The sequence below is a fragment of the Pacificibacter marinus genome (assembly GCF_018860665.1).
GTDB classification, from domain to species: Bacteria; Pseudomonadota; Alphaproteobacteria; order Rhodobacterales; family Rhodobacteraceae; genus Celeribacter; species Celeribacter marinus_A.
Map to the genome: position 1 here is coordinate 1 of NZ_JAHKPK010000035.1, position 57671 is coordinate 57671.

A 57671-nucleotide genomic window follows, 5' to 3' on the forward strand; every position below is an offset into this window, starting at 1 on the left:
CCGCCTTGCGCCCCTTTGGCCTCGCCCTCACCCTGATTGCAGGGTTAAGCGCCTGCTCCTCAGATCCTGACAACTCCAATCTGTTGGCGGACTTCATGGGTGGAAAGGATGCAATAGAGCCAGACGAAACCTTTTTGGCCTATGAGGCCGCGGGTGCACCAGCACTGATCATGTCACTTCAGTCCACGCCAAATGCATTTACGGCCTTCGTGCGCCAAACGACGAACGCCAAGGGCGAAGAAACATGGATTTCATTGGACAAGCTGTCTATGGGCATGAAGGACGGCATGATCATTGCCACCCGTGGCTTGGGGGCTGATCAGCTTGCAGGGGACCCCTATCAAACTCTTGCGGCGCTTAAAGCAGGGCGCAATGGCATCACAGAGCGGTTCATCACGCATATCAATGGCGAGAGCCAAGCCGAAACATCCGCGTTTCGTTGTAGCGTGACCTTTCAAAAACAAGCCCCTGTCGACTTAGGTGGCTATACTGCCAATACCGATCTGTATTACGAGGACTGCCGCAACACGCAAACCAAGTTCCGCAACTTCTTCTGGGTGGAACGCGGCAGCCGTCAGCTGGTGCAATCGCGTCAATGGATCAGTGAAAGCCTCGGCAGTGTCGCCTTGCGGAGCTTGCCAAGATAATTATCTTTTCTATCTGCGTGTTAACATCCTAGCATTCTGGCCAGTCTAGCTATTTTACACAGTCCTATTTTTTATCTTTACACTTTCATGATATTTGATGAAAAAATTCAGCATAGCCACAAAGGGCCTGCCGTGCGATGCCGCTTGGGGACGTTTTGTAATAGGGACTGACGTCGTGTTTGATGCCGATTGCACAGAGTTCGATGGGCGATTGGGTCTCTATTCGCGCCTGTAGATATGCCGTTACTCCTGAGACATTTCCGTTGACATCCCAACGCCCACCTTCTCGGGACATTGCTGCGCAATACCCTGCTGTGCAGCGCATAGTCAGCCTCCTTTGTTGCAATAAATGCTATCAAAGGAGCGGCATCAAACCGTGTCAGGATTTTCGGTTTATGCCAATGATATGACTTCGGCGAGGACAGATATCGCCAATGTTCTGGGATCACGTGCCGAGTTTATTAGGCCTATTGGCCCGTGTAAGCGCTCTAGATTATGTTCCGAAATGCCGAGATCGCGCAACTCAATTATACGATTGTCCCGCGTCCGCTTGCTACCCTGAGCACCAATGTAAAACGCACTTGTCAAAAGTGCGTCATACAATATCGGCGGCTCCCAATCGTGATCATGGAAAAACAATATTATCGCGGTTCTAGGATCCGGGTGAATATCATCGGGAAACTTGGGTTGCTCAAGCTCAAACGTTTGGCATCCAATTTGTTTTGCTTCTTCTAAGGTGGTCGTATCGGGCGACAGCAACGTCGTCTGATAATTTGCCGTTTGCAAGAGAGCTGCGAACGTTGTCACTTCGGGACCCTTACCAAAGATCAAAAATTTAATTTCTGGCAGTATTTCTCCTCGGAAAACAGCATCTCTGATCTCACTCCCCTTGCCCATACTAATTGCGCCTGTTCTGCAGTTAATCTCGTAACTGCAGGTCTGCCGCTCCTTTTGAACTGTTTTAAGGAGCTGATCTATGATCTCTCGGTTCGGGTTGGGGATTAGGATGATCTGCAAACCACCACCGCAAGGCAGAACAATATCTCGATACGGCGAACCGCGTCCGTAGCGGAGAACCTTAGCCACACCGGAGTTCAGGCAGTCTTGTGCATGGAGTTTGATATCTGCCTCGACACACCCAGATGACAAAGAGCCGACGGTCAACAATCCATCCCGGAGTACCGTCATCATTGCACCAACTGGTCGATAGGACGGCCCCTCCACGTCAATAATGACGGCAAGCACACAATCTTGCGTTCGGTTGGAACACGCCAGTAAAGGCGCGAGACTGTCAAGAATGGCGGGTCGCCCCATCATACTACCTTCCAAATACTAGCCCCCCGAACTATCGGTCTCGCCAGACTATTTTCAAATTCACAGCTTACTTCTTACCATAAACGACAATGCGGCGGTTTTTGCAGTCGGGTCCGACCTTCTATGTATTGCCCCGAAATGGTTATGAACCGCAGTTTCACTCGTTTTCCGACATCCGTCATACTCGTTTGAGTCCCCCAGCTCGAAGGTCAGTCTCAAGGAATGAATGCGGACTATAAAACGGTACTAAACGATGTTCCCATTAAATTAGAGGCTGGGACAAGAGAGCCGCATACTCAAACAAGACAGTTATCCGACAATCTGCCGCATCAGTTGAAGTGTTTCTGGACGTCTCGCTAACCGAGCCACTGCGTACGCCTCTTTGGCCAACATCTCATTGAAGCTAATTAAGCTGTTGCCCGTAGTCGCAGACAGGCAATTTGCTAGTTCTGTCACTATTGGCAGGACATGATCTTCATTTTCCGGCGTCGTATCCGACATAACGGTGTCGATAATGCCGGCAATATGCTCCCTCCCAGGAACACTAAGAAGCGAAAACGATTGAGGCACATAATCCTCGCTAAGCCGAATTGCCTCGCGGATAGCCGTCGGCAGCAACATCGGTTCTGATACCTCCAGGTCACGAGAAAGGAGAATACCTTCAACTACCATTTCATGAAATTTTTCAGTAGGTTGTGAGGTTACGATCGTTCGTGCCACCTGGGTAGCTGCCTGCTCTGGCGATAAATTGTGCGCGCAAGCCCGTGCCATAAGATGCGTCGTGCCCGACCATCCGGGTATGATCCCGACGGTACGTTCCGGAAACCCGACCCTCGGTTCAGCAGCCACAACCAGATCGCTATTAAGCAGAATTTCAGCCCCGCCTCCCAACGCCAAACGACCAAGAGCACTGACCACAGGAATCGGCGCGGTTGCTAGACCAGTCATCGCCCTTTGGCCACGTCGGACGAATGCATCAAATGCCGAGTAATTCTTCTCCTCCAGATACTTTATAAAAGTCTTGATTTGAGCACCCGCTGAGAAAACTTTGGGGTTATTCGAGGCAATGACGAGTGACGATAAGCCGACTTCGGGAAAGTCTGGCACTCGTTCTAGCATGTCGAGAACCCCATGGTTTATGGTGTTCAATTTGGTCGAAAAATATAGAAGGCCAACGCCATCGCCAGCATCTCGAAGAACTGCAGATTCGGTTTCAATCAGGATTTTTCCGGCAAGCTGATGAACTTGGGGTAAATCGGCTGCCGAGGGAGTACTATTGACCATAAAAAATTTGCTCCATCTTATGAAAACCCATGCGCTCTACTATTGCCATGTAAAAGCTGGCTGAACGATCATCCGAGTGCATTTGGTTTCTTTCCAGTATAAACCCATGCAAGGAGCTGGACCGTATGGACCAGAGGTATGTCCGTTGCTTGCGATATATGCGTCAGGCAGCCTAGATTTCCCCCTGCAATAACATCCGGCTTACCCTCTGAGAGGCTATCGGCCTTCCGCCGCTGCAATTCCCCTGCGATTTCAGGTTGCAGGAAGGAATAGGTTCCCGCGGAGCCGCAGCACATGTTTTCGTCACGTGGCCTCTGGAGCTTAAAACCGGCGTCGATTAACAGTTTTCGCGGCTCGAACTTCACCCGCTGTGTATGCTGCAAGGAACACGCAGCATGATACGCAACCTCGATGTCCGGCTGGACTATCGGTCCGGGCAACGTGATGCGTGAAAGGAATTCGGTTATATCCAGTGCTATATTGGCAATTGCGGCCGCGCGGTCCGCATAATCAGGATCCTTCGCAAGAAGCGACCCGTAGTCCTTAATAGTGGTCCCGCACCCTGACGTTGTTATCACAATGGCGTCGAGACCTTCTTCCAACAGTGGGTACCACACGTCGATATTGTCACGGGCTTTTTGAAGGGTCCGTTCGCTCTTGCCCAAATGCAATTCCAATGCGCCACAACACTTGTCATTCTCGGGAAGCACGACGTCAACGCCCGCTGCCGTCAATAGGTCGATCGCAGCGCGATTAATGTCAGAATCAATAATTTTCTGGACGCATCCCGATGGAATCAGAACCTTGGCCTGTTGTTTCGATTTTGCTGTGAAGTACCCTGGTTGTAGGATGTCCTCACGTCGAGGTGGCGTTGAAGGTACGGACTTCAACAAAGCCGCGAGCGGCCGTAAGGGCCGGACTACTTCCAAAAGCGGAGCAGTCCATTTGAATCGTCTGGCAAGCGCCATTTTGGATAAGAATTTCTCGGGATTCGGCAGGGTATCAGCTAGCATGTTACGGATGATCCGATCGAGAAACGGACGGGTATAATTTTCTTCGATCTCGACACGGGCCTTATCAATAAGGTGCATATAATCAACACCCACAGGACAAATTGTCTGGCAAGCCGTGCAAGTCAGACATCGATCGAGGTGCTTGACGGTATGGGCATCGGGTGCCTTCCCATTCTCGATCATGTCTCGCATGAGGTTAATGCGCCCACGGGGGCCATCGTTCTCGTCGTTAAGAACTGTAAAAGTAGGGCAGATGTCATTACAACATCCGCAGGTAATACAGCTACGGAGAATTTCTTTTGGATCCGGCACGTCGGTCTGGTTGTTGGGGTCTTTGTTAATTTGCAGCATGCTAACACCTGTTAGTTATTGGTCAGATTTTGGCATGGCAGCCAAAACCGGCCATGTGGATCGAAAGCGGGTTTAAGAAGTTGAAGTCCAACGGGGGGGGGATAAGAATGGTTTGGTCCGGCTCCGATACGGCAGGCCGGATGCGCCCGAGCCGTCGTGAAACTGCGCAGAGTCTTTTCGATAATCTCCGCCTCATTAAACGACGGGTGCGCAAAACGCAGAAGGCCTCGACGCCATTCCTGCAATATCTCGCCTCCTGTCCTATCCAATCTTTCTGCGATCACACCAGCCTCATCGGGGCGGCATTTGATCGTCCAGCTCGGCGAGGCATCGAGATCAAGGGCTTGGCCAAGCCGGTTCCAAATCGGGCTGGCGCGATCGTCCGGCAACCGAAAACCGGGAAGACGACTTATCGCCCCCCAACGCCCCGGTGTCAGCCTAAGCAACATTGTAGGGCTATCACTAAGCTCCAGCTTGCGGGCTAATTCTTGTGAAAAATGCAAAGCCCCTGAAACCGGCCAACCAGCCCGTAGGGCCTGAGTAACCATCGGTGCGAAGTCCTTCGATGCGATGCCTTCGATTGCCTTCGTGATGTCGGGTCCTTGGTCGACCGTCACTCTCAAAGTGACTTCGGTGAAAAACCCCAGATGCCCCCGTGACCCCGCAAGAAACTTGATCAGATCAAGGCCAGAGGCGTTTTTGATCACGCCTGCACCTGTGGCAACACATTCGCCCAGCCCCGTTACCATGCGTGCAGCAAGGATTGCATCGCGCAGCCCGCCACCAAAAGCGTCACGCGGCGAAGGTGCCGACAAGGCCACAATCCCACCGATTGTGCCCTCCGTTTGAGCCAGCCTGCGGGTTGGCAAATCAAATGGCAACCGCTGACCATTTTCACCAAGAAGCGCTGTGAGGTCGGAAACCCGCATTCCCGCTCTCACGGTCACAGTCCCATCCCGGGGCACGTAACGAGTCACGCCATCAAGGGCCTTAGCACTTAAGCACGAAACATCGCTCTTTTCCTCCTGTGCTCCGTTACCGCTGGGTCGAAAGACATGCGCACTTTCTAGACGCAGAATATCCGACACCTCTTGTTCCGTTTGCGGCTCGAAACTCGCACAAGACGAATTCCCGGACTGGTGTGGCGTCGTTCTGGCGACATGCGACGCCCCCCGTAGCTGCGCGATGCATCGGTTTTGCAGCCGGAGGTCGTCGGGCGAGAACTGTTTTGGCAACAGATCCCGCAGCGCGCTCCCGATCCCGTACTCGGCGGTTAACGTTCCACCTAACCTCAAGCTTTTCAACCTGATCGCATTCGCGGCGGCTTCCGCTTCATTTTCTGCACCAGCCTTATGGAAAATAAAGCTATGCACAGTACCATCGCCCAGATGCGCGGTTGTCATATGCAATAACCCAGCTGCTTCGCACAGCTTGTCGATTTCGGTCAACAATGCGCCAAGTTGGGATAATGGCACCGCTGAATCAGTCATCACGTAGCGGCCAGCGCGCGCCGCGCCCAAATAAATCCGCTCGCGCCCTCTCCAAAGCGCCGCCGCTTTTTCGGGCCCTGTCGCGAATGCAATCACACGGCCCAATCCTTCACTCAATGCTTTGATAGCTTTGCAGTCTTTAAGGAGAACTTCACGGGATCCTGCCAAATCGACCAAAACCAGCGCCTTAGAGTGTTTCGGATAGCCAGACGGACAAACGGCCTCGCACATTGCCGCGACCTGCCCATCAAAATAATCTAATTGGCGTGGCAAGATGCCAGAAGCCAAAATGCGGGAGCCAAATTTAAGCGCACTGTCGCGATCCGCGAAAGCTACCAGCGCAGCAGACCTATCCGGCGCCTGCGGCGTCAGGCGTAGAACAGCTTCTGTCACAATGCCCGCCTGCCCTTCAGAGCCGCAAATTAGTGTCGCAAGATCGGTGCCCTGGGTCTCGAGCGCCGCGCTACCTGTCTCTAAAAGACGGCCATCATCGAGTACGATGGTTAACGCAACGATATTGTTCACCGTCGTGCCATAACGCAGGCACATACCGCCGCCCGAATTCGTCGCAATATTACCGCCAATCGTGCAATTGCGACGAGACGAAGGGTCGGGGGCATAAAACCACCCCTCTGATCCGACGTATTCGGACACGGCCTGATTACGAACCCCGGCTTGGACAGTGATCAATCCATTGGCTGGGTCAAAATCTTTGATCTGGCGCATGCGGCTTGTGCAAATCACCACCACGCCGTTCTGCTTCGAAACGGCTCTCGTTAGATTAGTGCCCGCCCCACGGGGCAAAACGGTAATGCCGTGACGACGGCAGAACTGCACGGCCGCCACAACATCGCTGGTGGATAGGGCATAGACTACCGCAAGTGGCCCAGCATCCGATCCAAGACGACCGAAAGTCTGGAACGCACGGTCTGTACGGTCTTGACCGAGCACCTCGCAATGCGGGAGCAATTTCTGCAAATCCCCGACGAAAGTACGCCGCCAGACGACAAGGCGCATGTCATCAAACATCACGCGCCCGAATACTTTGCACAGGCTCTGTCGCCTCACAGGTCCAAACCAAAGGGTCGGATTCGCGTGCATATCCTGATTGTTGTGTATTCACTTCTCCTCCTCCCAAAGGCAAATTAGAACGATACGTATCGTTTTGTTTATCGGCAGCCTTCCCCATTCCCTCCTCAAGGTCTAGGAACAATTTTGGATGCCTAGCTTGTTTTGACCTCCATCCCCTTGAATACAAAATCCAGTATCGATTCCACAAAAGCACTGTCAATTTCGGAGTGCTGCAACATAAGCCGATAATAAATCGGCCCATAAATTAGGTCGATCAGCGTTTCGTCCGGAATGTCAGAATTCAGGACCCCCTCATTACGAGCCCGCTGAATTGTTTCGATCGCAGCCGCACGGCGCAATACTAGGAACCGTTCGCGAAACATCGCGAGGTCCTCTGGACTGCCCTGACATTCAGCAATTATCTGGCGAATGATTTCTCCATCGCGTCCCTTATACTGGAACGCCAACGACCTGACTTGGCTCCGGATGCTTTCAACAACCGACTCTTTTTCCACAAACGGTGCTTTGATAGAGATGTCATTCAAAAAGGCATCGATGGCCAATTGTGCCTTGGTATCCCACCATCGATAGACAGTCGTTTTGGCAACGCCCGCCTCTTTGGCCACTTCCTCAACGGTGATGTCACGCAAAGACTTACGGCCGAGAAGCTCGAGGACGACCCGAAGGATCGACGCACGAGACGCCTCGCTGCGGGGACGGCCTTGGCCGCGGCTCCGCACCAATCGTTTTACCGTTTCGTCCTTTGGCACGACCATATTCAAATTCCTTCACGCTTTCTACGCTCCAGACGCGATCCCGCGCGTTGCCTTGGATCGACCAAAGCGAGGAGGCCCGACACACCTTGCGGGGCCAGCAAAATTACAACCAGCATTATACCCCCGAGGATTGTGGGTTGCCAGCTATCAAACGAAACTGAAACCTCCCGCAGCACCGTGATGATCGCGGCACCCAGTAACGGGCCCCAGATTTTCAGTCCTCCGCCGACGACGATCATTGCAAAAACGAAGAGCATGACATCCAATCTAAGGACATTGGGGCCCATCACCCGAAAATGCCCAGCATATAGTGCGCCCGCCATTCCGGTGAAGGCTGCCGAGATCGCAAAAACCGAAAGCTGGAACCGGAACCGGTTGAGGCCCCGCGCCCGCGCATATTGCTCATTGTCCCGAATAGAACGAAAGCCCAGCCCGAACGGTGATCGCGACACAAGAATAGCCACAAATAACGACACGATTAGAAGCGCCGCCGCCAGCCCGTAATCACCGATATGCGACACTGGATAGGGCAAAAACTCACGGAAACCGAAATCCTCATAGCGCGACAGACCACGCGATCCGCCAGTGAATGGAATACAATTTCCGCCCTCCGTCCGAAAACAGGCCGTATCCGTAACAATCAGCAGATACAGTGCCTGACTGAGCGCAAGCGTCAGCAGCGCGACATAGGCACCGCGCAAACGAAGACAGGCAGCGCCACTAAGCATTCCGACCATCATTGTCACAAGTCCGGCGACAGGCAGCGCGATCCACGTGGATATCCCGAAATGACCATTCAGCACCGCTAAAGTGTAGCCACCCACCGCAAAAAAGGCCAATTGTGCCAACGAAAACACCCCGGCCATCGAGAATACAAGATTCCAGTTCAGGGCCACAGTGGCCCAGATTAAGGCAACAGTGGCTTGCCCGATGACATAGCGATCACCATAAAACAGAGGCAACGCAATGCATAAAACAGCCAAAATCGGTAGGACGATGTAACTTTCCTTTTTCATTGCCGTGCCTTTCCATGAATTCCGAACAATCCCTGCGGTCTGACGATCAACAGGGCCACAACAGCCAGTAAGAGAAAAGGGAGTGCAAAGCGCACGCCGACATAGTATTGGATCGCCGCCTCGGCGAGACCGAGGAGGATGGCCACGGCCAGAGCCCCGCCGATTTGACCAAGACCTGCCGCAACACAGATAACGAACGCTTTCAACATGGGGTCAAATCCCATTGTCGGCGATAGGGTCGAAATCGAGCTCCACAACACACCGGAAAACCCTGCAAAGGCACCGGCAATCGCATAGACGGCAATATATGTGTGCTGGACTTTTATCCCCATCAGGACCGCCGCCTGACTATTTTGCGCCACAGCGCGAATCGAACGCCCGAGTGCCGTCCGTTGAAGGATGAGCGCCAACAGCGCCATCAAAACAAGCGCAAGAACCATGATTAGGATATTCTGTGCTGGGACAAATACGGATGAGATGTAGACCCCGCCGCTCAGTTTGGCAGGCTGCGCCACAGCATAGCCGCCAAAAACATTAAGCACTACGTTCTCGAGGATCATTGCGATCGCAAAGGTTGCCACGATAATTAGGACATCGGCGCCCCGCCGCCCCTTCAGCCAGCGCAAGATCAACAGATACATCAGCACCGCCATTGTCGCAGAAACCAGTGCAGCAGAAAAATAACCTAGAAACGGCGGAATCCCCAATCGGGTGGCGGTGTACCATGAGGCATAGCCGCCAATTACGAGCAAGGCGCCATGAGCCATATTGAGCACGTTCACCGCACCCCAAAGCAGACTGAGAGAGACCGTACCCACGGCGTACATCGCGCCGAGCGTCAAGCCGCTAACGAAAATTTGAATGATCGATTCCATGCGTTCAAGCTCCTAAATAGGTGGACAGGATGCCGGCGGCGGAATCAACATCCTGCGCCGTTCCGGACCAAGCGACTTTACCCTGATCGACCAGGTAGAGCTGTTCTGTGAAATCTTGCGCCCGAGTGACGTTCTCTTCGACCAACAAGATCGTGACACCAATTTCGCCAAGCGACGTCAGGGCCGCATAGACATCGTCGACAAGACGCGGCGACAGCCCCAGAGATGGTTCGTCCACGATCAGCAGTTTACTGTCTGCCGCCAGCGCCCGTCCGATCGACAGCATCCGGCGTTCACCGCCCGACAGCGTGTAGGCCACTTGTTTCTGACGCGACGCGAGGGCGGGAAATATTTCGAAAACCTTCGCGATCTTATCCGCGCGCCGCGCCGCGCTCTTTTCAATGTTGGAACCGATCAACAGGTTTTCCCGGATTGTCATATCGGGAAACAAGAGATCACCCTGCGGGACCATTGCGATCCCCGCCACCCGGCGCGCAGCCGGATCCATGGCCGCCATATCACGACCATCAAAAATGACCCGACCGGAGCGCGCCGGAATTAGCCCGCAAATTGCCCGCATAAGCGTCGTCTTACCGTGGCCATTGGGTCCAATGACGGCGGTAAATTCACCACCCATCACGGAAATGGACACGTCATGAAGCACATCACGTTCACCGTATCCGGCACAAATATCCTTAATTTCAAGAAGGGGCTGCGTCATCCTGCGAAACTTTCCCTTAAGCGCGCAGCGGCCTGTTCACCAAGATAAACTCGCATGACCTCCACGTCGCGAATCATGTCATTAAAAGCACCATTGAAGATGATGCGCCCCGCATCGAGGATCATGACGCGATCCACCATCGCCGACATAAACTGCATCACATGCTCGATGATCAGCATAGTAATTCCATGGGCCTTGAGCTTGAAAAGTACTTCCTTCAATAGTTCGATCTCGGGGGGGGTCAGACCACCTACCGGTTCGTCAAGAAGCAACATCTTTGGTTTTCCACAAATCGCAGACGCAATGGTGACAAGCTTGCGATCAAGTATTGGTAGATGCTCCACCACTTCATCGGCCTTGTCTGAAAGACCAACGAGGTCGATAGCGGCCCGTGTCGCTTCCAGATCCGACTCCCTATAGGTTAGGGGCGTTCGCGGCTTGCTCGCGCCTTTATACACCACACCGGCAAGTACATTTTCGAAGACAGTCAACGACGGAAAAACCGCCGCTGACTGAAAAACACGCGCAAGCCCGAGGCAAAAGACCTGTTCAGGGGTCCGGCCAGTGATATCCGTTCCGGCAAATTCTACCCGACCCGAAGACCCGGGCGTCAGCCCGGTGATGACTTCCAGCAAGGTTGTCTTACCGGCACCATTCGGGCCGCCGATGCCGACAATCTCTCCGGGGGTCACGGTAAAGTTGACGTCACTTAACGCGTGGACACCACCAAATCGTTTGCCGACCCCCACGCATTCTAATATCTCTGACATAGCCACCTCCGCTCAAGTCCGGATCCAAGACGGCATCTGGAATGATGCCGTGTTATAGGGCGCCGGTGCGATAAGTCTGGGGGGCTGTGTATGATCTGAGATCTGCAGATATTGATGTGGCATCCCCAACGAAGGATCGTTGGTCGACGTTGGATAGGACACCGCCGCATGTACGTCGGGATCAAAACGTGTCGTTCCGTTGACACCCCGATAGATCGTACGGCTCAATTGCTTTGCGACGCGGCGGTTCTGCTCAAAATCACCGGGTGCGCCGAGACCACCAGCAATTGCAGCGGCATTCGCGAAGTAATGGACGCTATCATACGTCATACCCGCTGTCAGAGCCACGGCATTTTCCCCATAACGTGCCTTGTAGCGACGTGAAAAATCGCCGCCGATCTCATCGGGAAGTGTCGCGATAACTGTCGAGTAAATGACGCCATTGACTGCCGACCCGCCAATTTCACGGAACGCTGGAATAGACGGCCCGTATTGCATGTAGATCAGACTATTCGTCGGGTTCGGCGCGAATTGCAGCATAAATTGCGCTAGATCCTGTGGAACCCAGTGAGTGATGGCAATGACCGCCGGTGGGTTATCGCGCAGCCGTTGAAGCGTGGGACCCCACTCGCTAATCGTCTCGCCAAGCGTTTCCTCGATGGTCGCGGTCCAGCCGTATTCGGCAAGGCTCGCCTTCAGCGCATTTGCAATGGTGACGCTATAATTCTGCGCACCCGAGATAATGGCGATCGTCCGCTCTTCGGGCGCCCATTGACCGGAATCAGCAAGGTCGTTGAAAAACTTTAACAGGCCCGCGCCGTACCAGTATTCTGCCGGATCACCCATGAATATCCCGAAGTATCGGTCAGGGTCATTCTGAATGGTAGAATGGTGGATGATATCGGTATTATGATGAACGTAGCAAATACCGGCATCTGCAACGAGGTCATATTCGGCTGTTTCGGCACCTAGGTTATAAGCATTTACGATGCCATGCACACCGTGCCGGTCGATCAGCCGCTGAATGGCCGTCACAACATTCTCGGCACCAAAATTCCCAGTGTCTTCGAGGACGAGCTCCACGGGGCGTCCCAAAATGCCGCCCATATCGTTGACCTCCTCCCAGGCCATCTCAAGACCACGGCGGATTTCCAACCCGTCGGCAGCCGCATAACCGGTCAGCGGAACCGCAGCACCAACTTTGATCGGCTCACCTCCGGTTTGACCAGCGGCCTGATTGACACTGGCCAATGTGGTGGCCGCGGCTGCGACAGCACTGCCCCTGATGAAGTTTCGACGACTCGTACGACCGTTTTCGGCTAATTTTGTATCATTTTTCTTCATGACAATTCCTCCCTTGTCCTGTGCAAGTGTCCAGCAATGGCTTCAATGGAACAAATTGAATTAATCAATCAGTCATAGCGAAAATCTATTAATAGGCTGGTTTTAAAGCATAAAATTAGTGCCGCCCCGCCTGCGCGGGAACGTGACTGACGTACAACACTCAAACCGGCATTATCCGCCGGACAGATCCTCAGGACAAAAAGGCCGCTCGACGTGCGGCGTGTTCCGGCGTCGCCCCAGCCACACCTTGACTAAGTGCTTCTTGTTCGAGCGAGACGGAAAAAGGCACCTCGGTGGACGCACGTAGCTGCCGTTTTGTTAACGCCAGTGTCTTCGCAGGTTCCTGCGCCACGGCCACCGCCAGCGCCTGCACAGCATTCATAAGCTCATCTACAGGAACCACATGAGTGGCTAACCCGTAGCGTTCGGCCTCTTGCGCTGTGATCTTGCGACCCGACGTGGCCAGTTCGAAGGCCCGCCGGTAGCCCGTCGCCTGTACAAGGTGCGCAGAAACACCACTGTCAGGAACCAAAGCCATCTTTCCAAACGCACAAGCCATTGACGCCGCCTCAGACATCACGACAAGATCACATGCCAGCGCGAGGCCCATACCCGCCCCGACTGCCGCGCCATTAACTGCCGCAATGTAGGGTTTGTCTGATCTCACGATGGCCGCAATCAACGGATTGTAGGTCCGAGCAACCGTGTCGTGGCAGTTCTCTAACTCGCCTGCTTGTGAGAGATCCTGTCCTACACAAAAGCCCCGACCGTTTCCCGTGAGGACAATCACGCCCACATCGTCAGCGGCCTCTAACTGTTGGAGCTCCGCTAGGAGCGACAGACGCAAATCTTCGTCTAACGCATTCAGACTAGCGGCACGGTTCAACATAATGGTTGCAACCCCTTGCGCGCGAGTTGTCAAAAATTTTGGCGCAGTTGTCCCTGTCATGACTTAGTCTCCTCTTTAGGCGGTGCAGCGTAGGCCAGAGCGTCGGTATGAATGTCACTGGCTTCGCGGCCCATGATGGAATAGCCACACGCGGGATAGTCAAACCCATCGAGTTCGGTCGAGTTTGGTTTTTGCTGATAATATGACCGAATTTCACGGATCATCCCGTCCTCAAATACAAACCATTCGGCGCCCCGCGTCACGACCCGTGCAGCCCCAGCCGACGGTTCCCAAAACAAGGACCATTCAATCACCGTCTGTTCGCCAGCGGTAATTGCGTGATCCACGACCCAGCGGGCATTGATGTTGCGGGTCACCTTGCGCCAGTACCGCGACAGATGTTCGCGACCGCCAACATGCTTGGACCCAATATTCGGTTTGAGAAAATAATGCACCACATCCGGATGCAAGGTTTCGTGTAGCAGTTCGAGATCACCAGACGTACACCCGTTATAGTAGCGCTTGATCGTTTCGACGTTTTTGTCAGTTAGTGCTTCTTCACTCATTGCTGGATCGCCTTCAATTCAGTGAATTCTTCGATGCCGAGCGCGCCAAACTCGCGGCCATACCCGGATTTTTTGTATCCTCCGAACGGAGCAGCCGGATTGAAACGGCCGCCATTCACGTCGACTTGTCCGGTTCTGATCCTTTTGGCTACTGCGACAGCCCGTTCCTGGTCAGCGCCCCAAACTGCACCTGCCAAACCGTAGGCACTATCATTTGCAATGGCGACGGCCTCGTCTACGCTGTCATATGGAATGATAACCAGTACCGGCCCAAAGACCTCGTCTTGCGCTATCGGGCTTTTGTTGTCGACATCTGCGAAGATCGTCGGATGCACATAAAAACCACCTTCGGGAACTTCCGCAACGGCAGCACTTCCACCATAAACCAGACGCTCGGACCCTTCGGCAGCCTTTATCATTTTCAGCACCGAGGCCATTTGGGATGCACAAGCGAGTGGCCCCAACCGCGTGCCTTCATCCATTGGGTGCCCCAATGTCAGTTTTTTTGCAGCAGTTATGGCTAGCTCGATAACCACTTCCTGACGGCTCCGCGGCACCACAAGACGAGTCCAGGCCGAACAGGTTTGCCCCGAGTTCAAGAAGCAATTGTTAACGCTGGTTTTCACCGCCTTCTCGAGGTCCGCGTCGTCAAGTAAAATACTGGCCGACTTCCCGCCAAGCTCTAACGCCACTCGGGTGATATTATTCGCCGCAGTCTTGGCAATTCTGCTGCCCACCGCCGTCGAACCCGTAAAGGATATCAGATCAACGTCAGCATGGCCTGACAAAGCATCACCAATGACGCGACCGGGTCCTGAGACAAGATTGAACACACCTGCCGGTAGTCCCGCTTCCTCAATCGCGTCCGCCAATATGAATGCGCTCAACGGAGCGATATCTGCGGGTTTCGCGACAACGGTACAACCGGCGGCCAGGGCTCCGCCAACCTTGCCGACGAGCTGGTGCAGCGGATAGTTCCAAGGCGTGATCGCAGCCACCACACCCGCCGCCTCGCGGCAGATCGATGAATTGCCAAGTTCGTATTCCCACTCAACTTCGTCAATAGCGCGGACAAAACCACCGAGGTTGGTCACCGGCAGACCAACTTGAATGGCGGACGCCATCTTCAGCGGCATACCGACTTCCTGCGCAATGATTTCGGCAAGGGCGACTGCCCGACCAACAACTCCATCCTGTATTTTCATGAGATAATCGGCCCGAACCGAAGGCGGTAGGTTCGACCAACTTTCAAAGGCCGCCCGCGCAGCTTGGACGGCAGCCTCAATATCAGAAACTCCCCCAGACGGTACGTGCCCCAATACTGATCCATCAGCTGCATTGATCACATCGGTTAACACCAACCCGTTTTCGGGCGCGCACCACCTGCCATTTATGTAGAGACTGGAGCGGTGAGTGAGCCTATTATCTAACATATCGATTACTTTCGTGATTGTGGAAACCTTGGCCGGTTTTACGGCCGAGCTTTCCTTGAGCAATGAGGTCATGGAACCGCTTGGCCGGCACGAGGCGCGGATTGTCGTCAGTCTGAGCCATTGATCTTAGGGCGAAGACCATAACGTCCAGACCGATCATATCGATCAGGGCGAACGGCCCCATTGGGTGACCGGCAACTTCGGTCATCAATATATCAATCTCTTCAACGGTTGCCCCCACCTCTAGGGTGCGCACCGCATCATTCAAAAACGGAATAAGCAGCCGGTTGACGAGGAAACCACGCTGATCGCCGCAGCGCACAGGAACTTTTCCTATTTCGCGCACCCAGACAGTGGCGTTCTCGACGAATCCTTCCGGCGTCCCCGGCGGGCAGATAATTTCAACAAGCTTCATGGCTTGGGCTGGGTTGAAAAAATGAGCGGCGAAGATCACGCGCTCCGATGACACAGCGCTTGCCATATCAGCCACCCGAAACGACGAAGTATTGGTGGCAAACGCGATCGTTGGCGGTAGTTGGCTATCCAACGTTGCGAATAGTTTTCGTTTCTCATCAAGATTCTCGACTACGGCCTCAATCAGGAAATCGACATGAGCCAACGATTTAACATCCGTTCCCAACTGCAACGCGGCCAGACACCGTTCGGCCTCATCAGTATCAATCCGGCCACGTTCCACAGACCGCGCCAGACTGCGGGACACGTTGGTCCGCAGCTTTTCAAGTGAGGACGGGCTACGTCCCAAGACCACCACTGGGCGTCGGCTCCTCAGGATCGCTTCCGCAATACCGGAGGCCATCCGTCCCGTGCCAATCAGGCCGACCGCCCCTTGCCACGTACTTTTGGCTTCCACCTTCGATTGCTCGTTACTGGTTTGGGGCAATACATCCACACCAAAACCACGTCGTTGATGCTCTGGTAGGTCGGCCAGACAGGCTAACGGCCCCTTTGGGTAACCGGCTCCAAGACACATCGACAGATCAATATCGGCAGGCGTCGCAAAACCCATCTGAATCATTTCAGCGGCATCGACGAACATACCTGACATCAACCTTTGATGTGGATCGAGGCCTTCTCCTTCAAGAACAGGCGGCGGAAAATCCAGTCTATTTGCATCGGTAACGCTCATGGTCTTCTCCTTGGACAGCATTCAAACGCAGCACATTGTTGAGCACGGCGATCTTTAGGTATTGTGTGACAATCATCAGCAGCTCGGCACATTGTGTTGGCGGGTAATATTTGACCATTCTGGCCCATGTTTCGTCACAGACGTCATGCGATCCGTGGACCTCATCCGCCAAAGCCAACAACACACGCTCTTCGGGCGGATACCCTTCTAGATCGGCAGCCGGATCCGCCAACAGCTCTGCTTCCATGGCAGTGATTGCCGCAGCCTTCGAGAAAAGCGCGATATGAAGCGCGACTTCAGCCTGTGCACCAGCCTGTACCAGCACCCGAAGGATCAAAAGTTCCCGTTTGCGAACGTCTATTTCACCGGTCAGACAGCAGGTGGTCGCCGTGGTCAGATCGCGAAACGCCTGTGGGCTGTGCGCCATGGCCTCGAACAGTGCCATCGGTGCCCCATCCGGCCAAACGTAACGGTCAAGCCGCCCGGCCAACTCATCTGGCAACGCGTCGGGCCGGGTCATTCTGGAGCCAGCAGTCGCCATTACGCCACTCGTATCTCAGAGAGAGTCTTGGAAACAATAAGGCGCGCGCCAGTCGCAGCCTGAAGGTCATCAATCGACAGACCCGGCGCAATCTCTTGGAGCACAAGTCCTGATTTGGTGACATCGATCACGCCCATATCGGTTATAATCCGGTCAACCACACCTGCGCCCGTCAACGGTAGCGAACACTGCTCGACCAGCTTATGCGCGCCTTTTGAGGTAACGTGCTCCATCGCGACAATCACATATTTCGAGCCGTGAACGAGATCCATGGCCCCCCCCATGCCTTTCAAAACACTACCCGGTACGCTCCAACTTGCCAGATCGCCCGCCTGCGACACCTGCATGGCACCAAGCACAGCAACGTCGATATGACCGCCACGGATCATCGAAAAAGACGTGGAGGAATCAAAGTAAGACGCGCCGGGAAGGACAGTCACAGTTTGCTTGCCCGCATCAATCAGATCCGCATCAACGGTCGCTTCGCTCGGATGATCCCCGACACCAAGAATGCCGTTTTCGCTGTGCAGAACCACTGTCATTCCTTCAGGAATGAATGCAGGAATTTTTGTCGGCAAACCGATCCCCAAGTTCACGTATTGCCCGTCCTTCAGTTCCTGTGCAGCGCGGGCCGCTATTTGATTGCGATTGAGTTTCACAGCATGACTCCCCATTCTTCAGCACGATCCCGCAAGGTCAGACGGTCGACGCGTTTTTTCATGTTTTCGGGCAGCTCAAAGACATGCTGGACAAAAATACCCGGCAAATGGATCTCTTCTGGGGACAACTCTCCCGGCTCGACCAACTCTTCGACCTCTGCAATCGTCACACGCCCCGCCATAGCCGCCAGCGGGTTGAAATTTTGTGCACTTTTGGCGAAAACAAGATTACCATGTCGGTCGCCTTTGGCAGCGTGCACCAATGCGAAATCACCGCGGACGGCGCATTCCATTACATAGGTTTCACCATCGAACTCTTCGGTGCGCCGTTTGGGGCTTTCCAATACGACCGCCCCGTTGGCCCCATATTTCCAAGGCATTCCGCCATCCGCCACCATGGTGCCGACACCTGCTCTGGTAAAAAAGGCGGCTATGCCAGCGCCACCAGCGCGCATCCTCTCTGCGAGCGTTCCCTGAGGCACCAGTTCAAGCTCGACCTCGCCAGAAGCGTATTTTTGGGCAACCACGGAATTATCCCCAATATAGGAGGCCGTGATCCGTTCCAGCTGGTCGTTTACCAACAAGCGACCCAATCCATAGTCATCTGTGCCGCAGTTATTAGCCACCAGTTTAAGGCCTTTGATATCGGTCTCTGCTAGAGCATTGATGAGCGTAATTGGTGTCCCGCAGGCTCCAAAGCCACCGACAATAATTGTATCGCCATCTCTGACCAAACCGACCAAATCCTTGATGTTAGACGATTGTTTATCCATCTACATAATTTCCCTTTTTATCTAATTCTTGCTTCAGGATTTTCTGTTGCCCATATCAACGTAGTCACGCGCTGCTGCGCCCGTGTACAATTGACGCGGCCGAGCGATCTTTTGATGCGGGTCCGAGATCATCTCGCGCCACTGGCTCACCCAGCCAACCGTCCGTGCAATTGCAAAAATTGGCGTGAACATCGAAGTCGGAAACCCCATAGCGTCCAAAATGATCCCTGAATAGAAATCGACGTTCGGGTACAGATTTCGCTCGATGAAATAGTCGTCTTCCAACGCGATCCGTTCTAGCTCTGTCGCGACTTCTAGTATTGGGTTAGACTTTGTACCCAAAAGTTCGAAAATCTCATGTGCAGACTCCTTCATGACTGTCGCACGTGGATCATGGCTTTTATAAACTCGGTGACCAAAACCCATTAAACGGAACGGATCGTTCTTGTCCTTGGCGCGCTTGATAAACTCAGGAATGCGGTCCTTGGTGCCAATCTCGCGCAGGGTTTCAAGACAGGCCTGATTGGCTCCACCATGCGCCGGGCCCCAAAGGCAAGCAATCCCCGCCGCGATACATCCGAATGGATTGGCTCCCGAACTCGACGCCAGCCGCACGGTTGAGCTCGACGCATTCTGCTCGTGATCGGCGTGAAGAATAAAAATCCGGTCCATTGCCTTGGCAAAAATCGGATCGATCCGATACTCTTCAGCGGGTACAGCAAAGCACATGTTTAAGAAATTGCTTGCATAAGGCAAATCGTTTTTCGGATAGATCATCGGTTGGCCAATGGAATATTTATAGGCCATGGCAGCAATCGTCGGCAGCTTGGCAATCATTCGGATCGACGCAACTTCGCGTTGCCACGGGTCCGTAATATCTGTGGAATCATGATAGAATGCGGACATCGCACCAACCACGCCGACAAGGGTGGCCATCGGATGCGCGTCGCGCCGGAAGCCACAGAAAAAGTTATGCATTTGTTCATGAATCATTGTGTGACGGGTCACACGGTCTTCAAACTCAATTAGTTGAGCGCGATCGGGCAAATCGCCATACAGTAAGGCATGCGCCACCTCTAGAAAAGTCGACTTCTCGGCGAGTTCTTCAATCGGATAGCCTCGGTGAAGCAACTGCCCCGCATCGCCATCCACAAACGTAATTGCGCTTTCGCACGACGCAGTCGATCCAAAGCCAGGGTCCAACGTGAAAACGCCGGCCTCTTTGTAAAGCGATCTTATGTCGATCACGTCTGGCCCAAGGGTCGGCCGCAAGATTGGAAGATCGATAGACCGACCCTCAATAGTGAGTTTCGCTGTTGCTGCTTTCACATCCTTCATGTCGTCTTACCTCCCAATCTGAAAATTGCATTCACTCAAAATCTACCGCCCAGAAAAGACCCGCGCCCAAGTGAAGGCGCAGGTAAGTTCCAGGGAGGGTAATCAGAGGTCGGCGGTGACTTCTTCAAGCGTTGGCCCCCAACGCATTTCTTCTTTCTGACCCATAACAACCGTCAAAGAGCCAAGTCCTGTCACTTCCATGCGGACAGTGTCACCGGGTTTAGGACGGCGGTCCAACTCCAAGGCGGAGCCGCCACCGACTGTGCCCGAGCCGAGAAGATCGCCGTGTTTCAGGGTATCCCCGCGCGAAATGTAGGCTATCAAATCATCAGTGGTCCAACGCATGGTGTCGGCTTTGCCACTCGACCAAAGCTCATCATTAACCCAGGCCTTCATCTCCATCGAGCTCATGTCCTCGATTTCGTCCATTGTTGTGACCCACGGGCCCACGGCGTAACAGAAATCTTTCGATTGGGTTGGCCCAAGCATCAACAACATTTCGGGATCCTGGTAATCACGCGAACTGAAATCATTAAGGATCGTCATCCCGAAGAGCATATCCTTAGCTTCATCAGGGGTCACATTGTGGGCTTGCGCACCAAGAATGAAGCCGAGTTCGAGTTCATAATCCACGAAGTCGGTGTAGCTGGGCCACATAACCGTACCATTGTGCCCAATCAGATTGGCGGTACTGCCTTTGTAATAGGCCGGCATCTTGTAATGAAGCGGGTGGAGGTTGTGACCCATCTTTTCGAAATACGCTTCGAGGTGCGCACGAAATGAAATACAATCGCGAACGATCGAAGGATCTGCCGAGGGAGCCCAATCGATTCCATCCATGGTGATCGAAGCATCGTCAGCACGGGCCACGACTGCATCGTTTGCTACGTCCAGAAATTGTTTGCCCGTTCCGATGGCTTCGGTCAGACTCGGAGGCAACATCGTATTGGCCATGCGCCAAGACGCTGCATCTGTCGCACCTTGCGACTGCAACAGAAGTGCTTTGGCTTTTGCGAGATCGATGACACGGTTGTTTTTGGGATCGACTGCCACCAAACGGACGCGTTTACCTTCCGGCGTATCGACACGAATTCTACCTATTTTCATTTGTTATTATCCTTCTGATTTTGTGTTGGTTTTATTTGGGACTAACGCAACGACTCGGCTCCACGCGCCGCTTGCACCTTCGATATTGATGGGCAATGCGATGATGCTGAAACCAAATGCCACTGGTAACGTTTTGAGATTGGAAACTTTTTCAATCTGGCTATAGGGGATGTCGCGCCCGACAAGATGCGATTCCCAAAGCTGGTGTCGGTCGCCTTCAAGGGCGTCGGCCACCATTAAATCAAACGGCCGATCAAGGCCCCAGGCATCAATCCCGATAAGCTTGACTCCACGATCAAGAAGATATCGCGTGGCACATTCCCGCATCCCGGGATGCAGCTGATCGTACCCGGGCTCACCGAAATGCTCCGAAACATCTGTGCGAATGAGCGCGATGTCTTTTGGCTTGATCGTATATCCGATCCGTTCGAGCTCACGTTCGACGTCTTCGGCACGAATGCCTTCGTTGCGATCAATTTTGCGCATATCCAATACAAACCCATCACCCAGAAACCATTGCAGTGGCAGTTCATCGATGGTCTGCGCGGGCTTTCCGGCACTTGTCGGGGAATAATGCCAAGGCGCGTCAACATGGGTGCCTGCATGGGTACTCAGCGTCACCACTTCCTGCGCCCAGCCCAAACCGTCGCGCCAATACTCGCTCCCAATCCCGAAAATATTCGCCGATTTTTCTGCGGTCTCCACATGATCGGCATATTCGATCTTGTGCGGCATCTTCTCGTACTCGGCAGTCCGGTTGGACAGACGATACGACAGATCAAACGCAAGCCAGTCTCGTCCGGCAAAATTGATTGGTTCACCGGATGGCGCCAAAAGGGTTGTTAAGGGGGAGGCCGCAGAGGTCATTTATTATTCTCCAACTTAGATTCTCCTTGTGCGCGATTTATCAAATCGAGCACCCGCGCCGGGGTTAGTGGTGAACTCGATATCTTCACCCCAAGCGGACGTAGTGCATCCTCGACCGCCAGTACGATCGTCGTTGTGGTCGCGATACTACCGTCTTCACCCGCGCCCTTGGCGCCGGTTGCAGTCGCTTTTGATCGTGTCTGCATGTGTTCAATTTCCAGATCCGGGGTCGACCAAATCGACGGCATCCCGTAGTCTTTCATCGTTTTCGTATGCGGTTTGCCAGCGTTGTCATAGGCAATTTCCTCGAACATGGTCCCGCCAAGTTGTTGCATGACCGAACCCATAATCTGGCCATCAAGCAGCATGGGATTGAGCACCGTTCCGTGATCGGAAATGAGCCAGAGCTTTAGGATCTTGACCCGACCAGTCTTAATATTAACCTCGACCTTCGCCGCCTGTGCGCCACCTGGATTAGCGGGATACAGTTGACCACGGCCCAATTCGTCGAACTCCCAGCTCACGTCTGGATGAAGATAAGTTCCGATCTCTTCCAAAAGCGAGGAATCTGCCCCCTCCAGCATGATCCCGGAACCGGGCTGGAAATAGACCGAATAGGCCACCTCCTCATAGGTGCAGGTCTCGTTTGTCGACGGTGTTGTAAACACGCCATTTTCGACACTAACATCGCCAATATCGCATTTTAGGATACGCGATGCTGCAAGCTTCATGCGTGGTAAAATTTTTGCTGCGGCGGCTTCTATGGCCCCAACTGCGTACATTGCACCTCGGCTCGAATAGGTGCCCGAACCGAAGGGCCCTTCGTTGGTATCACCGAACTTGACCCGAACCTGATCCGGACGACATCCCAACAGGTCAGCCGCAACTTGGGCATAAACAGTCTCAATTCCCTGACCGAGACTGGTCATGCCGGTAAACACCCGCACCGTCCCATCCGAATTCACCCGAACCGAAGCGCTCTCGTAACTCTGAAACATCGTCCCCGGAAACGCGGCGCCCGCCGGCTCGATATACGGCACGATGCTATAGCCAATGTATTTGCCGTTCGCCTGGGCTACGGCCTTTTCCTGCTCGAGGCTCGGAATGTCGATCTTGTCGACAAGCTTGCGATAGCAATCCCGCGAACTACTGTCCTCGATGGTCGGTCCAGTGGCGATGCGATAGGGAAAGGACTCAGGAAAATTGCGTTCGCGGATATCCACCCGATTGATACCTAGCTTTTCGGCGGCTCGTTCCATCAGCAGCTCACTCGCGAGGTTGGCAATGTCTTTGCCGTAGCCTCGATAGGCGCCATAGGGTGGCTTATTAGTGACCGCTGCCTGCGCCAGCATCCGATAGTTCGAGACGTCGTAAATGCTACTGCCATAGACGCTGCCGTTAATTGGCATCCCCAAACCACCGGCCCGTTCCGCCCCATCGCATCCAATATCGCTGAGGACGTGAACGTCCATAGCAAGAAGTTTGCCGTCAGCATCAAAGGCCCCGCGAGTCCGTAGTCTGAAATCGCGAGCATGAGGCCCCGCACGCGTCCAAGATGACCGAGGCTCAATCCATTTAACAGGCCGACCGAGGATACGCGTCGCGGCTACGGGCAAATATTCGGCATCAACGCCGAGCTTGCCACCAAAGCCACCACCAATATCGCCCGTAAGCACCTGAATGTCGGTTTCCGGAATACCGAAGGTTTTCGAAATAAACATGCGGAACTGGTGCGGAATCTGAACAGAGGCCCGTACGATCAGAGAATGCTGATCCGAATCCCAAGATGCCAAAACCCCACGGGTTTCCATCGGTTGTGCGGAATAGCGTTGCGATGAAAACACTTCATCCATGACCAGATGCGCCGTCTCGAAAGACTCATCAACTTCACCGATCGTAAATGGATAATGGGTTTGCAAATTGTCGCCCCACTCTGGATAGAGCAGGAATTCAGGCTCATCGCTGGTTCGGGTGGCCGAGGTTTCCGGATCGGTGATAACCGGTAAAGGATCGTAATCCACAAAAACCCGCGCTGCGGCATCTTCTGCAATTTCCGGTGTCTCGGCCAATACCAGCGCAACTGGCTCGCCAAAAAAGATCGTCTTTTCGTCCGCGATAGGCATTCGGCGTGGCAACTTGAACCCAAAGGCATCCATGGTGGGCGACATCGGCCCACAAACTTTCGCAATATCCGCACCGGTCAAAACCGCGGCAACGCCAGGCATGGATTTCGCCTGGGTAACATCTATGTTCAGGATACGGGCATGTGCCTGCGTCGATGGCACAATCGTCATGTGAAGCATACCAGGCATCGTGAAATTATCCACGTAATTGGCATTTCCGCGCAGCAGACGGTCGTCTTCCTTGCGCGACGTCGAACGCCCGACGTGGCTCTCTCCGGCTAAGACATCACCAGCATCAGCCAGGGGTTCAGCCTCCCCAGCGGCGACTTTTATCGCACGAATAATATTACTGTACCCGGTGCACCGACAGTAGTTGCCCCCAAGACCTAGCTTGATCTGCTTATCTGTAAGCGGTTCTGGTCCGCGGTCCCGCAGGAGCGCTTCGGCGGACATCAACATGCCGGAGGTGCAAAACCCGCATTGCAGCGCATGGCAGTCCCGAAAAGCTCTTTGTAACGTCGTGAGCTCACCGTTTTCCGCAAGGGCCTCGACAGTGCGCACCGTCGCACCGTCGCACTCCACAGCCAGCCGTAGACAAGATTTTGTTAACTGCCCGCCGACATCAACCGTACATGCACCGCAGGCCCCTTCCTCACATCCAATTCTTGGCCCTCGAAGGTTGGCGTCCTTTCGCAAAAAGTCGACCAAAAGCGTCCGCCCTTCGACATTGCCGGAAACGGTCTTTCCATTAACCTCCATCTGCACAGCAATGAGGTCTGAGTTATTGGTGCCTGAAATATTGGTCATGCCTTCGCCTCGCGATATTCAGCTGCGATCTCAACCAATAGCTCTGCTATCAGCGCTAATTTGAACTCCGGCGACCCCTGACCGTCTTCGATAGGCGCTACCGGACGCGTGGATAGTGCAGCCATGAAGGCCTCTGAAGTCGCAGGTTCTTCAAGGTTGGCCATCACTCCGGCGGCGCTGGGAACAAGTTGTGGGCGCTTATCAAGGCCCCCAACTGCGACCCGCAATTCACCGTCCACCTCGGAGACGGCAATATTTACGATGCAGACGTCATTGATCTGGCGGGAAAATTCACGATACGTAGAAAACCCAAGCCGTGTAGTGCCAGGACAGGTGACTGACATCACCAGTTCATCTTGCAAAACATTTGCACGATATCCCGCAAAAAAGTCATCGATTTCGATGTCGCGACGGCCCTTCGATCCAACCGCACTAACAACCGCCTTCAGCGCAAGAAACGCGACCGGATAATTCGCCCTCGGATCGGCCCAGCAAAGTGACCCCACAGCAGTCCCCTGAGCCCGGATTTGCGCATCCGCAAGCGCAGCACCTGCCTCTCGCAAAACGGGGGCCACCTCTGCAATTCCGGGCCAATTCATGAGCCGATCAATGGTGACACGCGGACCTACGCGGATGCCTGTGTCTGCGACCTCTACCGTTGAACTCAACTCCGGTATGCCCTTGATATCCACAAGGGCTAATGGATTCACAACGCGCATTCTAAGGGTTGGAATGATGGCTTGCCCACCGTTCAAAACCATTGAGTGGGCACTCAAAAGCTCCAATGCCCGCTCTACCGTTTTAGGGCTATGGTATGTTATTGGCTTAGGTCTCATTGTGTGGCACCCATATGTTTCTATAAGTAGCTTAAGGGGTTAGACGTCAGAGCGTCTAATTGATATTATCAATGACGTTGTTGGTTCGAGACGCCCGCGCCAACTCGCAAGCCTTAAAAATAGCCTGCACGGCTCCCCCTTCAGACAACTCGCACTCGACACCGGAAACGAATTCCATCGCGGCGTCGCGGATCATCTTGATTGCCTCGAGTTCCTGCCCCGCAAATGCAGACAATTGGCGTGATACGACCACCAATCGCGGGGGCCGGAACGTCAATTGAAGAGGACGCACCCACAAATCCTTAGTAACTGTTAGTTCACTCAGGGCATGGGCAGGCAACACCGCACACCAATGTCCTTGACGCAGATGAGACATTACAATCTGAACCGATTCAGTACTCATTCGTGGCACGTCGTTACTGGACGCGGCGTTGAGAAATGCCTCAATCGGACCAGTATAGCAGCCGCTCGGCAGATGGCATAATGGCAGGCTGGCAAGATCATCCAAAGTCGGATTGAAATTATCTGGAACCACTCCCCGTTGGGCTACAACATAAATCTGTTCATCGAAAAGATGGGCCAGCACCTCAAGATCACCATGAACTTGATCAAGATAAGTAATCCCGACATCCATATCACACGCCAGAATATCCCGCGTAATATCGGTACAAGTTACGGTTTTAGACTGAAGGGAACAGGATAGATGTGACTGGCTGAGTTTCGTGGACAAACGAGCTACCATTTCGACACCGGACGGAACAGTGCCAAACACAAGTGGCATGTTCGACTTTTCACGAAACTGGGCGAGCGCGCCGTCCATCTTACCGCGCAGAAATAGAAGATTGCGCGCATAATTCACAACGATTTCCCCTTCTCCCGTGAGGCCCAAGTATCGTCGCTGACGGCGTATCAACTCAAAGCCAAACTGGCGCTCTAGCTCTTTGATTCCGATAGACAACGTGGGTTGAGTTACGCAGCATTCGTCTGCCGCCTTGCCAAAATGACCATGCTTGGCGACGGCCACTAGGTATTCGAAATGTTTCATTTGAATCTCCCCTCCCTAGGCCACAAATTGCTGCCTCGGAATTTATAATACGATACGTGTCGTATTGTAAAGGGGGAGAAGAAAGGGCGGGAGGTAAGCTAAAGTCAGATCATTTCTAATGGATGATGTGGGAGGTACTGCTGCATCAATTTTTCTTGGCGACGACCTGAACCCTGAGTGCCCGCCAGCTTTGCGCGGTGTCCTTGGGGTTAGGTCTGTGACCTTATCTGGCTGGATACTCTGGCGTATGCGCTAACGTCAGACACAAACAGAGTAATACTCATCGACTTGGGTTTCCTATAAACTGGATAGTGATCGGCGGCGTTGCAACTGCTCAAACAAGCTGAAAACCAACGACAATACCAACCCTCGCGTTATTGAATTTGGCAGCGGAAATCATCTCTCCCAGGTCGCGGTGTAAAACTGGTCTACTAAGTTATCCTTTGTCGTGCGCTTTGGCGCGAGTGCTTGTCATATAGCTAACGCGTGCCAAAGCGCATGTTGGCCCTTGGGGCCAACATTATTCTGGTCTTAGTTGGGCTTTGATTATTGTTGTTTGTTTAGGCTATATTTGAGCCTGTAACTTTCGCCGTTCATCTCGAGAATGTGGACGTGGTGGGTTAGTCGGTCGAGCAACGCGCCTGTCAGCCGCTCGGAGCCGAAGACCTCGGTCCATTCATCAAATGGCAGGTTCTGTCCCCCAGAATACGCGCCACAGCGATCTTGGTATTGTCGTAAAGAATGGATTGGGGCCCTCTCGGCAGATTGCTACGCAATCGCCTGCCGGGTAATAAATGCCGCCGAAGAACGCAAAGGCAGTCACATGGCCATCACAAAAGGCTTCCGTCGTCTCCGCCGGATACCCCTTCACAAACACCGCATCAGAATGCGGCAAGCTCATCACAAAGAAGTGGACTTTGCACTCCACCCCGCCGATTACGCCGAGGGTCTCGCCAAAATCAACCTGTGCGTGCCCCGGTCGATGCGACAACGGCACAAACACCTCTTTGATGCGCCGCTTTAGCTCACGCACGTAACACGTCATCGTCGTGAGGCTACCTGCATACCCATGTTCGTCCACTGCCCGGCAGTCGAAACGCAGTTTCGATGAGAGGAGCGCAGTCGTTCAAAAATGCGCTTAGACGTGTGACGCTGTTTTTGATCAGGGCTTTGTCTGTGCGCAGTATCTCGGCAATAAGACCAACATAACCGTCAAGCGTTGGCCGGCGTGGCACTTCTGAGCGCCTATACCCTGGTGGCAGTTCATGGCGCAGCATCTTCGCGATCGTCTTACGATTCTTGTTGAAATAACGCGCCGCTTCTCGAGCAGACATACCGTTCTTCAAGCAAGCACGGCGCACACGATTATAAATATCCACAGAATACATCTCTCGCCCTCCGACTAAACGAAGGACACAAACTGGCGGATTTATACTCCGCTACAACTGCGATGCGCAGCCGCTTCTGTGGCCCATTATTGCTCCGCGTTTTACAGGTTTTTACCAAAAAATTACGCAAAAACCGCCTCACCTTGTATAGTTTATTTACGTCCAATAAGTTTGCAATCATGTCTGGTCGTATGATTTTGTGCATCACTGGACAGAAGACGGTCGTGCCTTTCGAACATTGAATATCTTGGATGAACATATAACACGAAAACTCTGACTCCTGACGGTATTGAGCAAGTCCCCATAAGCTGCGTCAGTTTACAAACGTCCTTATCTTTTGGTCACACGTACTTTCACATAACCCAAGAACGCTTGTTCTGCAGAATGCAGTCGCGGGTGGCCAGAGGCCGCCCAATAGGCACGCCAATCCGCCTCAAGCGCATAGACGTCCCAACCGGGTGCTATATCGCGAGCGCGATCGAACACAGCTCCAGGCAGCGGCCCAAGCGTCGGTCCATCGCTTTCCAACACGCGCGCGCGCGTCATAAAGCGGATGATGTCGCCCTCTTCTTCTGCAATCTCATAATCAGGCAGCTGATTGGCCTCAATCATATCGCGGATCATTTTGCGAAACACGCGGCGCGGACTGGCCGATCCTGACTTTTTCAACAGCGTTGACACTGACACCCGCCAATAGTCTTGCTTGCCACAATGTTTACGCGCCAATTCATAGACGCGCCGCTCCAGAGGTTTGCGCAATCTGAAATAATCGCGGCTGAGCGTCAAAACAGATTTCGACATAACGGCTCTAAACAGCCATTCAGACAAGGTGACTGAGACATTCAACATCCGCCCGCCGCGGGTCTTGCGCTCGATTTTCCAACTCTCAATCAGGCCAAACCCAGACGTCACCTCATGATCACCAACCACGATGTTGGTTTTGATCCGCGTGCCCGCGAGACGGTCAAACGCTTCCGTCAAACGCCGGTAAGAATCCCCACTGGTTTCACGATTGGTGGCCACCAAAAGGTCATGGGCGGTCAAGGTCAGTGTGCGACTGATCGCGCGTCCCATGTTGAGCGCTGCCATCAATTGGCTAACGCAAAAAATCAAAATATCTTTGTCGTGAATCGTCGCCAGACCTTTGACAGAGGGCGTGACCTCAATCTGGGTTCCGTTATGCTCGTAAGACAAAATACGTCGATCAGGGCGTGTCGACAGTGAGAACATCGGATGTTCCATCGTCGCCAAATCATCCTTTGGAATTGCATCAAAGATATCGCAAAGAAAGAAATCTATTTGCGGATGCCGATCGGGTAAAAGCCCCCCTGCTCCCGCAGATGTCATTGCGCCTGCCATTCTTGTCCCTGACTGCTCATCATTGAAGCGAATTCGCCATTTCCCCTTCGGGGTTTTATTAACACCCAGCTTAAGGACCACAGCTAGAAGGGTCCAGTCTTTCCAACGTGGGTTCAGAGTCGCTTGAACGTGGGTTCAGAGTCACCTTATCGAGGGTTCAGAGTCACCTATTATTTTCAAATCGGCTATTTTTTGTTTTATATCATATAGATAAACAATTCACCTTGACCCCTTAACTAATAAATAACTTAAATATAACACTGCATTTTTTTCCAAAGGCTCACCTTACGCCTCGTGACATTCCTCAAAACATCCATTTTTTCAACAAATTGATTCTCAATGATACGGTTTTACTTCCATGTATCGCTTTTTGCAGTATTCTAAAGAAAACGTGGCACATGAGGTTTGGCAATGACCAAAGACGGCACCATCCAACCCCCCTATTTTAACATCGATCCCGATCAAGCCATGCTTGATCTCGAAGCGCCGGTGAACACAAAAGGCTTTGCCAGTATCGCAGAAGCCTGCAGTCGTGGCCGTGATGATCTTGCTTCTCGAGGCATGAACGAATCCGGTCACAAAAAGCTTAGACTATTTTCCACATGGGAAATCACTCGTTATCTCATCCCTCTTGCCACACCGCATTTCAGACGCGTGTTGCGCTCAAATCCAGACTTACCTCAAGGCAGCTCTGAAACCGATGGCGGTGCAAAATGGTTCACCCTTGATGAAGTTCTCAAACTGCGCGCGCATTTCGCGGCTGAGGGATCTAAGAGCAAAGAATATGTTCCTTACCGACCCAAAGGCCTGCCTGCCAAAATCGTTGCTGTCGCAAATTTCAAAGGTGGTGTTGGTAAAACATCTACTGCGGCGCATCTGGCCATGTCAGCGGCTTTGGATGGATACAAAGTTTTGGTCATTGATCTGGACAGCCAAGGATCGATGACCTCCATCTTTGGTGGCAAGGTCGAGGACGAATGGGGCACTGTGTTCCCTCTGCTGGCCCGTCATTACGCCACACACCAACGTCAGGCCAACCAGTCCCGTATGGATCGCGGAGAGGCCCCTGTGCCCCTTGATGAGACGCTCACAGAGGCCTTGAAGATCAAAGCCCAAGATGTGATCCAATCCACCCATTGGCCAAACATCGATTTGATAGGCGCGCAGCTCAATTTGTATTGGTCCGAATTTCAAATTCCGGTTTGGCGTATGCAGGGACGCGGGTGGAAACTCTGGGATGCCCTCACAGATGTGCTGGAGGCCGACGGGGTGCTGGATGACTATGACATCGTGTTCCTCGATACCCCCCCTGCCCTTGGCTATCTGACGATCAACGGTTTAGCCGCCTCGGATATCCTACTCGTCCCCCTTGGGGCCTCATTCTTGGAGTTCGATTCAACCGGCCGTTTCTTTGACATGCTGCACTCCACCTTCCAATCTATTGAGGACGGGGAAAACATGGCGGCGCGGGCTTTGGGCCGCGAGGAATTGAACTTTGAATGGGACGCCGTACGCACCGTGATCACCCGCTACGATGGGGCACAGCAAGGTGAGTTAGGGTCTTTGATGCAGGCTTACTTGGGAAAAACGCTGTCCCCGCATAGACAAGACTTCACCGCTTTGATTGGCCAAGCTGGCGAGCAGGTGAATGGTATTTATGAAGCCGACTATCGTGACTTCAACCGCGAGACCTATGCCCGTGGCCGCCAGACCTTTGATGAAACCTATGCCGCGTTTAAACGCCTGCTCTTGGGCAGCTGGCGGCGGGACGAGATAGACGCACAGGAGATGACGCATGGCGAAACGTAAACGACTGACCCCTGCCCGTTCAGATTTTCTTGGTGGCAATGACCAAATCGACCCAAAGGCAGCCGATATCGATACGCGGGCCCCTGAGACCAAAGCGATGTTTTCAATGGGCGTGGCCAAAACGACAAGCCGCCCGCCGATCGCGCATGTCGCAGGCGAAGCGGCACTGACCGCGGCGCTCACTGAGATGACCGACATGGTGGCCAAGGCGCGCTCTGAAGGCCGTATCGTTGAGGTTCTGGATTTGTCGCAGATCGATATGGGGCATTTGGTACGAGATCGCGTTCATGTCCATAGCGATGACCTCGATGCACTCAAATCCAGCCTAAAAGCGCGTGGGCAGCAAACACCCATTGAAGTGGTGGATCGTGGTGCCGGCACTGAACCGCGCTACGGCCTCATCTCTGGCTGGCGCCGTATGGTTGCGCTGTCCGAGATTGGCGCGCCTGAGGTTTTGGCGATTGTACGTCAGCCCAAAACCTCTTCGGATGCCTATGTCGCGATGGTGGAAGAAAACGAAATTCGCTCTGACATCAGTTTCTATGAACGGGCACGTGTCGTAGTCAAAGCTTTGGAGGAGGGGGTCTATACAGACCCTAAGCAAGCCCTTCAGACTCTGTTTTCAAATGTTTCGCGCGCGAAACGTTCCAAGATTAAGAGTTTTATGACTCTTGTTGAGACTCTAGATGGGGCTTTGCAGTTTCCGTCTGCCTTGAGTGAACGCACGGGGCTTGAATTGGCCAAAAGAATTCAGGCGGACCCTGCCAATGCTGAGGCGATGAAGGCGCGGCTGGCGCAAGCAAAGCCGACATCGCCTGAAGCAGAGATTGCTGTGCTCTTGACTGAAGAGCGTGCTCGCAAAACAGTCCCGACCCAAGCTTCCACTCAAATCAAAGTCACCTTCCACCCAAAGGATGGCCGTGTGGAATTGACTGGGGATGGCGTTGATGAGGCCCTGATAAAGGATTTGAACCGCTGGCTGAAAACACGCCGGCCGTAAAATGTGCCTTGCCAATTCTTGGCATTTTGTTTCGCATGCGAAACAAAAAATAGATCACGTTGTGATTTTGATAAGACGCGCGGAACTACAGCCAAATCGCGCTGGCTTGCATGGCGCGCACGACGCCAGGCTGGCCGTTGACACCCATGCGGGCGAAAAGTTGTTTTGACGTGCTGCGGGTTGTTTCTATTGTCCAACCCAGCGTTTGAGCTGCGTCACTCAGGCTAAGGCCATCGCACAAGGCTGCCGCCAATCGGGCTTCGCTACGGTTCAGATCAAAGGCGGCCATGATCCGTGACAAGGGCAGGGCGCTGGCCGTCAGATCATGACGTATCCGTCCGACCAAAGCCTCAGTGCCAGCATGATGCTGGGTCGAGAGGATCATTTGCACCCGTGGGGATGAGCAAAGCCAGACATTGTGTGGGCCAGAATTCCCGTTTGCAACGGCGCTTAAAGTATCTCGAAAATCCCGTGCAGCCACAGGCGTAAGGCGTAACCGGCCTTCCGCACTCAAGCCAATGTCTGCCACTTTCTCAAGCTGTCCTGCCAGCCCTGAGGCCATCGCAGTGACTTGACCTGTGGGGGTAAACACAATCCATCCCGCGCCGAGATCGGCACAGATTTGATGCGCAAGGTCCGCTTGCGCACGCTCACGATTGAGGCTTTGCCATGCCCGAACAGCAGGGGCGAGATAAGGCAACAGGTTGGACAGATGTTGGCCATCTATTGCGCGAAAATCTTCTGTGCGACGTTTGAGGGTGATTATACCCCAAGCATCCGTCGCGACCCTCCAGCGTATGGCCCGCAGCGGTAGATCCGATTCGAGCGCACTAGGGTGGTCTGATTGAGAGTAAACGCGACTGGTGCGCATCCGGTCGCTTGCGCTTATATCCGCGGCCCCCAAATCATCGCCCACTTGCCAGTTTTGCACGGAACGATTGTTTTCGATCAGGTGCAACTCTGCGCTGTCTGCATGGGTGATATCTGCCAGCACCTCAAGAAAGTGTGTCCAAGCCTTTGGGGGAGGTGCCGCGTTCGGTCCAAACTCGACGCGGGCCTCATCTGGCAAGCCTGTTGAGGCCATAAACAGCGCTGTAAGAAGTTGCGTTTCGTCTGACATATGGCCTCATTACAATATACCTCCCATATGGGGGGTGATTACTGGGGCGGGCAAGGGTAAATACAGGTAATACTCAATTTAGCAGATTTAGAGAGGGCCTATGGCCAACAAAACCCTCACACACCTTCAGCGTTTGGAAGCCGAGAGCATCCACATCATGCGTGAAGTCGTCGCCGAGACAGAAAACCCAGTCATGCTTTACAGCGTTGGCAAGGACAGTGCTGTCATGTTGCATTTGGCGAAAAAAGCCTTTTACCCATCACCGCCGCCCTTTCCTTTGCTGCACGTTGATACAACTTGGAAATTCCAAGAGATGTATAAACTGCGCGACAAAGCGGCCAAAGATGCTGGCATGGAATTGTTGGTTTACCAAAACCCAGAAGCGCAGGAACGCGGTATCAACCCGTTTGACCACGGCAGCTTGCACACCGATATGTGGAAGACCGAGGGTCTAAAGCAGGCGCTTGATAAATACGGCTTTGATGCAGCCTTTGGTGGCGCGCGTCGTGATGAGGAAAAAGCGCGTGCAAAAGAACGTGTGTTCTCATTCCGCTCAGCCAATCACCGTTGGGATCCGAAAAACCAGCGTGCTGAGCTTTGGAACATCTACAATGCGCGCAAAGCCAAAGGCGAAAGCGTGCGGGTGTTCCCGATCTCCAACTGGACCGAATTGGACATCTGGCAGTACATCCATCTGGAAGGGATCGAAATCGTTCCTTTGTACATGTCTGCGATGCGCCCAACTGTCGTTCGCGATGGCTTGACCATCATGGTTGACGACGACCGTTTCCCGCTGAATGGCGAAGAACCTGTGATGCGCTCTGTGCGGTTCCGCACCCTTGGGTGTTACCCGCTGACGGGGGCAGTAGAGAGCGAAGCCACGACATTGCCTGAGATCATTCAGGAAATGCTGTTGACCACAACATCCGAGCGGCAGGGCCGCGCCATCGACCACGATCAAGCGGCTTCGATGGAAAAGAAAAAGCAGGAAGGCTATTTCTAAGCGCTTTACGCGCCAGATATCGCCCTCTTTTTTGCCCTTTCAGTTCAGGTGACTATTTATGACGACCCCGGATCCTATCTATAAAACCGATGCTTTGATCGCGGAAAATATCGATCAATATCTTGAAACGCATCAGCATAAAACCATGCTGCGCTTTATCACCTGTGGCTCTGTCGATGACGGTAAATCCACATTGATCGGGCGGCTTTTGTATGACTCCAAGATGATCTTTGAAGATCAACTTGCGACCTTGGAAGCAGACAGCAAACGCTCTGGCACCCAAGGCGAAGAAATTGATTTCGCGCTTTTGGTTGACGGTTTGGCTGCAGAACGCGAGCAAGGCATCACCATCGATGTGGCCTACCGTTTCTTTGCCACTGAAAAGCGTAAATTCATCGTGGCCGATACGCCTGGTCACGAGCAATACACACGCAACATGGTAACAGGCGCTTCAACGGCTGACCTTGCCGTCATTTTGATCGACGCGCGCAAAGGCATTTTGACCCAAACCCGCCGTCACAGCTATCTCGTGAAACTTCTGGGCATTCGCCACGTTGTTTTGGCTGTGAACAAGATGGATTTGGTGGATTACGATCAAGATAAATTCAACCAAATCGTTTCTGATTACCGCGAATTTGCGGACACGATCGGCATCGAAGACTTCACAGCTATTCCGATTTCTGGCTTTAAAGGCGACAATATCACAGGCGCGAGTGAAAACACGCCTTGGTATAAAGGCACATCCTTGTTGCCGCACCTTGAAACAGTGTCTGTCGAAGATAGCCTCGAGCAAGCCGAACCGTTCCGCATGCCTGTGCAATGGGTGAACCGTCCGAACCTTGATTTCCGTGGTTTTTCTGGCCTGATCGCCTCTGGCACAGTGCGCCCCGGTGATGAAGTGCGGGTTTTGCCATCAGGGAAAACATCAACCATCGACAAGATCGTCACCTTTGATGGCGACCGCGACATGGCTGTTGCCGGTGAATCTGTCACACTGACTTTGGCAGACGAAATTGACTGTTCACGCGGGCAAGTGATTGTCGCCTCCAAGTCGCCGCTTGAAGTTGCTGATCAGTTTGAAAGCACATTGGTGTGGATGGACGAGCAAGAGCTTGTTCCTGGCCGTGCCTACTGGATGAAAATCGGGTCACAAACCGTTTCAGCCACCGTACAAGAACCCAAATACGAAGTGAATGTGAACACGCAAGAACACCTTGCATCCAAGACATTGGATTTGAATGCCATCGGCATCGCTAATATCACGACAGACCGCGAAATTCCTTTCGCATCCTACGAAGAGTCACATGATCTGGGCGGGTTTATTCTGATCGATAAGATCAGCAATCAAACTGTCGCGGCTGGTATGTTGCACTTCTCACTGCGTCGGGCGCAAAACGTGCATTGGCAAGCCACTGACTTGGGCCGTGATCACCACGCCTCGATGAAGCACCAAAAAGCAGCCGTGCTTTGGCTGACAGGTCTGTCTGGATCTGGCAAATCGACCATCGCCAATATCGTTGAGAAAAAGCTGGCGCGGATGAACCGCCACACATTCTTGCTGGATGGTGACAACGTGCGTCACGGGTTGAACAAAGACCTTGGCTTTACCGAAGCGGACCGTGTGGAAAACATCCGCCGTGTCGGCGAAGTGGCCAAGTTGATGACAGACGCAGGCCTGATCGTGATCACCGCGTTCATTTCGCCTTACCGTTCAGAACGCGAAATGGTGCGGTCTATGATGCAGCCGGGCGAATTTGTTGAAGTGTTTGTCGATACACCTTTGGAAGTGGCCGAAAGCCGCGATGTCAAAGGCCTGTATGCGAAAGCACGTGCGGGTGAATTGAAAAACTTCACTGGCATCGATAGCCCTTATGAGCATCCTGAATCGCCAGACATGCGGATCGATACAACTGCAATGACACCTGAAGAGGCCGCAGACGCGATCATCGCACGTCTTATCCCGTAAGGCGCTGCTTTAAACGGAAAGCCCGACGCGCCGCATATGGCCGCGTCGGGCAATGACTTCATTGCAGTTTGTTTCGCACGCGAAACAAACTTTTTAGAAATACAAAATCTATAGTCCCGCAGCTTTGGTCAGGTTCACACGGAACCGATCTCGGCGGCGTTGATAGCGGCGGGTCATCTCAGCGGAGGCATGTCCAAGATGTTTTTGCACATAACGCTCATCCACTTCGGCTGAACTGGCCAGCCCCGCTCGCAAGCTATGACCAGAAAATAACGCCAACCGTTCTTTTTCAGGCAGATCAGCTCGGATGCCCGCGGCCAAGACGGTTTTCTTAATAAGCCTTGCCACATGTTTGTCCGACAGTCGCGCCTCAAGCGCATGTTTGCCATTGCGCGCCGTGCGCCTGAATACGGGACCAAGGTCAATTTTGGAAAAGTGCAACCACTGCTCAAGGGCATGCACAGGGCAGCTTTGATCTGATGATCCTCGACCAATCTCAACCTCGCGCCAACCGGTTTTGCTTTGAAAAGTCAAAATGACCCCTGCGTCCAAAATCTCGATCCAACCTTTGCCGTCAATTGTATCGCCCTTGCGCATATCCAAGCTGACGATTTCAGAGCGCCGTAATCCGCCTGCAAACCCCAGCAGTAAAATCGCACGATCCCGAAGCCCGCGCAGATCAAACCCCAAGGTTGCAACCATGGCGCGGATGTCTTCGGGAAGGATGGCTTCCTTTTGGACCGGAGGGCGGGCGTGCTTGCGCCGGATACCAGAGAGCACTGTCGAGATGTGGCGATCCTTGCGATCCAGCACAAAGCCATGTTGTTTGTAGTGCCACACAAGTCCAGAGAGGCGCCGCTCTATGGTCACCACAGACAGGGTAGGGGAGCGATCACCCGGAGCAGCACAATTGGCCATGTAAAGCCCGATCAATTCAGGGGAAGGTGGCAAAGGTTCTGCGCCTCGACGCCTGCACCAACGTGCGAATTGCGACCAGTCGGCTGCGTAAGCCGCATTGGTATTGTCCGCCACGGCCATGCGTGCGTAATCGCGTGCGGTGGTGACCAAACGATCCATGGTGCCTGAGCTAGAAACATCAGCTGGCAGGGCAATTTCATCGGGTTTTTGGGGCTTGGTTGGCATAGATTTTAGGCTATTTTATTATGTCCGATAATGCAAACTTATTGGACATAATAGATTATACAAGGTGAGGCGGTTTAATGGGAAGTATCTGGCCATAAGCGCCGTCATGGATTACGGTTTTTGTATGAAAATCGAGTATATTCCTCAAGCGACGATGCTAAATATAGTATTCCGAATACCGTCTTGGATTCCGTCTGGACGTGCCGAGTGTCTTGAAGAGGCTGCGTTTTTATCAGGGGCTGCGCTATCACATCTAAATCTTGTATTGATGTGCAATGAGGTGCCTCAGGAGTTGTTGAGGGATCGCTTGGCGCTACGGGCAGCCGAAGCCTGTATAAATTTTGCGGGACGACCAGAGCATGCAAATGACTTGCGTGATGCTTTGCACTTCATGCGCTCAGGCGACCTGCCTGGCCCGGCGGGGGAGACTTATCTGCACTGGCGGCGCGCGATCGAGAGGTCACTGTCGATCAAGACCTTGCAGCGCGCTATGCCTCAAGTTGATGTCGCACAGGTCGCGGATTGGCTCGATGCGGGGCAGGGTGCGCCGGTGGAGCGCGCTGCTGCTGTGATTGAAGCCGTTCTGACGGATGCGCCGCGTGCGGATGTTTCGGCCTTGATCCTTGCAGACGCTGCCTTGGCGCAGGGGCTTGGATGTGGCCATCTGGTTCCGCTGCTGGCTGTCGGGTTAAAACGTGCTGACCTCCGTAAGTGTGGTGATGATCTGCGATTGGCGTGTCATCGCGCGGTGACCTCTTCGGCTTGTGAGGTTGTCGGCTTGGCGGCGGAGCTTTCGCGTGGTGCAGCACATTTGAAAGCGGTCGCGCCAAAGCTGCGGGCGAAAGCGGCCGGCGCTGCGGTTGAGATGTTTCTGGCGCGGGATGCGGTTTCGCCAATGGCTCTGCCTTTGCCTGATCGGGCGGCACGACGTCTTTGCGATAGGTTGGTCGCATTGGGGGCGGTGCGGGAACTCACTGGCCGCGACACTTTTCGACTCTATGGGGTCTAATCCTATGGCTAAGCATCGCCCTGAGCCTGAACTTGACCGAGAGCTGGCCGACCTGCCGCCAGAACTGCGCTGGCGCGAATGGATGCGTCGGATTGAGGCCGTGCTGTTCGCTAGCGCCTCACCGGTCCCGCGCGAGGATTTGGCAAAGGTGGTGGGGCAGGAGGCTTCGATCGAGCTTTTGATCGAAGATATCAGAGCCGATCTTGTCGGTCGATCTTTTGAGATTACCAAAGCGGCTGGAGGCTGGATGTTCCGGACTCGACCTGCCTATGCGCCTGCAATCCGGGCCGCCGCGGATATTGGTGACCAAGGGATGGACCTGAGCGCGCTTGATGTCGCCGTGTTGACCGCAATTGCCTATCACCAACCGATCACGCGCGAGGGGTTGAAAGACATCTTCGCCAAGGACATCAGCCGTGACCTGATTGGACGGTTGCATGCACGTGGTTTGATTGGGACGGGGCCGCGATCCCCTCGGCGTGGCGCGCCTTATACGTTCGTCACCACCGAAGAGTTTCTCGTGCTGTTCGGGTTGGAAACGCTATGCGACCTACCGGATCGTGAGCAGATGCAGGATGCTGGGCTGTTAAAGTAATCGTATTGTCCACGAGTCAAAAGGCTCAAAACCCCATACTTGGGCCGTTGCTGGTTGGCGCAGGTCGCGGATTGGCATCAAGGGCCGCCTCAGTGCGTTTTTTGATTTCATCGGGGAGCCCCAAGAACAGCTTTGCAAGCTCTGGCATCTGATTTGTCCTGTTGGCACGCTCTTTTGCGAATTGGAACGCAAGCGGCTCGAGCACAGCCTCAGTCCACACGATCGGAAGCCCGCCTTGGTTTTCCATCACCTCCATTTCACACAGTAAGGTTTGGAGGGTGTCTGGGCTCACCCTAGATAAGGCCGCCCATCTCTCTCGGATATCGTCAGAGGAGACATCACAAGGGATGCCGCGCTTTGCCACACGTTTAGCGAAGGCCGCGCGATAGTCAGCATGCTGCAACCGAACAGTCAAAGAATGTAGCGTGCCGTTTCCGATATCTGCACCGTTGAGCCAGTTCCTGAGCCAGAGATTTGCCGTGGAATAATCCTCATCCGTCGGTTTCAAACCGGTCAACTCATCGGTCCAAGCTTTCAGGCTATCATGGGCTGGTCGGAGTGGGTCCAGTTTGCTGGTGAGGTCGATGACGTCTGAAGACAATCTGTCATATTCCGCTTGGGCTGCACGATGATTTGCATGGGTTTGTTTGAGATCTCGTCGCGCGCTGTTGAGCTCTTTTTGGGTTTGCCGTTTTTGTTTCTTGAGAATTTCTGTCTCATGTTTGCTTTCTTTGTGTCGCTTGAGCTGTTCGATAAACTCTGACACAAATCTTCGAATGCGCGAGAACGTGTCATGAATGATGGACTTGATGGTTGCAGGCAGAGGGATCGGATCGCCGTTTGAGAAGTGGGTCGACAGGAACTCATATCTGTCGCCTTTATCGGGCTTGCCTGAGCGACGTTCAAAGAGGTCATCCGTCGCTTTGCTTGAAGGGAAAGCATCAGATCCAACGACATGTTCGAAAGTGCTGTCAAAAATGGCTTCGAATGCGAAAGCGATGTTGGTTAGAGCATTCGATATCCAGTTCATCTCTTCCTTCATTTGGATGCGTTCGCGCCGTAATGTGCGTTCACGTTGCACAAGCTGCGCCATCCGTTCGTCCCATTCCGCAGTGCGATCTGCCTCAAGTCGTTTGGCCTTTTCTGCTGCATTTGCCTCTAAGCGCGCGGCCACTTTCTCGCTTGCAGCCACCGTCGCCTTTGAAATGCGCAATGCGTTGGCAGTGCCCGATTCCAGTGCTTCTCGCATAAGGTCGTTTTTTGCGGCTTCAAACGCTTCACGTTCTTTGTGCAAGGCTGCACGTTCCTCGGCCAGTTTTTGTCGTTCCTCCTGAAGCTGGGCCACTTCAGCTTCGTTCTGTTCCTCCAGTTCAATGACGTACTCGCGTTTGTCGCTGGGGTTTGGGTATTGCGCTGGTTCAAAGGATGCGAGCGAGTATTCAAGTCCGAGCGGCTTCATCGCTTCTGCATAGGATTCGCGCAACTGTCCAAAGCTGTTGTACTTTCCAAGGACATGGTTGGATGACCAACTTAATGTTTTCGTGCCAGTCTCTGTCTTCCAATCTTCGCAGCGCTGCTTAAACGCTTCGTCGGTTTCACCAGCTTTCTTGCGATCAGGTTTGCGAGACCGTTTCATGTAAGTTGGACAGATCGCGAGATGGACATGAGGTGTCGTCTCATCGCCATTGTAAATGGCAGAGACCAAGTCGTCTCCAAAGGTCGCGACAATCCATGCCTTTGTGAGCGTCTTCCAGGCGGATAGACGTTCTGGGTCTTCGCTCCCTGGATCCCCGCCATCCGGTCGGAAATATTCTGGAGAGGCACCGAGGATGATGGTGCAAAAAGGAGAGCCTGACGAGTTTTTAAATGTCGGCTCAACCACGTCTTTCATGTAGGCGTTCACATCGTTGAGAATGTGCATGCCGGATCCTATCCAAACCTCGTTGAGGTGCACCCGATCAAGGTCAATCGCAGACCAGCCGTCAGGGTTTCGTTTCGTCTGATGTAGAGTGGCTGCTTTCAAATTGGCTCGCGAAGATTGGCGAAAATTCGTGACGATGGCACCCGCTCCAGCAAGTTGACGCTCTTTTGGCTGACGTGGTTTTCTTGTGCCGCGTGGTTTCCGAGGGCGTCTAGTCATGACATCATTCCATATGGTTGAGACAGTGATTTCGATCTGGAGTTTATTGCTCATAATGAAACTCCAGATACGCAGGAGTGTCAATGAGGATCATGGGGAACTGCTACGCAGCCTCCCCCCGACACCCCCACGCTACGCGCCGACACGTTCTGGGCCTCTTTTACCCCTTAAATATTCCAATTGTGATGATGTCGTTGACCAGCCAATTACAGCGTTGCCCCAGCAGAATGCAGGTCGTTCGAAAGACAATGCACCGTCGCTTCCACACGGCACAAGTCGCATGGTTAGGTCTTTAACGTGGTGGGTTGGTGAGCGGTTTGGCGCAGTCGTTTACATGCTGACGCCGGCGGGTGCGCGGCGGTCTTTGGCGGTGGGCAGGGCGTTGCTGAAAATCTCTGTATTCAGCGTTCTTATGGCGTCTGTGTCCTTTGCCTCTATCGCATCGCACAGCGCGGTATACTGTTGGGGATTGGCCCCAAAGCCAATCTGAACGAGCCATTCAATATGGTGCGCATGCAAGCCGTAAATCATGCTTGTCGTCAGAGATAACAGAAAATCGTTCATGACGATTTGTACAGCGGTGCGGTGAAACGCAAGGGCAGCGACAGCGGCCTCAACCGGTGTGCCGTCAATCATCCGCGCCTGTTCGCGCAGGGCGCTCGTGTCCAAATTTCTCTCAGATATTTGTGCCAAAAGGCTGCTTTGGGTCATGGCCAATGCATTAATCAATTGATTGCCGACATCAGGAAAACTCTTTGACGCGCTCATCCAGCTAATCATTTCGCGATCGACAAAATTCCAATCAGGCTGGTTCAGAATTGTGGAGCCACGATGACGTTTGGTTTCTACAATTGACTTGGAAGAAAGTGACTTCACGGCCTCACACACAACCGTACGGCTGACGCTAAGCTCCTCACCCAGAATATCCTCACACGGCAAAAGCCCTGTTTGCGCTCAGTTTTTAGACACAATCGCGGAAAAGATGTGTTGCGCGGCAAGTGTGCTCAGATCGGTGCGGCTTTCCCTGATGGGCTCAAGCTTGGATGCCGACACAGTCTTTTGTGTCAGACACTCGCCCCGTACGCTTGGTCGTCGGTTGTTGATGTGGCCAGCGGCGAGACGCACTTCGCTGCTGAATTATAGGGCAGTTTCGCATAAGGTGCCGTATTAGGCACTAACGGAATGTCGCTCACGGATTTGGGTTTGCCGCAAACCTAATAATGATGGGGGGCATGATAAGGTTGGTCGCAACTGCCCGAACAAGCTGAAAGCCAACGACAATACCGACCGTCGCATTATTGAATTTTGCAGCGGCGATCATCTCTCCCAATCCTCCAGGTGCTACACTTAAGGCTGAGGTAACAAGATCAACATCTGTCATCCAAGTTACGATTGGTGCTATAAGAAGAATCATAACAAAGATCAGGGCCAAACTCGTTAATACGCTGAAAATGACGGCGCGGCGTAACTGGAAAAAATCTGCGACGTTCAGCTTCGTGCCAAGTGAAAACCCAATGAGCAATTGAGCTAGGATCAACATCCAAGGTGGCATGATGGCGACGGAGTAGCCTGACGATACCAGTAAGACTCCAACGCTGATCGGAGCAAGAATCCAAACGCTCAGTATTTTGAAGCGCGTTCCAAGGACAGCTAGGAGGCCCCCTCCGACTAAGCAAAGCGCAAGTGTCCCGAATGATTCCTCATTTATGTTTGGGTCAATGACTGTGCTTCCCGAAATTCCCACGAGAATAGGTACAGTAAGCACGACGATCACAACCCTGATCGTATGCGAGGCTGTGACGACCTCAACTCGTCCCCCAAAGTCTGCAGCAAGAGATGCCATTTCGGCAGCACCCGCGGGCAAGCAAGAGAGTAGTGCAGTCAAGCGATCAAGGCGGGTAAAATGTATGAAAGGCAATGCCATTAGAACACCAACAATGTTGGCTGCCACCGCCGCGCCCAACATCAGCGGAAGTAGCTCGATGATTAGTTTCAGAATTTCGGGACTTAACGTGCCGACTGTGGCGGTGCCAATCAACAATTGACCTGCTCGGCGCATTTTTTTGGTTTCCCCTAGGGGAGTGAAGAAATTAGAAACAATGCCTCCACTTAGCAGCGCTCCCAAAAGCCAGCCCAAGGGCACATCCAGAAACGTCAGGGCAGTACCAAAGGAAAAGCCTAGAAAAACCCCTGCTATGATGGGGGCCCAGTTTCTCAAGTATTTAAAAAGCATAACTCTAAGATTCACCCTGATCGGCTTATTAAGTTTTCTCAAGTGGATTCGTCGCGTTTGAGATTCTTACGTTTCTTTCCGGTATTTTTTATACATTTAAAGTAGTTAGATAGTTTTTAAGGACGTAAATTGATTGACGGCGGTCTTTTGCTAAGCACCAGAATCACAGAACAAGTCAGAGATTTTAACGGGGTGTGAAATCTGGCCATCTATATTGGCATATCGGATCATGGCTAGTAATTCTTCTTGGTTTTTCTCTAACCCATAAGGCCAAATATCGTCGCCCATTAAGGCTTTCGTCTCATCGTAATGGTCGGACAGCCATGGAAGCGCGGTGCGCACAAAGTTGGTATGTTTTAGATCCGATAATGCCATCTCTTTGGCTTGATCGAATGCCTTGAACACAGCTGAGGGTAACCATGGATGCGCTGCTACGATGTCTTTTCGGATTGCGATGCAATGCATAATTGGGAAAAAATGGGTTTCTTTAAAGTATGCTGCTTCAGCCGCGCGATACTGGGGGAAAAGGCGTTTGATTTTGTCTGGATGGGACTGAAAGCTGCTTGGCGCACGTGGTGTAATCAGAGCATCAATTTCACCTGATAGCAGCATATTATTCAGTGTTTCAGTGTGCTTTGTTTTCTCGAGATTTATCTTATCTGGCAGTACGATCGGGGTTCTTTCTTCTGTGCTGGGGGTTTCTTGTCCGCCCATGACCCAGCGCATGTCCTCGGGTTTGACGCCGTAGTGATCGTTTAGAATGCCTCGCACCCACATAGCGGCTGTTTGCTGATAGTCGGGTAGACCAATCCGCTTTCCTGATAAATCTTCGGGTTTTTTGATTCCGCTGTTTGTATTCACAAATATGCTTGAATGGCGAAAGCTACGGGCCGGAAAGATAGGGACTGCAATGTATTTGCTGTCGCCTCTCGCTGTTGTCAAAATATGGCTCGACATTGACAGTTCGGTGATGTCGTAGGTGCCTTTACGTAAGGCTGTTGCAAAAATTTCTTCCGGCTGCCCAAGGGACACGTCGAGATTCACGCCATCAATACGGATGGTGCCATCCAAGATCGGGCGGACACGGTCTGTCTGGGTACAGATCATCGTCAGTCTGAGCGTCATTCGTACCATTCTCCTTGGATTAGCGATCAAACCCTTGATCACAATTATTGAATGAAAATTTTTCTTGACCAATCTATCGCACCTCTCCTACATTCCATCAAGTAGAATTATTTTTCACTGAACGGAATTTATGCATGGCGACAGGTACAGTAGAGCGAACACTTATCTTGCTTCAGAGGCTGGCAGAGTCTCAGGGAGACACGACGATCAAAGCTCTGTCCGCAGCGGTAGAGTTGCCGCCAAGTACGGTGCATCGTTTGCTTGGTTTGTTGGCCGAACAGGGCATGGTGGAGCGTGGGGCTTATCCGCGAAGCTACCGGGTCGGAACCGAATTTTATCGGATGTCGATGCGAGTGGTATCAAACTGCAGCATTAAAGATCTTGTTGATCCGGTCCTGAAACGTGTTGTCTCCAAGGTTGGAGAAACTTGCATGTTGATGCGTTACTTCCCCGAGGCAAAGCAGGTGCTGCTTGAGCATTTTGTCGATGGCCCTAGCCAACTCAGATACTTTGTCAGGTTCAACGACCCACTTTCGCTTGTGTGGGGTGCGCCAGGGCGCGCGATATTGGCAAACCTGCCTGCGGCAGAAGTTGAAGATATACTCAATCAGAAACACTCAATGGCGTTAAACGGGGAACCTTTGCCCTCGATTGATGAAATGCGAACCATTCTGCATCAGATACGAACGCAGGGGTACGCCAAGTCGTCAGGCCAACAAGTGGAAAGCGCCGTTGGATTGGCGACACCTGTGTTCACAGGCGGAGGGGCGATCTTCGGCAGCATTTGCGTCACCGCACCCAATTATCGCTACGAGTCTGATAATGAAGAAAAGTTTGCAGATGCACTACGCGGCGCAGCGGCTGAACTGAGCGATTTGTTCGGCGACCCCGAGGCCGCGTCGAAAATGTCTAAGGAGAATACTGATGTCTGATACTTATTTGGATAGGCTGTGGGATGCACACGTTATTGACCATTTAGAAGATGGCAGTGATTTGATTCACGTTGATCGCCACCTTCTGCATGACTTGCATTGTGCAATTGCTTTTTCATCTGTTGAAGAGAGCGGCCGAGAGGTGAAGCATCCGGAGATGACTTGGGCTGTCGCGGACCACATGATTGCGACCGAGCCTGGACGGACGGGTACCAATGTACCCGGCGCACAACTGTTATTGGACCGGATGCGCAAGCACACCGACGACTACGGCGTAAAAATGTTTGGTATTGAAGATGCAAACCATGGCATTATTCACATCGTTTCAGCCGAGCAAGGTATCGCGCTTCCGGGGCTCACCGTACTTGCTTGCGACAGCCATGCATGCACGGTTGGTGCGCTTGGCACGCTGACTTGGGGCACGGGCACGAGTGAAGCCGAGCATATTCTCGCGACGCAAACGATCAGATCAACCAAGCCAAAACTAATGCGTGTCGAGTTTGAAGGCTCTCTACGTGAGGGTGTGCGCGCCAAAGATCTTATTTTGCATCTTATCGGGCATATCGGGGGAAGTGGCGGGCATGGGTATGCTATCGAATATGATGGTACTGCGCTTCGATCGTTGTCGATCGAAGACCGAATGACGTTGTGCAACATGACGATGGAAGCCGGTGCTGAAATTGCGCTGATCCGGCCAGATGAAAAGGTCTATGACTATTTGAAGGGTCGCAACTACGCCCCGGCAGGCGAAGAATGGGATCTAGCGGTCGCGCATTGGCGGGCTTTGGCCGCCAATTGTGACGAGACAGGAGATCGCGTTGTTACGCTGGATGTCAGCGATCTCGGACCGCAAATTACTTGGGGGACAATGCCGTCGCAAGTCATCAGCATTGACGGGACTATCCCCGATCCTGAGCAGGAGCCTGACGAGAGTGCGCGCGCGCAAATGCAGCGCGCAATGGAATACATGGGCGTTGGTCCCGGTGATAGTATTAAGGGGTTAGACGTCCAGCAGGTGTTTATTGGCTCTTGTACCAATGCACGGATCGACGATTTACGCCGCGCCTCGCGCATTGTTGCGGGAAAGAGGGTGGCTGACACCGTACGTGCAATCGTCGTTCCCGGATCGCGCAACATCAAACAGCTCGCTGAGCAAGAAGGGCTTGATCGAATTTTCTTGGATGCAGGGATGGAATGGCACGAGGCCGGTTGTTCGATGTGTGCGGCCATCAATGGTGATTTGGTGGCACCTGATACACGTTGTGTTTCAACATCCAATCGCAATTTTGAGGGTCGCCAAGGTCTACGCGCGCGTAGTCACCTTGTCAGTCCAGAAATCGCCGCGGCTTGTGCCGTCAGCGGCAAGATTAGCAATCCTTGGGAGGTATAAACCGTGAAGCCATTTGAAAACTTTCGAGGCATCGCAATGCCGATGATGCGCCCAGACATCGATACCGAACAAATGATCAACAGAGACTTCTTGATCACAGCCTCCCGCAAGGGACTTAGCAAAGGGTTATTTCATGACCTGCGCTATAGAAATGGCGAGAAACAAGCTGATTTTGTGATGAACCTGCCGCAGTATAGAGACGCGAAAGTATTGATTGGTGGACCGAACTTTGCCAGTGGCTCGTCGCGAGAACATGCTGTTTGGGCTGTTGTGGATTACGGGATTGGCGCGGTTATTGCGCCAAGCTACGGCGTGCATTTTTATCGCAATGCTCTTAAGAACGGATTGTTGCCGGTTATTCTTCCGCTTGCAGACGTCGCTGAGATTGCAGCCGCTGTTGAGGCCAGCAACGGCAGCTGTGAAGTTGCCGTGTCCCTAACAGAGCAGACTGTCAAGTTGGACAATGGAAAAGAATACGCATTCGAGATCCATAGCGAAGCCAAGGAAGCATTGTTGGCGGGGCTTGATGATATCGAACGCACTTTACGCCGCTCAACGCGCATTTCGGCTTTTCAAGCCAAAGACCGGCTTGAGCGCCCTTGGGTCTACTTAAGTAAAGGCCAAGCCCCCACTGAAATTTCGCCGGAGTAAGATAGCGTGAAACCGACAACCAAAATGCGGCAACTCTTGGCGAATGGGACGACGACCATAATGCCTGCTGTGGGGGATCCTTTTTCCGCCCGCCTTGTGCTGGCAGAAGGTTACGAAACGATTATGGTTTCCGGGAATGCTACATCCGCGATGCGTTTAGGTCTGCCGGATGTCGGATTGCTTAGCCTTCCAGAAAATGCGGATAATGTCCGTCGGATTTATGATGCAACTGGCCTTGCAGTCTTCGCCGATGCTGACACCGGTTATGGAAACGAATTTTCTGTGCGCCGAACGATACGGGAATTTGAACGTGCCGGTGCGGCTGCGATCATGTTTGAAGATCAGGTCTTTCCCAAGAAATGTGGAATGTTGGCGGGTAAGGAAGTCATTTCAACCGAGCAGATGGTCGATAAAATAAAAGCGGCCGTTGACGCACGCGACGACAATGATTTTGTAATTGTCGGTCGCACAGACGCAAGAGATGTAGAAGGATTTCAAGCCGCGGTTGATCGAGCAAACGCCTATGCCGAAGCTGGAGCCGACGCGATTTACGTAGCGGGCCCTCGGACTGAGACGGAAACGCAAGCTTTGATCCGCGCTCTGGAAATACCACAGCTTTACAACACGACGCCGAACGGCAAAGGACCACAATACTCGGTCGACGACTTGACCGAGTTGGGGTTTAGCCTTTTTACATTTTCGGTTTATTTGCTTCTGGTCGCCATGGTCCCCATGCGCGACATGCTTCAGATCCTGAAGCAGACTGGTGATCTGAGCGTTGCAACCCGCGGTGCCGCCAGCTTGGACGAATATCTCAAACTTCTCGATTTGGACGGCTGGAGCAGTCCACTCGTGGCACCTACATCGGGAGCGCGCACATGAAAGAAAATTTTTTTACCAAGCTGGACAGATGGGGTGCCTTGCTGACGGCTCTCGCCATTGCCGCGATATCAATTGCTTACCTTACGCAATCTTATCTCGCATCTTCTAAGTTATATAACATCATCTTTCTCGTGCCGATGGTGCTTATTGCGGTATTCTTGACCGTCATCATAATTGGCCGTTCTCTCAAAATGGTGCTCAAATCATCCTCGGCCGATGTCACAAATAATAATCCTACCCCAACATCAGATGGCAAGAATTTGGTGATCGCGGGCTTGATGGGTGGGTTTTTGGTTTATGCGTTTTCCATCCGTTACGTCGGGTTTGACGTCGCCAGCGCTTTCTACATCGCGTTCAGCCTTTGGATACAGGGAGAGCGCAGAATAATCGTGATCGTCCTTATGTCTGTCATCACTGCATTTGCCGTTACATGGTTGTTGATCCATGGCGCACGCGTTCCTGCAATCGCAACATTTCTGTAGGGGATTGGTATGAATTTCATAGATTTTCCAGCACTTCACGACAGCTTTGGAATACTTACCCAAAGCTATATTCCATGGCTAATGATTGTTCCTGGCCTGCTTATTGGTCTTGCAGGTGGCGCGCTGCCGGGCATTTCAGGCACGATGATCTTGGCGCTGATGCTGCCGGTCACTCCTTATATGGACTTTTTCACAGCAATTGTCTTCTTGACTTCGGTGTTCACCGGCGCGGGATATGGAGGTGCCGTTCCGGCTATTCTCGTTAATATGCCTGGGTCTACAGCGGCGGTGGCCACCACCTTTGATGGATTTCCAATGGCACGGTCCGGGAAACATAACGAAGCTTTGGGGCTTGGGTTGGCGGCATCCACTATTGGCACCCTCATCAGCTATCTTGTCTTGTTTGTGCTTATTAACTTTGTCGCGAAGGCTGTGCTGAAACTTGGCCCTGTCGAAATGGCAGTGGTGGCGATCTGGGGAATATCAATGATTGCGATGTTGCGAGGTGGAAACGTTGAGCGCGGTATTTTGGCTGGCGTTTTTGGTTTGCTCATCGGTACGATAGGGATCAGCCCGATAGGTCGTATGCGTGGGACGTTCGGTCTGCCAGAGTTGATTGACGGGGTGGCTGTTGTGCCCGCGATGATCGGGATTCTGGCGACAGCTGAATTGTTTAACTTAGCACGTTCAAAATACATCATAGACAATGATGCGGCTCGGATTGTCAGCTTTCCACTCATCTTGAAAGGTTTTCGAGACGTATTTGGTTATTGGCGCACGCTTTCCCGCGGAAGCCTGATTGGCATTTTTGTCGGTGCTATTCCCGGTGTTGGCGCTTCGGTTGCAAATTTAGTCTCATATGCAGCTGCGAGACGTTCTGATCCGGATCCTAACAGTTATGGGAAAGGAAATCCCAATGGGTTGGTCGCTTCGGAAGCAGCGAACAGCAGTTCTGAGGGGGGAGCAATGGGAACGCTACTTGCTCTTGGCCTTCCTGGCGGTGGCGGGACTGCGGTGTTGCTGGCGGCATTTGCGATGCATAATGTCACCGGCGGCCCCCGCTTTATCGCTGATCACAAAGATACTGTTTACGCGATTTTGATTTCCAATATGGTCCAAAGCCTTTTGCTGATTGTTGTCGGATTGTTGTTTATCCGAATGGCTGTTGTGATCATTAAGATTCAAGTCCGCCATTTGGTTCCAACTGTGATCGTGATCGCTATGGCTGGCAGCTACGCGATAACAGGGAATTTAACCGGACCAATAACGCTCGCGATATTTAGCGTAATCGGATGGGTCTTTGCCCGATATGATTACGCTCCGGCGGCTGCCGTTGTGGGGTTGTTACTTGGACGCTTTGTTGAAAGCCAATTTGTGTTTTCACATCAACTGAGTGGCGGAAAATTATCATTTATTCTAGAGCGTCCAATTGCTCTGATCATGATCGCCATCTTTTTGATATCACTGGTGTATCCGTGGATTAACGCGCGCATGAGATGTCGGAAAACGAACGAGGAATAGACACTTAACTTGCAGACCATTCAACACTTTCTGAGGAGGAGAAAGACTATGAATTTACGAAATATTATGTTGGCCACAATCACGTCGGTGCTTACTTTTGGCTCTACCGTTGCGGTCTCTCAGGACGCATACCCTGATCATACGATAGAGATGACTGGGCCATATAGCGCGGGGGGCGGCACTGACCGACTGGCGCGGTTCACCGCTTCTGCCCTTTCCGATGAACTTGGCGTACCGATCAATGTGGTTAACCGCCCTGGCGGTGGATTATTTACCGGAACGTTATACTTTTTCAATCAAGCGCCGGACGGATACAACATCATGTTTACGCCGCCGACGCCTTATATGGTGAACCATATCGAAAATATGGGCGCGCCATATAAAATAGATGATTTTATCTACGTTAATGCACAAGAAGTGGCTCAATCATTGCTGATGGTGTCTGAAACAAGTGAATTACAAACGCTTGAAGACATTATCGCAGGCTTGAGAGAGCCCGGGAAATTGAGCGCTGGCGTTATTGCGGGGTCTGGAGAGCATATCTCACTGTTGCTGATGATGAAGACCTTGGGAATCCCTGCTGAAAACCTGCGGTTAGTTACGTTTGATGGGGGCGGACCAACAAGAACGGCCCTTGCCGGCGCACAAATTGATTTCGGGATGGTTGCTGGACAGGGAAGTGAGGTGATCTTTGACCAAGTGCGCAAAATTGCTGTGTTCGCGGATGAGATAAATCCCGATTGGCCAGAGGCCGTTCCTGTAAACGAAGCGCTCGCTCAGTTTGATGTCGAAATTCCAATTCTGGATTCATCTGTGCGCTCAATGGTCGTACGTCGTGAGTTCAAAGAGCAATATCCGGAGCGTTATGAAACGTTTGTCGCGGCGTACCGCAGGGCTGTCGAAAGCCCCGAGTTCCAGCAGGCTGCAGAGGACGGAAAATTTGGTGCTGTTTGGAACGGGCCAGAGGTATCGCAAGAGATTGTGGAGAGGAACTTTAATCTTCTTTTAGAACATTCTGCTATTTTGGAATAACGTACAAGGAATCTCGCCGTTCGGAAATCAGGCCGCATATTTTGCCGCTTTTTCGAACGGCGACGCAATCTTAATTGAATGCATTAGGTTATAGGACACGAGCTTCATCCTAATATGTCAATCCTATTGCGAAATAAATTCTGACATCGTCGGCCAACGGATCAGCGTAGGCGAGGAGGAATTTTGTTTCCAACGTGTCACAAGCGATTGAAAACGTGCGCTGGCTCATTCTTTAGCAAACGTGCCGACTTTGGTTAACCGGTTGTTCTTTAAGTATCTGACTTTTTAAGTAGGGAGAAAGCTTGCACTCCCAGTCCTTCAGCAACCCGATGAAGATTATCTATGGAGATATTCTGCTCTGATCGTTCGACAGCGCTGAGGTAAGTGCGATTCAACCCCGCTTCTGCTGCTAGGCGTTCTTGTGACCAGCCTTTTTCAGCACGAAGTAACCGCATGTTGCGGGCAAGTGTGTCTCTGAGAGGGCTTTTGGGTATTCGTTTCACCACTAGTTCTATTGGTGAATGTCTCTTATAACTCTACCTGTTTTAAGAGACATTCGACTTAAGAATGACAATTGCGCCTTAAAGGAGTGATGAACATGAGCGTTGATTTGATGAAGCTGGAAAAAAGAGCTCGGCAGGATGATGATCTGCCGAGTTTACATTATGAATATACTTTTACGAACAACGGGGGACGAGGACAAATTTTCTTGAGCCCTAGCGCACAATACATTTCATTTACGACACGAGAGTTACCTATGGTGGTTCGCGATGTCATCAAGTTCGCAGCTAAGCGGATGGACATATCAGAAGGTACGCTACGAAAATGGGTTGCATTAACTGCGAGAGGTGAAGAGTTGCCCTGCGATGCTCTTACTAAGGCAGGCCTGCCCTGCAAAAACCCTGTTGAATGCCATCTAATTCCAGAAAACCCGAGAGAATTTGACCCAAGTGCAAAGATCTACTGCGCAGTGCATATGAAAATGTTCGATAGCTGAGCCCAAATCTGATGCGGGCGCTGAAGGCATGAGCAGTGATATTTAAAGTCTGCTTCTCTTAAACGGGGAGCGAATGTGGGACGGAACTCTGGGCTTGGTTAAGCACCAAACACTTCAGCTGCGTTTTAGCCTTTATCCACGGACCTGAATGAATTCAACGGCCCCGTCGTGCAGGAATGCAGCGGTCAGGCGGCCTGTGGCATATGCTCCGGTATCCACCGAAATCACGCCGTTGCTCTCTTGTGGGACATCTACGATGGTGTGCCCGTGGACAACCCAAAGCCCGTCTTGCCGTGGCTGCTGTTGAAAGCGCACATGGCCCCAAGTCAAGGCTTGGTCCTTTTGATGTTCTATGGGCAGTGACGGGTCTGCGCCAGCATGGACCACAACAACATTGCCACTTTGAAACACGCGCGGTCGGTCGCTGAGCCATTGCTCAAGCCCCGATGGCATAGCGGCCAAAAGATGTTCATGCGCTTGTCTTAGGGCCGCTGGCGCGTTGTTTTGGCTCAAATTCAAGGCGCCATAGCTTGCCATCGTTTGCAAGCCGCCATGACGCATCCATCTGTTCCCTGCTTCTTCTGGATTACGCATAAATGACAACATCATTTCTTCATGGTTGCCCAAAATAACCACTGTGTTTGGGCGTGTGGTTTCTAACGCGCGTATGCGCTCTAAAACCTCTGCGCTGTGTTCGCCGCGGTCTATTAAGTCGCCAACAAAGATCCAACGAGCGTCGGGCGCTTGGTGGTTTAACTGATCGATCATCGCGTCTAAGCAGCCCAGCTGCCCATGGATGTCTCCCACGACAGCAAGGTTTTCTTCTGGACTTGGTGGGCCACCTTCAAATCGTAAAATAGGTGCAGTTTCTTTTGGCTTTCGCGGGCGAAAAAAACGCTTAAACATCGGGAAAACCTTTCCTTTGAACAGAGGTCAAACACAAACCGCGCCCAACGGAGCGCGGTTTGTGTTTATGAAAATGCCACGCATTATTATAGGCCATATCAACATCGGAGCGCAAATAAAGCGGTGCTGATCTCACGCGCGGTTAGTCATGCCTCAGCGACACCTTTGGACCCCAAGTCTTATGAGTTCAGCGCCTGTGAGTTTTGTTGGTTTTCGTGTGCTGTAGCGTGCGCTTGTCATATACCAAGTCTTGATGACTGGCGGGTAGTGAGAGGAAATGACGTTTGACCAGCGGTCGAATTCGGCTTGGGTTAGTTTTGATCCGAACCGGTAAGGACCATGGAAGCCAAAGACGGCAGTCGGTGTCACGCAGACATTTCGCGCACCTAAAAACATTGTGCAGCTGGACATGCAGGAGCCGCGGCGGATTTCGATGCGTTGGCCCAATCTGTTGATCTGTTGGATTTCGCCGTAACGTTCACGGACGCTGCCGCCTGGGTCGCCGTTGATAACGATTGTCGCCCCTGGGACTTTTGACTTTGGTCGTGCGGCCTGTGCGGGCAGCGCAAAAGCCGTCAGCAACAGTGCTGTGCCAAGTATAGATAGGCCATAGACAAACGAATTTCGACCGCGCGCAAAAAGCGCACGTTTTGATTGTTTAAAAAACATGTAATCACCCCACATGATAATTAAGGGGTGTTCTCACCCCATGTCGCCGATCCCCATCGGCTTGCTTTGGAGTAAAACAGAGAGAGTCTAAAAAACGATTAAGGGGCTGTGAGAGGTTGTTGATCACGCATAAAAAAAGGCACCAAAGAATGGTGCCTTTTAAATATCTAGACGCTCAAACCGCAGGTGCGGTTGGGTTTAGTTTGTAGATGTTGTCGCAGTCGTAGCTGTCGTTGATGTGGTGTTGTTGCCAAGAAGGGCACTAGCAAAAATGCCGCCACCACCGAGGATAGGTGCGACACCTGGGAGAAAGTTTTGAACATCGTCAGCGTCGGGCAGACCGATGCAAGCTGCATCATCTTTGTTGGCTTCATCTTCACAGTCAATTTCTTGTGCAGTTGCAGCTGTTGCAAAGAAAGCAACGGAGGAGAGGAGAAGGATCAAAAATTTAGACATGGTTGACTCGCTATTCTGGTTTTGCGTCTCTTTAACGAAAGAAACGTGATGATATATTTGGGATCAATATAACTCAGTTCACATCTCAATTATATGGCAAAATCGGTAAAACACCCTATTTTTATCGTCCAGGTTGCCCAATCCACGCATATTAGGCGCAAGATTGCTCAATATGCGTGCTGAATATCACCGTTACTCGGCGGCTGAGGCCGTAATATTGAGGATGGTTGGGGTGAGCTGATTGACTAGGCGATTCCATCTGGCGACGGGCTGTTCAGCAACGAACACGATATCATTGGGTCGCAATTCAAAGCGCGTGGCCAAAGTGAGCATTGTGACATTGCTGGTGTCAAGTTTCCATGCGGTGAAGGCATCGAATTCCATCGGGTCTTCAGAGCCACGCAAAACGTAGATGTGACGCGGGTCAGCCGTTGTGGTCGCAAGGCCTGAAGCACCTTCATAAAGCGCATCAGCCAAGCTTGCCTGACGGCCAAGAGGCAGTGGGAAACGGCCTTGGGTTTTGACTTCGCCTGTGAGGTAGACATAGTCCCGATCGGTGGCGTCGAATTGAACTTGCGCGGTGTAATTCGCACGGGCCTCGGCAAGTTGTGCGCGGCGCAAGGACACTTCTGTATTAAGCTGAGACAGGGCCGCTGTGCGTGCATTTTGGCGGTAAGAGGCCAATTGGATTTGTTGGCTGAAGTAGGCAGATGCCTGATCCAGTTGATAGGTGTCATCAACGAAGATGCTATCGCCTGGGAACAGCGGGATCTTTTGCAGGCTGTCGCTGGCGTAGAGTTTTTCCAACGGAATTTGGTAGAGCGATCCATCGCGATAAAGGCGTACAGAGGTGTAATCCATGTTCTCAGCCGTGGTGCCGCCAACGCCAGCCAGCGCTTCATCAAGATACAGCGGGGTCAGGGTGATTGGAACAACACCGGGGGTGGGAACTGCGCCCCCAATAGAGACTTTTTTGGAATTGAACTGTGAGATCTCAAGGCTGAAGGTCGGCTCAATCTGGGCCGAGACCAAGCTTTGGAACAGTGTCGCTTCGGCTTCTTCGAGTGTTAGACCGGCGATGGACACGCGGCCAACATCAGGGATGGCGATGCTGCCATCGTCTTGCACGGTATAGCCTTGGCGGCTGTTTTGCGCAGCCAACAGTCCAGACAGTTGTTCAACTGAGGATCCCGCTGGCGTCGCAAGCAGAACAACATCGCCAACACCGATCATATAGGGTTGTGGCTGACGTGCAGGGGGCAAGCGTGTTGCCAAGGCATTTGGACGCGTTTGAGCGGTATAAGACGGCTCTGGCACAGCGCCGGCACCTCTGAGACCGCCACCCATACCGGCTGTCGCGCGAAACACGGCTGGTAAATCATGGGGCGTATAAGAGGACCGGTTGGCCACAAGCACACTTTGGCTGGTGACAGGCACAACGCGCACTTTTGCATCATCCGTAGCGCCAGCAACGACCTTTTGGCTATGATATACAGTCCCACAAGAGGACAGTGAAAGTGCCATGAGAAGAGCAACAGCTGTACGCACTGGAATCATTCCTTGTCTTGAAATCCGTCGATTGTTCGGTTCTTAATATCGAAGATCGATCCTTAAAACCATTCTATAGAGTCAAACCTGCACGATAGAGGCTTTCACGCCGCACCAAACGGTATGAAAACCTTCGAAGATCAGGAGTCAATTCGTATAATATTTCGTCCCGTAAGACCCATAGGCACCATATGCATCGCCATAGCCGTAACGTTTCATGCCCTTGGGGTCGATTTGGTTGAGCACCAGCCCGTTGACTGTGACGCCAACCGTTTCGAACATCCGCAGTGAATCGCGCACTTGCGTTTTCGACGTTTTGTCCCAGTGAACGGTGAACAAGACGACATCAACATGTTGGGCAACGACCCGTGCGTCAGGCACAACCAGCACAGGCGGCGTGTCGATGATCACAAAGTCATAGGCCTCGCGTGCGGTTTTAAGGAAGTCCAAGAAGCGCTGCGATGACAAAATGTCGGCTGCGTTCTCGGTGCTGGGTTCACTGACAAGGATGTCTGCGCCAAGAATTTTGTCATGGATTACAGCTTCACTCAACGCGACATCTCCCGCCAAAACGCTCTTCAAGCCTTTGGCGTCCGTGACGTTAAGATACTGACTGAACACAAGACGACGAATGTCGCCTTCTACCAAGAGGACTTTTTTGCCCAAGCCAACCAAGTTTTGTGCCAAAGCAAAAGACACCGTGGTCTTGCCCTCGCCGGGTAAGGACGAGGTCGACATGATGACTTGTGGGGTTTTGTCGACACCGGATAGCAATACTGATGTCCGTAGATTGCGCACGGCTTCTGCGGCCGCAGAGGTGGGTTTGTCCGCCAGATAATCCAGACCGTCGCGACGGCTGCGACTTGGCAAGAGTGGAATTTGCCCCATCACCCGCAGGCCTGTGTCTGCTTCCAAATCGCTTGATTGACGATAGCCTTTTTGGCGCATTTCCAACAGCAAAGCTGCGCCACATCCAAGCATTCCACCCAGAATGAGTGACATCGCGAGGATTAATGATTTGCGTGGCTCCGACGGACCGCTCGGCAAAACTGCGTTAGACAAAATACGGCTGTCCGCTTGCTGAATGCCCTCTTGTGCGGCGGTTTCTTTGAGGCGTCCTAGGAAATATTCATAGAGCAAACGGCTGGCCTCTGCCTCGCGTGACAATTGTTGCAGCTGAATGATTTCATCGCTTTGGGTGGCAATCTCGACTTCGCGTTCTTCAATACTCGCGGCCAAAGACTGTACCTGCGCGCCCGTGCGCTGTACTTGAAGTTGAGCGCGGGCCAAAAGCTGCGAAAACTGTGCGTCAAAGGCAGGGCTTGAACCCGTTTGGCGCCACAGCGTCATCAGTCGAGAATCTCCGGCTTGTTCCGCTTTGTCTTGATCTGATGCTGTCTCTAAAGCCGTCAAAGTCGCCAATTGACGTTCAGCCTCTGCAAATGTTGCACGGGTTGTTTGCAGCCGATCGCGCGACTCTTTGAGTTGACGATCAAGCGCCTGAACGCTCTC

The 57671-nt window shown here is 52.7% G+C and carries 52 protein-coding genes and 2 pseudogenes (1 of these 54 running past the window's edge); 15 read left to right on the top strand and 39 right to left on the bottom strand.

Going from position 1 to position 57671, the window contains the following annotated elements; genetic code table 11:
- A partial coding sequence (locus tag KO497_RS10555) for a YjbF family lipoprotein (protein ID WP_215943939.1) occupies nt 1-647 on the top strand: 647 nt, incomplete at its 5' end.
- 85 nt (nt 648-732) lie between these two features.
- Here the strand turns inward: KO497_RS10555 and KO497_RS19450 are convergent.
- The 27 genes and pseudogenes from KO497_RS19450 to KO497_RS10690 form a co-directional block, all read right to left on the bottom strand.
- Nucleotides 733-972, bottom strand: coding sequence for a cobaltochelatase CobT-related protein (locus KO497_RS19450; RefSeq protein WP_215943940.1), 240 nt, complete (start codon nt 970-972; stop codon nt 733-735).
- Nucleotides 973-1040: 68 nt separating this feature from the next.
- Nucleotides 1041-1964 carry an XdhC family protein gene (locus tag KO497_RS10565; RefSeq protein ID WP_215943941.1) on the bottom strand — a complete coding sequence of 308 codons (924 nt, stop codon included), beginning with the start codon at nt 1962-1964 and terminating at the stop codon, nt 1041-1043.
- A gap of 306 nt (nt 1965-2270) precedes the next feature.
- Nucleotides 2271-3245, bottom strand: coding sequence for an enoyl-CoA hydratase/isomerase family protein (locus tag KO497_RS10570; protein ID WP_215943942.1), 975 nt, complete (start codon nt 3243-3245; stop codon nt 2271-2273).
- A 68-nt stretch (nt 3246-3313) separates the two neighbouring features.
- Nucleotides 3314-4609 (bottom strand): glycolate oxidase subunit GlcF, encoded by a 1296-nt coding sequence (glcF, locus tag KO497_RS10575; RefSeq protein ID WP_215943943.1) that lies wholly within the window; start codon nt 4607-4609, stop codon nt 3314-3316.
- A gap of 11 nt (nt 4610-4620) precedes the next feature.
- A complete protein-coding gene (locus KO497_RS10580; protein WP_215943944.1) occupies nt 4621-7128 on the bottom strand; it encodes an FAD-binding oxidoreductase in 2508 nt (835 codons plus the stop codon).
- A gap of 194 nt (nt 7129-7322) precedes the next feature.
- Nucleotides 7323-7946, bottom strand: a complete 624-nt coding sequence (locus KO497_RS10585; protein WP_215943945.1) for a TetR/AcrR family transcriptional regulator — start codon at nt 7944-7946, stop codon at nt 7323-7325.
- Between the two features lie 2 nt (nt 7947-7948).
- On the bottom strand, nt 7949-8962 hold the full coding sequence (locus tag KO497_RS10590) for a branched-chain amino acid ABC transporter permease (RefSeq protein WP_215943946.1): 1014 nt from the start codon (nt 8960-8962) through the stop codon (nt 7949-7951).
- Nucleotides 8959-9837, bottom strand: a complete 879-nt coding sequence (locus tag KO497_RS10595) for a branched-chain amino acid ABC transporter permease (RefSeq protein ID WP_215943947.1) — start codon at nt 9835-9837, stop codon at nt 8959-8961. Before KO497_RS10595 ends, KO497_RS10590 begins: the two co-directional genes overlap by 4 nt.
- A 4-nt stretch (nt 9838-9841) precedes the next feature.
- Complete coding sequence (locus KO497_RS10600) at nt 9842-10558, bottom strand: ABC transporter ATP-binding protein (protein ID WP_215943948.1); 717 nt, start codon at nt 10556-10558, stop codon at nt 9842-9844.
- The gene (locus KO497_RS10605; RefSeq protein ID WP_215943949.1) at nt 10555-11328 is read right to left on the bottom strand and encodes an ABC transporter ATP-binding protein; all 774 of its coding nucleotides are present in this window, start codon (nt 11326-11328) and stop codon (nt 10555-10557) included. Before KO497_RS10605 ends, KO497_RS10600 begins: the two co-directional genes overlap by 4 nt.
- A gap of 12 nt (nt 11329-11340) precedes the next feature.
- On the bottom strand, nt 11341-12672 hold the full coding sequence (locus KO497_RS10610) for an ABC transporter substrate-binding protein (protein WP_215943950.1): 1332 nt from the start codon (nt 12670-12672) through the stop codon (nt 11341-11343).
- Nucleotides 12673-12862: 190 nt separating this feature from the next.
- Nucleotides 12863-13621, bottom strand: a complete 759-nt coding sequence (locus KO497_RS10615; RefSeq protein ID WP_215943951.1) for an enoyl-CoA hydratase/isomerase family protein — start codon at nt 13619-13621, stop codon at nt 12863-12865.
- Entirely contained in the window at nt 13618-14127 is a 510-nt protein-coding gene (locus KO497_RS10620) for a nuclear transport factor 2 family protein (protein WP_215943952.1), read from the bottom strand. Before KO497_RS10620 ends, KO497_RS10615 begins: the two co-directional genes overlap by 4 nt.
- A complete protein-coding gene (locus KO497_RS10625) occupies nt 14124-15632 on the bottom strand; it encodes an aldehyde dehydrogenase family protein (protein ID WP_215943953.1) in 1509 nt (502 codons plus the stop codon). The genes KO497_RS10620 and KO497_RS10625 overlap by 4 nt, the downstream gene beginning before the upstream one ends.
- Nucleotides 15550-16707 (bottom strand): 3-hydroxyacyl-CoA dehydrogenase family protein, encoded by a 1158-nt coding sequence (locus tag KO497_RS10630; protein ID WP_215943954.1) that lies wholly within the window; start codon nt 16705-16707, stop codon nt 15550-15552. The genes KO497_RS10625 and KO497_RS10630 overlap by 83 nt, the downstream gene beginning before the upstream one ends.
- On the bottom strand, nt 16685-17227 hold the full coding sequence (locus KO497_RS10635) for a carboxymuconolactone decarboxylase family protein (protein ID WP_215943955.1): 543 nt from the start codon (nt 17225-17227) through the stop codon (nt 16685-16687). The genes KO497_RS10630 and KO497_RS10635 overlap by 23 nt, the downstream gene beginning before the upstream one ends.
- A gap of 20 nt (nt 17228-17247) precedes the next feature.
- Nucleotides 17248-17907 (bottom strand): 3-oxoacid CoA-transferase subunit B, encoded by a 660-nt coding sequence (locus KO497_RS10640; protein ID WP_354668109.1) that lies wholly within the window; start codon nt 17905-17907, stop codon nt 17248-17250.
- Nucleotides 17904-18680: a CoA transferase subunit A gene (locus KO497_RS10645; protein WP_215943957.1), complete on the bottom strand. Its 777-nt coding sequence runs from the start codon at nt 18678-18680 to the stop codon at nt 17904-17906. The genes KO497_RS10640 and KO497_RS10645 overlap by 4 nt, the downstream gene beginning before the upstream one ends.
- 33 nt (nt 18681-18713) lie before the next feature.
- On the bottom strand, nt 18714-20018 hold the full coding sequence (locus KO497_RS10650; protein ID WP_215943958.1) for a citrate synthase: 1305 nt from the start codon (nt 20016-20018) through the stop codon (nt 18714-18716).
- A gap of 102 nt (nt 20019-20120) precedes the next feature.
- Nucleotides 20121-21125 carry a fumarylacetoacetate hydrolase family protein gene (locus KO497_RS10655; RefSeq protein WP_215943959.1) on the bottom strand — a complete coding sequence of 335 codons (1005 nt, stop codon included), beginning with the start codon at nt 21123-21125 and terminating at the stop codon, nt 20121-20123.
- Between the two features lie 6 nt (nt 21126-21131).
- Nucleotides 21132-21992 carry a cyclase family protein gene (locus KO497_RS10660; RefSeq protein WP_215943960.1) on the bottom strand — a complete coding sequence of 287 codons (861 nt, stop codon included), beginning with the start codon at nt 21990-21992 and terminating at the stop codon, nt 21132-21134.
- Nucleotides 21989-24922 carry a molybdopterin-dependent oxidoreductase gene (locus tag KO497_RS10665; RefSeq protein WP_215943961.1) on the bottom strand — a complete coding sequence of 978 codons (2934 nt, stop codon included), beginning with the start codon at nt 24920-24922 and terminating at the stop codon, nt 21989-21991. Before KO497_RS10665 ends, KO497_RS10660 begins: the two co-directional genes overlap by 4 nt.
- Nucleotides 24919-25758 carry an FAD binding domain-containing protein gene (locus KO497_RS10670; protein WP_215943962.1) on the bottom strand — a complete coding sequence of 280 codons (840 nt, stop codon included), beginning with the start codon at nt 25756-25758 and terminating at the stop codon, nt 24919-24921. Before KO497_RS10670 ends, KO497_RS10665 begins: the two co-directional genes overlap by 4 nt.
- A 55-nt stretch (nt 25759-25813) precedes the next feature.
- On the bottom strand, nt 25814-26803 hold the full coding sequence (locus KO497_RS10675; RefSeq protein ID WP_215943963.1) for a LysR family transcriptional regulator: 990 nt from the start codon (nt 26801-26803) through the stop codon (nt 25814-25816).
- Nucleotides 26804-27349: 546 nt separating this feature from the next.
- A pseudogene (locus KO497_RS10680) lies at nt 27350-27496 on the bottom strand (ATP-binding protein); the annotation flags it as partial.
- 2 nt (nt 27497-27498) lie between these two features.
- Nucleotides 27499-28191, bottom strand: a pseudogene (locus tag KO497_RS19145) (hypothetical protein); the annotation flags it as partial.
- Between the two features lie 330 nt (nt 28192-28521).
- Nucleotides 28522-29550, bottom strand: coding sequence for a replication initiator protein A (locus tag KO497_RS10690; protein WP_215943965.1), 1029 nt, complete (start codon nt 29548-29550; stop codon nt 28522-28524).
- A 411-nt stretch (nt 29551-29961) separates the two neighbouring features.
- On the opposite strand from KO497_RS10690, the gene KO497_RS10695 reads away from it, so the two are divergent.
- Nucleotides 29962-31359 carry an AAA family ATPase gene (locus KO497_RS10695; RefSeq protein ID WP_215943966.1) on the top strand — a complete coding sequence of 466 codons (1398 nt, stop codon included), beginning with the start codon at nt 29962-29964 and terminating at the stop codon, nt 31357-31359.
- Entirely contained in the window at nt 31346-32359 is a 1014-nt protein-coding gene (locus KO497_RS10700; protein ID WP_215943967.1) for a ParB/RepB/Spo0J family partition protein, read from the top strand. The genes KO497_RS10695 and KO497_RS10700 overlap by 14 nt, the downstream gene beginning before the upstream one ends.
- An 85-nt stretch (nt 32360-32444) precedes the next feature.
- Here KO497_RS10700 and KO497_RS10705 read toward each other — a convergent pair whose 3' ends face one another.
- The gene (locus KO497_RS10705; protein WP_215943968.1) at nt 32445-33479 is read right to left on the bottom strand and encodes a helix-turn-helix transcriptional regulator; all 1035 of its coding nucleotides are present in this window, start codon (nt 33477-33479) and stop codon (nt 32445-32447) included.
- Between the two features lie 100 nt (nt 33480-33579).
- Here KO497_RS10705 and cysD point away from each other — a divergent pair, with 100 nt between their 5' ends.
- Both cysD and cysN read left to right on the top strand, forming a co-directional pair.
- Nucleotides 33580-34482 carry a sulfate adenylyltransferase subunit CysD gene (gene cysD / locus KO497_RS10710; RefSeq protein ID WP_085849642.1) on the top strand — a complete coding sequence of 301 codons (903 nt, stop codon included), beginning with the start codon at nt 33580-33582 and terminating at the stop codon, nt 34480-34482.
- Nucleotides 34483-34540: 58 nt separating this feature from the next.
- The gene (cysN, locus tag KO497_RS10715) at nt 34541-36448 is read left to right on the top strand and encodes a sulfate adenylyltransferase subunit CysN (RefSeq protein ID WP_215943969.1); all 1908 of its coding nucleotides are present in this window, start codon (nt 34541-34543) and stop codon (nt 36446-36448) included.
- 108 nt (nt 36449-36556) lie between these two features.
- Here cysN and KO497_RS10720 read toward each other — a convergent pair whose 3' ends face one another.
- Nucleotides 36557-37591, bottom strand: a complete 1035-nt coding sequence (locus KO497_RS10720; protein ID WP_215943970.1) for a tyrosine-type recombinase/integrase — start codon at nt 37589-37591, stop codon at nt 36557-36559.
- A 154-nt stretch (nt 37592-37745) separates the two neighbouring features.
- Here KO497_RS10720 and KO497_RS10725 point away from each other — a divergent pair, with 154 nt between their 5' ends.
- Nucleotides 37746-38600, top strand: a complete 855-nt coding sequence (locus KO497_RS10725; RefSeq protein ID WP_252729618.1) for a DUF1403 family protein — start codon at nt 37746-37748, stop codon at nt 38598-38600.
- Between the two features lie 4 nt (nt 38601-38604).
- Complete coding sequence (gene scpB / locus KO497_RS10730; protein ID WP_215943972.1) at nt 38605-39195, top strand: SMC-Scp complex subunit ScpB; 591 nt, start codon at nt 38605-38607, stop codon at nt 39193-39195.
- 25 nt (nt 39196-39220) lie between these two features.
- Here the strand turns inward: scpB and KO497_RS10735 are convergent, their stop codons facing one another.
- From KO497_RS10735 to KO497_RS10750, 4 genes are all read right to left on the bottom strand, one after another.
- A complete protein-coding gene (locus tag KO497_RS10735) occupies nt 39221-41389 on the bottom strand; it encodes a plasmid recombination protein (protein WP_215943973.1) in 2169 nt (722 codons plus the stop codon).
- A gap of 276 nt (nt 41390-41665) precedes the next feature.
- On the bottom strand, nt 41666-42103 hold the full coding sequence (locus tag KO497_RS10740) for an FCD domain-containing protein (protein WP_252729619.1): 438 nt from the start codon (nt 42101-42103) through the stop codon (nt 41666-41668).
- A gap of 421 nt (nt 42104-42524) precedes the next feature.
- Nucleotides 42525-43568 (bottom strand): AbrB family transcriptional regulator, encoded by a 1044-nt coding sequence (locus tag KO497_RS10745; protein ID WP_215943975.1) that lies wholly within the window; start codon nt 43566-43568, stop codon nt 42525-42527.
- Between the two features lie 150 nt (nt 43569-43718).
- On the bottom strand, nt 43719-44693 hold the full coding sequence (locus tag KO497_RS10750) for a PhnD/SsuA/transferrin family substrate-binding protein (protein ID WP_215943976.1): 975 nt from the start codon (nt 44691-44693) through the stop codon (nt 43719-43721).
- Nucleotides 44694-44827: 134 nt separating this feature from the next.
- On the opposite strand from KO497_RS10750, the gene KO497_RS10755 reads away from it, so the two are divergent.
- The 7 genes from KO497_RS10755 to KO497_RS10785 are packed head-to-tail and all read left to right on the top strand — an operon-like array spanning nt 44828 to nt 51583.
- Nucleotides 44828-45625: an IclR family transcriptional regulator gene (locus tag KO497_RS10755; protein WP_215943977.1), complete on the top strand. Its 798-nt coding sequence runs from the start codon at nt 44828-44830 to the stop codon at nt 45623-45625.
- A complete protein-coding gene (gene leuC, locus KO497_RS10760) occupies nt 45618-47015 on the top strand; it encodes a 3-isopropylmalate dehydratase large subunit (RefSeq protein ID WP_215943978.1) in 1398 nt (465 codons plus the stop codon). Before KO497_RS10755 ends, leuC begins: the two co-directional genes overlap by 8 nt.
- A gap of 3 nt (nt 47016-47018) precedes the next feature.
- Entirely contained in the window at nt 47019-47666 is a 648-nt protein-coding gene (gene leuD, locus KO497_RS10765) for a 3-isopropylmalate dehydratase small subunit (RefSeq protein ID WP_215943979.1), read from the top strand.
- A 6-nt stretch (nt 47667-47672) separates the two neighbouring features.
- Nucleotides 47673-48548: an isocitrate lyase/PEP mutase family protein gene (locus KO497_RS10770; protein WP_215943980.1), complete on the top strand. Its 876-nt coding sequence runs from the start codon at nt 47673-47675 to the stop codon at nt 48546-48548.
- Nucleotides 48545-49030 (top strand): tripartite tricarboxylate transporter TctB family protein, encoded by a 486-nt coding sequence (locus KO497_RS10775; protein WP_215943981.1) that lies wholly within the window; start codon nt 48545-48547, stop codon nt 49028-49030. Before KO497_RS10770 ends, KO497_RS10775 begins: the two co-directional genes overlap by 4 nt.
- Before the next feature lie 9 nt (nt 49031-49039).
- Nucleotides 49040-50551: a tripartite tricarboxylate transporter permease gene (locus KO497_RS10780; protein ID WP_215943982.1), complete on the top strand. Its 1512-nt coding sequence runs from the start codon at nt 49040-49042 to the stop codon at nt 50549-50551.
- Nucleotides 50552-50560: 9 nt separating this feature from the next.
- A complete protein-coding gene (locus KO497_RS10785) occupies nt 50561-51583 on the top strand; it encodes a Bug family tripartite tricarboxylate transporter substrate binding protein (protein WP_215943983.1) in 1023 nt (340 codons plus the stop codon).
- Nucleotides 51584-51852: 269 nt separating this feature from the next.
- Here KO497_RS10785 and KO497_RS10790 read toward each other — a convergent pair whose 3' ends face one another.
- Nucleotides 51853-52038, bottom strand: a complete 186-nt coding sequence (locus KO497_RS10790) for a helix-turn-helix domain-containing protein (protein WP_252729624.1) — start codon at nt 52036-52038, stop codon at nt 51853-51855.
- Nucleotides 52039-52181: 143 nt separating this feature from the next.
- Between KO497_RS10790 and KO497_RS10795 the strand changes: the two genes are divergently transcribed.
- Nucleotides 52182-52580 (top strand): hypothetical protein, encoded by a 399-nt coding sequence (locus tag KO497_RS10795; protein WP_215943985.1) that lies wholly within the window; start codon nt 52182-52184, stop codon nt 52578-52580.
- A 132-nt stretch (nt 52581-52712) separates the two neighbouring features.
- Here KO497_RS10795 and KO497_RS10800 read toward each other — a convergent pair whose 3' ends face one another.
- From KO497_RS10800 to KO497_RS10820, 5 genes are all read right to left on the bottom strand, one after another.
- Complete coding sequence (locus KO497_RS10800; protein WP_215943986.1) at nt 52713-53486, bottom strand: metallophosphoesterase family protein; 774 nt, start codon at nt 53484-53486, stop codon at nt 52713-52715.
- 153 nt (nt 53487-53639) lie between these two features.
- Nucleotides 53640-54155: a hypothetical protein gene (locus KO497_RS10805; RefSeq protein ID WP_215943987.1), complete on the bottom strand. Its 516-nt coding sequence runs from the start codon at nt 54153-54155 to the stop codon at nt 53640-53642.
- Between the two features lie 198 nt (nt 54156-54353).
- Nucleotides 54354-54611 (bottom strand): hypothetical protein, encoded by a 258-nt coding sequence (locus KO497_RS10810; RefSeq protein ID WP_215943988.1) that lies wholly within the window; start codon nt 54609-54611, stop codon nt 54354-54356.
- 192 nt (nt 54612-54803) lie between these two features.
- Nucleotides 54804-56168: a polysaccharide biosynthesis/export family protein gene (locus KO497_RS10815; RefSeq protein WP_252729620.1), complete on the bottom strand. Its 1365-nt coding sequence runs from the start codon at nt 56166-56168 to the stop codon at nt 54804-54806.
- Nucleotides 56169-56306: 138 nt separating this feature from the next.
- A protein-coding gene (locus KO497_RS10820; protein ID WP_215943989.1) for a GumC family protein crosses the window boundary here: on the bottom strand, nt 56307-57671 show its 3' portion. It continues 726 nt past the right edge of the window; 1365 of the gene's 2091 nt are visible here — the last part of the coding sequence; the start codon falls outside the window, past its right edge — the gene reads right to left on this strand; it ends in the stop codon at nt 56307-56309.

What these genes read in the sequence shown, in the direction of transcription:
- KO497_RS10650 (WP_215943958.1), bottom strand. Translation starts at nt 20,018, where the DNA reads ATGAAGGATGTGAAAGCAGCAACAGCGAAACTCACTATTGAGGGTCGG.
- KO497_RS10695 (WP_215943966.1), top strand. Translation starts at nt 29,962, where the DNA reads ATGACCAAAGACGGCACCATCCAACCCCCCTATTTTAACATCGATCCC.
- KO497_RS10790 (WP_252729624.1), bottom strand. Translation starts at nt 52,038, where the DNA reads ATGCGGTTACTTCGTGCTGAAAAAGGCTGGTCACAAGAACGCCTAGCA.
- KO497_RS10720 (WP_215943970.1), bottom strand. Translation starts at nt 37,591, where the DNA reads ATGCCAACCAAGCCCCAAAAACCCGATGAAATTGCCCTGCCAGCTGAT.
- KO497_RS10620 (WP_215943952.1), bottom strand. Translation starts at nt 14,127, where the DNA reads ATGAGTGAAGAAGCACTAACTGACAAAAACGTCGAAACGATCAAGCGC.
- KO497_RS10605 (WP_215943949.1), bottom strand. Translation starts at nt 11,328, where the DNA reads ATGTCAGAGATATTAGAATGCGTGGGGGTCGGCAAACGATTTGGTGGT.
- KO497_RS10725 (WP_252729618.1), top strand. Translation starts at nt 37,746, where the DNA reads ATGCTAAATATAGTATTCCGAATACCGTCTTGGATTCCGTCTGGACGT.
- KO497_RS10795 (WP_215943985.1), top strand. Translation starts at nt 52,182, where the DNA reads ATGAGCGTTGATTTGATGAAGCTGGAAAAAAGAGCTCGGCAGGATGAT.
- KO497_RS10670 (WP_215943962.1), bottom strand. Translation starts at nt 25,758, where the DNA reads ATGAGACCTAAGCCAATAACATACCATAGCCCTAAAACGGTAGAGCGG.
- scpB (WP_215943972.1), top strand. Translation starts at nt 38,605, where the DNA reads ATGGCTAAGCATCGCCCTGAGCCTGAACTTGACCGAGAGCTGGCCGAC.
- KO497_RS10595 (WP_215943947.1), bottom strand. Translation starts at nt 9,837, where the DNA reads ATGGAATCGATCATTCAAATTTTCGTTAGCGGCTTGACGCTCGGCGCG.
- glcF (WP_215943943.1), bottom strand. Translation starts at nt 4,609, where the DNA reads ATGCTGCAAATTAACAAAGACCCCAACAACCAGACCGACGTGCCGGAT.
- KO497_RS19450 (WP_215943940.1), bottom strand. Translation starts at nt 972, where the DNA reads ATGCGCTGCACAGCAGGGTATTGCGCAGCAATGTCCCGAGAAGGTGGG.
- KO497_RS10745 (WP_215943975.1), bottom strand. Translation starts at nt 43,568, where the DNA reads ATGCTTTTTAAATACTTGAGAAACTGGGCCCCCATCATAGCAGGGGTT.
- KO497_RS10565 (WP_215943941.1), bottom strand. Translation starts at nt 1,964, where the DNA reads ATGATGGGGCGACCCGCCATTCTTGACAGTCTCGCGCCTTTACTGGCG.
- KO497_RS10600 (WP_215943948.1), bottom strand. Translation starts at nt 10,558, where the DNA reads ATGACGCAGCCCCTTCTTGAAATTAAGGATATTTGTGCCGGATACGGT.
- KO497_RS10615 (WP_215943951.1), bottom strand. Translation starts at nt 13,621, where the DNA reads ATGACAGGGACAACTGCGCCAAAATTTTTGACAACTCGCGCGCAAGGG.
- KO497_RS10775 (WP_215943981.1), top strand. Translation starts at nt 48,545, where the DNA reads ATGAAAGAAAATTTTTTTACCAAGCTGGACAGATGGGGTGCCTTGCTG.
- KO497_RS10690 (WP_215943965.1), bottom strand. Translation starts at nt 29,550, where the DNA reads ATGGCAGGCGCAATGACATCTGCGGGAGCAGGGGGGCTTTTACCCGAT.
- KO497_RS10740 (WP_252729619.1), bottom strand. Translation starts at nt 42,103, where the DNA reads ATGAGCGCGTCAAAGAGTTTTCCTGATGTCGGCAATCAATTGATTAAT.
- KO497_RS10625 (WP_215943953.1), bottom strand. Translation starts at nt 15,632, where the DNA reads ATGACCTCATTGCTCAAGGAAAGCTCGGCCGTAAAACCGGCCAAGGTT.
- KO497_RS10635 (WP_215943955.1), bottom strand. Translation starts at nt 17,227, where the DNA reads ATGACCCGGCCCGACGCGTTGCCAGATGAGTTGGCCGGGCGGCTTGAC.
- KO497_RS10805 (WP_215943987.1), bottom strand. Translation starts at nt 54,155, where the DNA reads ATGTTTTTTAAACAATCAAAACGTGCGCTTTTTGCGCGCGGTCGAAAT.
- leuC (WP_215943978.1), top strand. Translation starts at nt 45,618, where the DNA reads ATGTCTGATACTTATTTGGATAGGCTGTGGGATGCACACGTTATTGAC.
- KO497_RS10630 (WP_215943954.1), bottom strand. Translation starts at nt 16,707, where the DNA reads ATGAGCGTTACCGATGCAAATAGACTGGATTTTCCGCCGCCTGTTCTT.
- KO497_RS10590 (WP_215943946.1), bottom strand. Translation starts at nt 8,962, where the DNA reads ATGAAAAAGGAAAGTTACATCGTCCTACCGATTTTGGCTGTTTTATGC.
- KO497_RS10735 (WP_215943973.1), bottom strand. Translation starts at nt 41,389, where the DNA reads ATGAGCAATAAACTCCAGATCGAAATCACTGTCTCAACCATATGGAAT.
- KO497_RS10570 (WP_215943942.1), bottom strand. Translation starts at nt 3,245, where the DNA reads ATGGTCAATAGTACTCCCTCGGCAGCCGATTTACCCCAAGTTCATCAG.
- KO497_RS10815 (WP_252729620.1), bottom strand. Translation starts at nt 56,168, where the DNA reads ATGATTCCAGTGCGTACAGCTGTTGCTCTTCTCATGGCACTTTCACTG.
- cysD (WP_085849642.1), top strand. Translation starts at nt 33,580, where the DNA reads ATGGCCAACAAAACCCTCACACACCTTCAGCGTTTGGAAGCCGAGAGC.
- KO497_RS10750 (WP_215943976.1), bottom strand. Translation starts at nt 44,693, where the DNA reads ATGACGCTCAGACTGACGATGATCTGTACCCAGACAGACCGTGTCCGC.
- cysN (WP_215943969.1), top strand. Translation starts at nt 34,541, where the DNA reads ATGACGACCCCGGATCCTATCTATAAAACCGATGCTTTGATCGCGGAA.
- KO497_RS10780 (WP_215943982.1), top strand. Translation starts at nt 49,040, where the DNA reads ATGAATTTCATAGATTTTCCAGCACTTCACGACAGCTTTGGAATACTT.
- KO497_RS10660 (WP_215943960.1), bottom strand. Translation starts at nt 21,992, where the DNA reads ATGACCTCTGCGGCCTCCCCCTTAACAACCCTTTTGGCGCCATCCGGT.
- KO497_RS10610 (WP_215943950.1), bottom strand. Translation starts at nt 12,672, where the DNA reads ATGAAGAAAAATGATACAAAATTAGCCGAAAACGGTCGTACGAGTCGT.
- KO497_RS10655 (WP_215943959.1), bottom strand. Translation starts at nt 21,125, where the DNA reads ATGAAAATAGGTAGAATTCGTGTCGATACGCCGGAAGGTAAACGCGTC.
- KO497_RS10810 (WP_215943988.1), bottom strand. Translation starts at nt 54,611, where the DNA reads ATGTCTAAATTTTTGATCCTTCTCCTCTCCTCCGTTGCTTTCTTTGCA.
- KO497_RS10580 (WP_215943944.1), bottom strand. Translation starts at nt 7,128, where the DNA reads ATGTTTGATGACATGCGCCTTGTCGTCTGGCGGCGTACTTTCGTCGGG.
- KO497_RS10675 (WP_215943963.1), bottom strand. Translation starts at nt 26,803, where the DNA reads ATGAAACATTTCGAATACCTAGTGGCCGTCGCCAAGCATGGTCATTTT.
- KO497_RS10645 (WP_215943957.1), bottom strand. Translation starts at nt 18,680, where the DNA reads ATGGATAAACAATCGTCTAACATCAAGGATTTGGTCGGTTTGGTCAGA.
- KO497_RS10665 (WP_215943961.1), bottom strand. Translation starts at nt 24,922, where the DNA reads ATGACCAATATTTCAGGCACCAATAACTCAGACCTCATTGCTGTGCAG.
- KO497_RS10800 (WP_215943986.1), bottom strand. Translation starts at nt 53,486, where the DNA reads ATGTTTAAGCGTTTTTTTCGCCCGCGAAAGCCAAAAGAAACTGCACCT.
- KO497_RS10705 (WP_215943968.1), bottom strand. Translation starts at nt 33,479, where the DNA reads ATGTCAGACGAAACGCAACTTCTTACAGCGCTGTTTATGGCCTCAACA.
- KO497_RS10585 (WP_215943945.1), bottom strand. Translation starts at nt 7,946, where the DNA reads ATGGTCGTGCCAAAGGACGAAACGGTAAAACGATTGGTGCGGAGCCGC.
- KO497_RS10755 (WP_215943977.1), top strand. Translation starts at nt 44,828, where the DNA reads ATGGCGACAGGTACAGTAGAGCGAACACTTATCTTGCTTCAGAGGCTG.
- KO497_RS10700 (WP_215943967.1), top strand. Translation starts at nt 31,346, where the DNA reads ATGGCGAAACGTAAACGACTGACCCCTGCCCGTTCAGATTTTCTTGGT.